This window comes from Streptomyces chattanoogensis (genome assembly GCF_001294335.1).
GTDB classification, from domain to species: domain Bacteria; phylum Actinomycetota; class Actinomycetes; order Streptomycetales; family Streptomycetaceae; genus Streptomyces; species Streptomyces chattanoogensis.
This window is the reverse complement of sequence record NZ_LGKG01000163.1, coordinates 57672-112551: the sequence shown is the minus strand read 5'-3', so window position 1 is coordinate 112551 and position 54880 is coordinate 57672. Positions and strand designations below refer to the sequence as shown.

The window sequence follows — 54880 nt, the reverse complement described above, 5'->3', positions numbered from 1 at the left end:
CCCGTAACCAAGGAACGGCCCTCGTCCTGCGCACCGCCCTCGTCGCGGGGACGGCTTCGTGCGTGGCAGGCACCACGCGGTCAGGCGTGGAGCTTCAAGGGCAGTGCTCGGACGGTTGTCCGGCATCCGAGGGTTCACACTACTCAACGAGAGATCGATCTGCCTGTCGCGGTCGCGGGTGTGGCTGCCGTCCGAGTCGCGGCCGACGAAGAGGGCAGATCCGGCGCCGAGTACGGTCAGCCGTCACCGGCCTCACGCATGGCGCTACCCGAGCGCCGTTTCGGCGCGGGCGGCGAAGTCCAGTACGGCGTGGGCGCCGAGGGACCAGGCTCGGGCGGTGGGGCGGTGCAGGGTCTGAACGACCAGGACCGAACCCTGTGGGAGCGGATCGATCGTCAGCCGTCGTGCCACTTCCCAGGTGTGGTTCCGGTCGGGTCCGGCCGTGGCGGGCGTGAGTGCATGGGCCAGATCGACCAGCTCGACGTCCCGGTTCAGACAATGCGCAGCCTCGGCGTCCCCTTCGAAGGCGGCGGGGTCGGAGCCGCGTACCGGGCCCAGTTCGACGCGTGAGGGGACCCGCGGCGTCAAGGGCACCGCGTAGAGGAGGTGGCCCAGCCCGAGGTGTCGACGGATTCCCGAGCGCCCGCCCAGGACCGCAGCACGGAGTTCGAAGGGTCTGGGAAGGTGGGCGTCGACGTAGACGAAGCAGTGCGTGGGTGCGGGCATTCCGCTGAACCGCTCGCGCGGCGGTAGCAGACTGCCGGCCGGCACGCCGGTGCTGTCGGCCGACAAACCTACGGCCAATGGCGGCTCGGAAAGGCCGAGTTCGTCGCCCAGGGCTGCGGCGATATCGGCGGCAATCTTCTCCGCATGTGCGTTCCGGCCGGTCCAGGTCGCGGCGGGCATCGCGGTCTCCTCGCTCCGTTGGCTCCGTCAGGAAAGTCCGGCGGCTTCCTGGCGGACTTGCGCAGCCTGGTTCTCCTGCCCGGCGGCGGCCAACAGCTCGCTCAGACGTCCCAGCGCTTCCCGCCGTTCCGCATGGAAGCGCCCCGGCCGCAGCCGGGTGAGCTCGCGCCAGAGATCGGCAGCCTCCCTGGCCTGTGCCAGCGCTTCTGCCTGTCGGCCCCGAGCGGCCAGTTCATCGCGGCTGTGGTCCAACTGCTGGGCCTGACGCAGCAGTGCCTGGCTGCGGTCTTCCACCGGAGCTGGAGCGGCGGCCTCCTCTCTGGCGACCCGCCGCCTGCGTACGGCCACGCTGAGGTATCCCACCAGGGCGATCAGCGCGCCGGTGATGGCGGCAGAAACCAGCTTGTGCAAGAGGTCGTTCATAGGGCTCCCCGTTCACTCACCAAGTACGCGCACCTGCGGAGACGCGTCAAAGGACGCGCATGTGCGGTTGGCTGTTCGGCACGTTGCTTGCCCAACTGTCGTGGGAAGCGCTGAAATGCCGATGAAATCCCCATGCCGGCCCCGAAGGCGGACAGCCCTATGCCGGCCCCGAAGGCGGACAGCCCCATGCAGTCAGGGCTCGGCGCTGTGCCCTGGTCAGTGCAGGTCCACCCGGAAGCCATGACGGTGGTCGACAGGGCAGGTGAAGATCCGCAGGTCTCCCCACCGTCCGACGACAACCCCTGTCTGGTCGTCGCTGGCCACGGTGAACAGCAGCGTCATGTCCGTGCCGCACTCACCGCAAGAAAACGCCATGGGGTGCGCCAGGTGCCAGGTTGGCCAGCCGCCCAGCTTCCAGCCGGCGATGCGGGTGATGACATCGCTGCCGCCGCCGGTCTCCTGCACCAGTTCCGCCAGCCGTGGGCCAAGTTCTGGGGGCAGCTCCTCCCGGAAGGGGAAGTCGGTCACGTACTCGGTGGTGAGCGCGCACGCCTGGGGCAGGTAACCGTCCTCGTCGTATCGCGTGGGCGACGGCGGGGCCGTCAACGGGCTTGTCACGTCGGCGGCCAAGCGCCAGCGCATCTCGATCACAGGGCTGATGTCGGCCTGCGGGGCCGGTGGATCCCAGTGTTCGTTCGGGCACCAGAGGATCTGCAGGAGGTCGGCGTCAGCGGGCCACCATGGTCCCGGAACGTCGCGCCGGAAGACCTGGGCGACCGGCACCATGGCCGTAGCCGACACGCCCGCAAAGCCTTGAGTGTCGGGCAGGGAGCAGCAGGGCCACGGTTCGTCACTCGGCCAGAGCAGCGGGCCGCCGATCGAGCTGTCCCCGAGGCCCGGTTCTCCTCGTTCGGGATGGAGGAGGGCCGCCTCGCGCGCGTACGGAGCGAGCTCGGGGAGCGCCGCGAGTATCGCTTCGGTCGACGGTCTGGGGATGCGTGTCATCGTGCCCTCTGGCTTCAGCTGGTCGTGGATCGCTCGCAGCGTATAGGCCGGCCGTGACAGTGCCGCCCGGCCGCGGATCACGAGTGGAGAAGCAGTCGGACCGCAGCTACGGCAGGCCTTGAGCGTCAAAGGGGTCGCCTTCGGGAGGTCGGCCGCCGTTGGGACGCCGTCATGACGTCACTTCGAAACGTCGAACCGAGAACTCGGTGGCGGCCTTGGGCCGTCACAGACGAGCATGGAGCGCATGAGTGACGAACCCGCGCGATGGAGCCAGGCAACCGTCTACCCCGACATGTGGGCCGATCCGGACGACGACCCCCGCAACAGCGAGGGTCCGAGTCCGGACGGCGAGCTGGCGACGCTGCAGGACTTCCTGACGAGCTACCGCAAGACCCTGCGGATGAAGTGCGAGGGCCTGGATGCGGAGCAGCTGGCCCGGCGGTCGGTTCCGCCGTCGACGATGTCGCTGCTCGGCCTGGTTCGGCATCTCGCTGAGGTGGAACGGGACTGGCGCAACTGGATCAGCGAGGGTGACCCGCTGCCGAAGCTGTACGGCGAGCGTGATGCGGACTTCGAGGGGGCTGTTGCCGAGCAGGCCGTGGTCGACGCTGCGTACTCCGATCTGGAGCGCGAGCAGGCCGCGACCGACGCGGCGCTGGCCGAGCACCCGGATCTGGGCAGGCGTGTGGGGAAGGACCGGATCGCCGTTCGGGAGCTGATGGTGCACAGGGTCGAGGAGTATGCCCGTCACTCCGGGCACGCCGACCTGTTGCGCGAGCGTATCGACGGCAGGGTGGGCCAGTGACGAGGGCCGGGGTGTGCACCCACCCTCACCAGTACCCTGCCCGGCGATGCTGAGCCGCCCTCCCCACGCCCTCCCCACGCCCGCCCGCCGCTCCCCGCAGGCCCCTCCGGCTGCCTGGCTATCGATCCGTCATCTGCTCCGCCAACGCCGCCTCGGTGAAGACCCGGTATCCGGTGTCAGGCCGGTAGCCATGTATTTCGCGGGTGTCGAGAGCCTGCATATAGGCCAGCACATCTCGGCTGATCACCTGGCCCGGGACGAGGACGGGGAAGCCCGGAGGGTACGGCGTGACGAAGGTGGCCGATACGACGTCGCGGCCGCCTGCGATGGCTTCGGTGGTCTCCTGGGCTGTCAGATACTCGCACTGGCTGTCGTCATACGCGAGGAAGAACGCCGTGCGCAGGTCGCCCACGGGCGTGTGAACGGCCGGGCGGAATGCGCGTGGAACGCGCTGAAGTCGGGCAGGTCGGCGGAGAGATTGCTGAGGGAAGTCATCTGCCGCCGGTGTGTGGCGCGTTCGCGGGCGTTCATCTCCTCGATGCCGTCGTCCACAGCCTTGACGATCTTCACCAGCACCTCGATGAGGTAGGCGACCGCGCTGCGGGTGGTTCCTGATGTCCAGCGGTGCGCTGACCTAGGTCAGTCCGCACTCGCCGCCACCGACTTCGGGCACCTCCTGGACCGGGTGCCGCTGGTCGCCGCACTGACCCTGACCGCGCTGCGCGGTTCCATCGAGCCGTACGCCGCCTACGTCCACGACTCGCGTCCGCACCCGGGAGCACAGCTGCTCGCGGCACGGATGCGCGAGCTGCTGGAGCCGGCCGACTGGGGCTCGCCGCTGGTGCGGGACCCCTTCGGTCTGCGCTGCCTCCCCAGGTGCACGGCACGGCGCTGGATGCCTGGTCCGCACTGGACCAGGTGCTCTCCGTGGAGATCAACTCTGCCGTGGAGAACCCGCTGCTCAACGCCGCAGCGGAGGACCACCACCACCACGGCGGCTTCCATCTGGCCCGGCTGGGACTGGCCCTCGACCAGTTCCGCCTGGGACTCCTGGGCACCGCGGAACTCTCCACCACCCGGCTCGGCATCCTGGTCGAACCGGCCTTCACCGGACTGCCGCCCTTCTCGCCGAAGGCGAGGACGGCAGCAGCGGCATCATGATCACCGAGTACGCCGCCCAGTCCGCACTGGCCGAACTGCGCGGTGCGGCACAGCCGGTGACGCTCGGCCATGCGGTGATATCGCGCGGGGTGGAGGAACATGCGAGCTTCGCCTCCACCGGCGCCCGGCGGCTGCTGGAGTCGGTGGAGCACTTCCGGCTCGTACTCGCCTGCGAACCGGTGGCGGCGGTCCGCGCGTTGGGGATGCGCGGCCTGGCCCCGGCGGGCGACGGCGAACTGCGCGACTTCCACGCACGCGCGGCGCAGATGCTGGCCCCGTCCCTGGCCGACCGCAACCTCACCGCGGACATCGAGGCGGCGGCCGCGCTGCTGGCCGCCGCCTGACACCGGCTCCTGACGGGGAGGGCGCCGCTCCGGGCCTGCGGAAGGCACCCGTGCCGCCGAACCGGCCCGGCCCGCATCCCTTCCTCTGTCGACTGCCGATGCGAGGGGCGGACTGCCGGCGTCAGAGGTGGAGCTCGGGCGGGAAGCCGGTCCAGCGGAGCTCCAGGGGGAGGTGGCCCGTGTCGTTGTAGAAGAGAACGGAAGCCGGCCGGCCCGGCGCGTATCGGACAACGGTCAGCGCGGCGTTGGCGTGGTTGAGGCCCATCCAGCGCCACTCTGGAGCATCGAGTGCGGCCCGGACGAGCCAGCCGATGAGGAAGTTGTGGGTGACGATCAGTTCGTGGCGAGGCTCGTCACCGTCCACCGGTCCGGCGAACCGTGCCAGGGCTTCCCGGGCCAACTCCGGGCCGGATTCCCGCTCTTCGGCCGGGAATTGGGACAGGCGGTCAAGCATGGCGTCGGCTGATTCCGGAGGCAGTTCTTCTCGCTCCGGCAGGTAGGGGATGTAGTCCCCAGCCAGTTCGGATGGCTGCACGGGCACATTGTCCAGCTGCTCGCAGATCAGCCGGGCGGTCTGTTCCGCCCGTGGGAGCGGGCCGTGGTGGACGGCCGAGAGCGGGCTGCGCCGGAGCCGCTCCCCCAGCAGCAGGGCTTGTCGACGGCCGTTGTCCGTCAGCCGGCTCTCATCCGGTGAAGCCTCACCGTGCCGCGCGAGGTAGAGGTAGCGGGTAGCTGTCCAGTCATGGGCGAGCTCCTCTGTCAGTTGTCTGCCACTGTTCATGATCTTGCGAACGTCTGGACGGACGCGGGCACGCGCCATGTGGTTCCGCCGCTGACAGAGGCGTGGTGCAGGCACCCGCCCCCCGCTTTCTCCGGTCCGGCTGCCTGGAGTGGGTGGTGGAGCTGTGCGTGCTCCGCGACTGGCACAGACGTCCTCCACCTAGCGGCCTGCGGTGATCAGGCGCTGCGGCCACGCTGTCGCCGGACCTTGTCGCCGGGACCTTGTGGCCGCCCGTGAGCCGCACGTGCAGCTGCTTGTGCGCGTCCCGGAGGTCAGGTGCCCTCCGGTTTTCTCTGTGGCCCCGGCCGACAAGGCGTAATCCTGACGCACCATTCGCGAGCAGGTGCGCAAGCGCGGTGTCCGAGCCGTCATGCCTGTCCTGGCGGGGTGGCGAAGCCGCCGTCTGTGGTGAGGCGGCGGCCACGGTGGCAGACAACCCGCTGTGCGATGTGCAGGGACGAGTTATGGGCGCACCTTCACCCCCCGGTCGAGGCCTACCGTCATTGAGATACAGGCAAGTTGGCCGATGACGATGTGGCGCCGTCCGACACCCTGCTGTCCCGCTCCTGGTACGGGCTGTGCATCGTGAGGTACCGGATCTCCAGGTCCCGCTCCAGGTAGTCCATGCGGCGCTGCCAGAAGTCCCGAAGGTGGGGGAGTGCCAGGTGAGCGTTGAGGTCCTCCTCGCTTCGCCATGCCTCGTAGAAGACGAAAACGCCTGGCGAGTCCCGGTCCTCGTGGAAGTGGTACTCCAGGCAGCCGGGCTCTTGCCGTGTCGGCTCGACGAACGAGAGCAGGAGCTGTCGCAGCTCCTCCGCGCGCTCAGGCTTGGGGCGGGCTGTGCCGACGAGAGTGAACGGCTGATCCACGGGTCCTCCCACGTATAGGTACGATCTTTTTCGTACCTCGTGGACGGTAGTGGTCGACAAGGTACGATGCAAGTCGTACCTGGGAGGTGATGGTGATGCCCGACGAGCAGGGGCACCCCGAGCTGGCGGAGATGGAACTCGGCAAGGTCCTGTCGGCACTGGCCGACCCGCTGCGGCGGCTCGTCGTGCGAGAGCTGGCGGCCGGGCCCGAAGGCGAGGCGCGCACCTGCAGTTCCTTTGCGCTGCCTGTCAGCAAGGCGACGGTCACCCATCACTTCCGTGCGCTACGTGAGGCAGGGCTGATCCGCCAGGTCGACCGGGGTAACAGCCGAATGGCCACCCTCCGCCGGGCCGACATCGAGCAGCGTTTTCCCGGCTTGCTGGCACTGCTCGTGGCGGAGGACACCCAGGACGTGTGACCGCGCAGGCGCGACAGTCCGCGTCGGCTGCGGGAGGGCTCTTCGTGCGCAGGCCGCCGCGGGATCGTCCGGTGCCATGGTCGTACAACTCGGCGGCCGCGGCCGCTTATTGCGGGTCCCGGTGGCGTGCTGATCCGGGCACCTCTTCGACCACCTGGCCCACCACGTCCCCCGCGCACTCGACGCCAGGCCGCCCGCGGACGGCAATGACGGTGAAGGTCCGGCCAGCGCGCTGCTCTGTCTCGCACACTGTTCACTGCTGCCCGAACGGCTCGACGCCGACGACACGGCGCACGCGCAGCGGCTCGATCACCACCGTCACCCGCTGCTCCTCCGGCAGCAGCCACTCATAGGGCGTGCCCAGTATTTGTGCGCGAGCCGGTCCATGTCGCGCACCGCCTGCGGCCCTTCGACGAAGCGGACGACGCGGCCGTGGATCTGCACGCGGTCGAAGGGGTCGGCGTGGTGTGTCAGGCACACCCGCGGGTCGTTACGCAGATTTCGTAACTTGACTCTGCCTACCGAGGTGTTGAACCAGGGATGGCCACCGTCCAAGTCGACCCACATAGGACTCACATGTGGCGCCCCGTCTGGGCAGGTGGTCGCCACGAACCAGACGGCTGCCGCCGTAAGCCGCTCTTGCACATCATCGGTGAGCTCCAGCATCTGCGCACTCCTCATCACGCGCTCCCGAGCCGTCCCCGGCCGTCCACACTCATCCTTGCCCGCCTCCCCCAGCGAACTCTCTCCATACCGGCCACATGCCTCGGCGGGACGGGTCCGATGAGCCGGGGATTGCGCCCCGGTCCTCGTCCTCGATACGGGCCTCGCCACGGCCTCCAGCCGAACGGCGAGCAGGATCGCCATTCCACTTCATGCCGCGGTGATCAGCGGAAGGAGGCCGTGGCACGGCTTCTGACGAGCAGCCCCTTCGCACTTCTCCCGGTCATCAGTGCGGGAGGTGACTACGATCTCGCCATGGCCAAGCTCTTCACGCACCGACTGCGAGTGCGCTACAGCGAGTGTGACCAGCAAGGTGTGGTGTTCAACGGTCACTATCTCTTCTACTACGACGTCGCCCTGACCGAGCTGTGGCGAGAAGTCATCGGAGACTATGCATCCACGGTGGAGGGCGGAGACGACCTGGTCGTGGCAGAAGCGCGGATACGCTACCGCCTGGGGGCACGTTTCGATGAGCTGCTCGACATCGAGATGCCCATCACCCATCTCGGAACCACGAGCATGATCGTGCGCCCGGTTTTCAAGGTCGGTGAACGGCTCATCGCAGAAGGCGAAGTCCGACACGTGTTCGTCGATCCCGCGACCCACAGCAAAAAGGAGATGCCTGCACCGGTGCGTGCGGCCCTCCAGCCCTACACCTCAGCAGGGTAAGAGGTTCGGCACAGCGGCACGCGCTTCACAACCCAATGATCCAGAGATGTAGCAGCCGTCCGATCACCCGTCTGAACTACTTGGAGGCGTGGGGAAGGAGGGGATCACGGTCGCCCATGGGTGCCTGGGTTGTCTGCTTGCTGCACTGCACCGCGGCGGCGTACTGCAGCCGCGGTGCAGCCATGCGCGATGGACCGTACGCCCAGCGGCCCCACCACCTGCCTGTGCGCAGCCGTCACCGAGGGCCCAACCGGCCCGCGCTGCCGCGCTTGGACTGCGGGCCGTAAGCGGTCAGGAAGTGGTTGCGGAAGGTGTCCATGCGCCAGACCGGTGCCTTCGGGCCGGGCCTCAGGCCGGGTGTCCAGCGCCAGCCGGAGATGCGCTTCAGCACGGCCGGGTCGTGGGCGACGAGCGTGACCGGGACGTCATGGCTGGCGTGGTCGCCGGAGACCTTTGCGAGGGGTTGGTGGTCGCCGAGGAAGACCAGGACGGTGTTCTTGGTGCCGTACTTCTGCAGGTACGAGATGAGGCTGTGCAGCGAGTACTGGATGGACTTGCCGTACTCGGTGCGCACTTGGTCGGTGCGCTTCCAGACGTCCACGGGGTTTTTGCCCGCCTTCTGGACGGCGTTGTAGACGGAGCCGTCACCGATCTCGTCCCAACCGATGATCTTGGGAAGGGGCGCCCAGGGGTTGTGGCTGGAGGTGAGGATGACGAACGACATCAGCGGCTTTGCGTGTTGCCTGGCTCGCTGTTCGCCCTGCCCTTCGCGGTGGGTCCTGCCGTGTTCCAGACGCTCGAAGGCCGACAGGGCGTACTGGTCGGGCATCGTTGACCAGCTGAATTTCGGGCCCTTGTAGCCAAGGTCCCGGGAGTCGTAGACGTGGTCGAGGCCGTAGAAGGATGCCTCCGGCCAGCCCTTGGTGAGTCCCGGCATGATGCCGACTGTGCGCCAGGCTCCGGTGCGTTTGAAGGCGCCGGTGAGGGTCAGGTGGTCGTCGGCGGTGATGGTGCGGTAGCGCTGCTGGTTGTCGATCCACAGGCCCGACATGAAGGTGGAGTGGCCCAGCCAGCTGCTTCCGCCGTAGGTCGCCGAGGTGAGCCAGCCGCTCCGGGCGGAGTACCCGGCGGCGCGCAGCCGTTTCGTCCCGTCCGCGAGGGCTGCATCGACTCCCGGTGCCATCAACGGGTCCTCGATGGCGCTGCGTCCGTAGCTCTCTATGAACGTGAAGATGACGTCCTTACCGCGCAGTCCGGTCAGCAGCTTGTCGCCCGGGGTGTTGCGGAACGTGTCGACGGCGGCCTCTTTCGCGAACGCCTGCTCGTCCTCCAGGCTCGCCCGCACCTGCTGCGCACGGTTCTGTACGAGGCCTGCCGCGCTCTCTGCGGCGACCGGCACGCCGGCCACTTGCACACCGAGCGCCGTGCAGGCGAACCAGACGGTCCCGAGCGCCAGGGTGGTGCGGGTCGCGGTGGCGCTGTGCCGGGCCATGAGATTGCCGAGCCGGACGACCGCCAGCGTCATGAGCACGAGCAGGGTGAGGACGAGGACCATGGCTCCGATCGCGACACCGGTTGCCTTCGCCCGGCCGATCGAGTCCTGGAGGAACGATTCGCCGTCGTCGAGCAGGGGCCAGTCGAACACCGGGTTGAACCCTCGGCCGAGCGTCTCGTTGCAGCCGATGTCGAGGAGGTTCAGCACGGTCAGCAGGCCGATACCGATCCCGGCGAGGGCGGATGCCACCCGCCTCGCCTTTGGTGGGAGGACGAGCAGCAGGGCGGCACCGAAGATGCCCTCCACGGGGATGCGCGCGAACTGTCCGGGGGTGAGGAGGGTGAGCTGGTTCGGCATGAGGAGGGCAAGGAGGACGAGGATGGTGGAGAGGGCTGTGGTGGCGTGGGCGAAGGTCCGCGCGGTGGACGGGTGACGGTCGCGCCAGGTGCCGCCACCAGCGGTATCGTCGCCGGCGGCGTCGTCACCCGCGGAGGTCTCGTCCGGTATTCGCGCGGGAAGGCCGTCCGGCGGCAGGCCGGCATCCGTGGTCGGCTCTTCGGCCAGGGCTGCCTCGTCCGCATCCGGCTGCTGATGAAAGCGTGTGAAGAGCGACAACGCAAACGTCCTTCCGTGCGGGGCCCGGTGGTGGCACGGCAGACCAGGCCCGCGAGACCGAATCCGCCGTCCCTATCTGTACGGCCGGGCTGCGGATTCGGTTCAATCGCGCAGCCCAGTGAGCGCGAGTCCATGAGCAGATACGGATCGCAGGGGCGCGCAGGCCTGCGACCTGTCCCGGGGGCAGCCCAACCCGCGTCCGCATCCGACAACGCATGGCGCCGCTCTCGCCGCGCGCCTCCTGGGGCAGGACGCGATCGTCTCCGAGCTCATAGATCTGCTCCAACACCCTTGTCGGCGCAGCCTTGTTCACCACCGCGTGCACCAGGAACAGTACGATGACCTCGGCGTACGCCTTCGTCGTCCCCGCCCGCCCCGGGCCAACCTCCACTCTCGTAGGAAGCGGTCGGCGCCCTCGACCACGGCCACGTCGTCGAACACGGAAACGTCGATCAACTCCGCACATCCGGTGGGCTCTTCGCCGAGCTGCACCGCCTTCCGTCTCCCGCCTCCAGAACGACCGTCAGGAGCCCCCTTGCAGCCCGATTCCTGGAACACCGTCTGCGCCCTGGCCGACTACTACGACTCCGTGTCCCCCTTTCCCCAGGAGCAGAACTGGGTGCTGCAGGTACTCAAGATTGCCGAAGAGACCGGCGAAGCCGCCCAGGCCGTCGTCGGCCTCACCGGAACCAACCCCCGTAAGGGGCTCTCCCACACCTGGGACGATGTACACGACGAAGTCGCCGACGTCATCATCACCGGCATGGTTGCGCTCGCCCGAATGCGCCCCGACCCCGGCGAGTTCTTCGCCAACCAGCTCGCCATCAAAGCCGCCCGCGCCCTTGCCGGCACAGGACGACTTCCGGACCGCGCCCCGGCCCGGATCAGGAACTCCGCCAAGGCGGTCATCATCCACGACGGAAACGTGCTGCTGACCCGCAACCTGTGGCGCGGCAAGGAATGCCACTTCCTGCCCGGCGGCGGGCAGCATCCTGGAGAGCCACTTCCTGCGGCAGTACGGCGCGAGGTGCATGAGGAGACCGGGCTGACCGTCTCCCCCGGCCCACTGCTGTGGATGCGTGAATGGGCAAGTCGGCCGGGCGACTCCTCCGACGACGGCGACACCGTTCACCGCGTCGAGATCGCGTTCCGCTGCGCCCTGACCAGCAATCCTGATCTGGTAGGCGGACACCACGCGGACTCCGGCCAGATCGGCTTGGAGTGGGTTCCGCTGGAGAAGATCAGCAGCCTCGCCACGCTCGCCCCGCACTACCGGGAACGCATCGCCGCCCTCGCCACAGGGGCCCCGCCGGCAGCGGCTTACCTTCCCAGCGAGCTGGGGGAGTGAGGGGGAAGGCGCGCAGGATCACCCAGCCCGTGCCGTAGTGCCCCCGTTCCCCCGATCCGTACACACTCTCCGGGCTCTGGCAGGCACGCGGTCCCGTCGTCCAACGATCGTCGCGTACGCCATATCTCTTCACATGGTCAGCGAGAGCCCCCTGGTCACGCGCTTCGCCGCTGGTATCAGTCGGTCGCGGACCTGGTTGAGGTACGAGAGCCGGTCCACTCGCAGGGACACTCCGAGCGCGCCGAGCGTCTGCCCGCGGAACACCGGTACGGCGACGCAGTACGTCCCGAGCGTGTACTCCTCCATGTCCGTGACGATCGGCGGACGGGGGGAGATCTCGAGCCGCTGGATGAGTTCGGAGCAGCCGGTGATCGTGTGCGGCGTGAGATCGGCGAGCGGGTGGCGGGAGAGGTAGTCGTTGCGGGACTCGTCGCCGAGTTCGCGCAGGAGACACTTGCCCAGTGCCGTGGCGTGGCCCGAGTCCTCGAAGCCCACCCAGAGGTCCACCCGCGGTGCCAGGGGGCTGTCGACGATATCCGCCACCCGGATCTCGCCGTCCTCGAAGAAGGTCAGGTAGACGGCGGCCGAAAGATCGTCCCGCAGCGATGCCAGAGCGGGGCGGACGCGGCTGAGCTGCGTCTGTTCACGACCGCCGGAGTGCAGGGTGTCCAGCCGCTCCCCGAGGACATAGCCACCGTCTTCCAGCCGACGGAGGTACCCGTCGTGAGCAAGAGTACGCAGAAGGTAATGCGTGGTGGCCAGCGGAAGCCCCGTCTCCTGTGCCAGCTGCTGCGCCGGCGCGCCGCCCTCATGCGCGCCCACGGCCTCCATCAGCCGGAAAGCCCGCTGCACGGAAGCGATCAGGACGGGGCCCTCTTCCGCCATATGCCCAGCCTGCGCCCGCCGCTCGGCGCAGGCAAGGCGGTGCCGGGGCCTTCGCTCGGGGCTCATCGCATCTGTACGGCGTCCGTACCGCGTCCGTACCGCGTCCGTAGGGCACGCGACCGCGGTCGGGGCCCCGGATACCACCGCGAAAGGCCGTCGGCACCCTCAGGCCGCGGGGCCCGTAGGCACCACATAGCGGCCGTCCTGGTCTGTCCGTGTGATCGCGAGGACCGCCATATCGTCGTCCCGCGGCCCGCCGCCCCAGCGCTCGACCTCCCGCACGAGGAGGGCGATCAGCTCCCTGGGGTCCTCGAACGGGCCAAGCCCCGCCAGTTCGGCCACGGGGTCGAAAAACGCGCCGGCGCGGTCCCGGGCCTCGGTCACTCCGTCGGTCACCAGCAGCAGCGTGCTGCCCACAGGGAACGGCCAGTCGACCGGTGCGGGCCGGGCCACCCCCAGGCCGCCCATCCCCAGCGGAAGCCCCGCGTCGGGGGCCTCCAGCGGACGCAGCTCGCCGCCGTGACACAGGTACGGCGCGGGATGGCCGCAGTCCAGCAGCCGCACCCCGCCGCCCGGGGGCACTTCGCAGATCAGGGCGGTGACGAACCCCTCCAGCCGGATCTCCTCGGAGGTCTGCTCGCTCGCCCGCGCCAGTGCGCGCTCCATCCGGTCGGCCAGCGCCGGCAGCTCCGGTTCCTGTTCCGCTGCCTCGCGGAAGGCGCCGAGCAGCACCGATACCGCGCTCACCGCGTCCAGCCCCTTGCCGCGGACGTCGGCGATCAGCAGCCGGACCCCGAACGGGGTTCGCTGCACTGCGTAGGCGTCACCGCCGATCCGGGCCTCGCTCTGGGCGGCCTGGTAGCGGGCCGCGATGGCCAGCGGGCCGATGCGCTCCGGCGGCGCGGGCAGCACCGCGTGCTGGGCGGCTTCCGCCACCGTACGGACGACATCCAGCCGGCGCCCGTGCCGGGCGATCACCCGGTTGACCCCGACGCCCATCAGCGCGGCGAAGAGCGTGTTGATGAGCTCGAGGTGGCCTACGACGTCGTCGGCGGTGCCGTCCTTCACCGTCAATGCGAAGACGCCGCAGATGATGGAGATGCCGACCGCGAGGGTGTGCCGCAGCGAGAGCAGCGCACCCGCCGTCACGCTGGCCGCTGTCAGCATCGGGTCTCCCCAGTAGTCCTGCGGCGAGAACGCGTTCCAGACGAGCCCGCCCGCGACGAGGACGCCCGGGACGAACTCGACGTACCGGGGCCATTGGCCGCTGTCGCGCAGGCGCGGGGGGCCCGTCGCCGGCCCTGGCCGCAGGCGCTCAGCGATGCCCGGCAACGGCAGGATCCGCCCGGCGGGCGGCCGTCGGCTGGGTGTGCTGACTGCGGTGCATGTGGTGACGGTACGTGGGGGCCATCGGGGACTCCTTGTGCGGACGGACGCGCCCTCAGCCTTCAGCCATGCCGTCCCCGGGGCCACCCGGACGGCCCGAATGTGCGTCACCTCGCTGCCCTAGTTGCCCGTCGTAGATCTTCCGGGCGAGTCCGACGATGGTCGCGGTCGCCTGGCCGCGACCATCGTCGTTGCTGGGTCAGTCCTGCGATGCGGTGTCGGCTTGTCGTTTCTCGGCCGGCTCGGTCATCGGCCTCTTGTGTGGGCTGAACAGGAAACAGAACAAGGCGGCAGCCACCAGGACCACGGCGCACGCCACGAGGGTGGTCTGCATCGCGTCGACGAAGCCGGTGGCGAACGTGTCGGCGGTGATGCGTTCGTACAGGCCGGCCGTGGCTGGGTTCAGGCCGCTGGGCGGCGCGGGCGGACTGTAGTGTTGCGCGGCGGCTGCGCTGTCGCCGATGAACCGGGCGCGCAGACTCTCCGGTAGCTCAGCGGCGTGCTGCTCAGCTTGGCTGCGCAGGGTCGAGGAGAGGCGGGCCGACAGCAGGGCGCCCAGCACGGCGGTGCCAAGGACGCCGCCGATCTGCCGGATGGTGCTGGAGACGCCGGAGGCGGCTCCTGCCCACCGCGGATCGACGCCGTCCATGGTGGCCTGCTGCAGCGGTGCGAAGGTGGCGCCGCTGGCGATCCCGATGATGGCCAGACCCGGCAGCAGGCTCGATGCGCTGCTGGTGGGGCCGGCCATGGCGACCAGTACCAGCAGGCCGACGGCCAGGAGCATCATCCCGGCCATCAGGACGTACTTGGCGCCGAACTTGTCCGACAGCCGCCCGGCGTACACCGAGCCGACCGCGGTGAGCACGGCGTTCGGCAACACCGCCAGACCGGTCTCCAGCGCCGAATACCCACGCGCCATCTGCAGGTACAGGACCAGCACGAACATGATCCCGATCATGCCGAGTTGGAAGACGAACCCGATCCAGTTACCGACCGCGAAGTTGCGCGCGCCGAACAGCGCCGGCGGCATCAGGGGCTCGTCCCGCTGCCGGTGCTGCCAGACGACGAACACCGCCAGCAGCGTGACGCCCGCGATGATGGCCGAGGTGATGCTGATCGGCCCGGTGATGGTGCCCCATTCGTAGCGTTCTCCCTCGATCAGGCCGAACGCGACGCCGCTCAGCCCGGCGGTGGCCAGCGCGACGCCGGCCAGGTCGAGCCGGTGGCGCCGGCCGGAGCGCATGGGCGGCACGAAGGCCAGTGCCAGTACGGCGGTGATGATCCCGATCGGGACGTTGATGAAGAAGATCCAGCGCCAGCTGAGACGGGCGAGCAGGAAACCGCCGACGACCGGGCCCACGATCGGGGCGAACCCGACGATCGCACCGAACAGGCCGAACGCGCGACCGCGCAGTCGTGGCGGGAAAATCGTGAGGATCGACGAGATGACCTGCGGGAACAGCAGCGCTCCGCCCAGTCCCTGCAGGGCCCGGGCGATCAGCAGCCCGGCCGGTGAGTCGGCCAGCCCGCACAGCGCGGAGGCGAGGGTGAAGGTGATGATGCCGATCACGTAGAGCCGGCGGTATCCGAAGACGTCCCCCAGCCGACCGGTGCTGATCAGCAGCACCGAGAAGACGAGCAGGTAGCCGTCGATGACCCACAGCACTTGGTCGTAGGACGCGTCAATGCTGTGGATCAACGTGGGGATGGCGATGTTGACGATGGATCCGTCGAGCAACGACATGAAGAAGCCGATGCACATGATCGCGAGAACCAGCCACGGACGCTGTGTGGCAGGCTGTTGGGCTGATGTGACTTCCGGCACTCCGGAGACCTCCCTGAGGGAACCGGCTGTGCTGGTGGTGACGCGGACCAGGCCGCCGATGCCAGAACAGCACGAACGCCGGTACACGGTCCCTGGCAGGTCCCGGGGGCCCGGAAGACACCGGAAGGTTCGACGCGTCGCCACCATCACAGAACACCCTTTTCCAGGATGTGGTGAGTGACTTCCACCTTCCCCGTGTCATCGGGACCCGGGTGAAGCTGGTTGGCGAGGCGGAAAGCCCAACGGTGAGAAGTCGGGTCGTACGTTAACACGGTGCGCTCGGCCCGCATGCGGATGAGACTGAAATGCTCAACTGTTGCTCAACTAGCCCTTTGGGCTGATCTTCTGACGCTTCGTCAGTAGTTCGGGGAGCGACCCCGTCGTGGCCTGCCCGCCACCGGTGCCGCAAACCGAAACGGTTCGCCGGGCGAACCGGCGAACCGTCACGAATGGTGGTGTTTGGTTGGCGGTTGGTCAGTTGGCCGGGGAGACGTAGCCGCTGATCGACATGTTCCAGTAGGGGCTGTCGCCCACCGCACCGCTGTACGGGCCGTCGTGATGGGCGGAGGAGGTCGCAGGATCGTTGGTGACCTCGTTGCCGCCTATGCTCTCGATGGTCCCGTCGGGATTGACCGCCGTGACGATCGCCACGTGATCGGCGTATCCGTTGCCGTCGTAGTTGAAGACGACTGCGTCACCGACGTGGGGATCCGGATGCAGTCCGGAACCGTACTGTCCGAAGCTGCCGGCCGCCGGGGTCAGCCCGTTGACGTTGTAACCTGCCTGCGCCCAGACCCAGGCCGCGAAGTCGGCGCACCAGTTTTCCGGTGAGCCGCCTGCGCCCGTGCAGCTGGAGTTGTACCCCTGTTCGCCCACGCTGTTCGTGTCACAGGCGTGATGGTCGAGATTCGCGTTCGCGACGTTGACGATGTCGTCGGTCGTGGCCGACGCTGTGCCTGCGGCCAGCATGACGGACGGCACCGCCAGGGCTGCTGCCACCATGCCCCTGACGATGCTGTTACGCGCCTTCCGGAACGTCATGATTCTCCTCGCTGTTTCCTCTACGACTCTTGCGACGGATCCTCGACCGGAGCCGGAACGGCAGCCCTTTGCCTGGTGACCCTGCCGATGGCAGGGCGCGTCTCCGTACTTGCGCGCCGCGAATACGTCAGTCAGGACCGTAGAAAGACCCGGTGGAATCACCGTGAAACGGTGGAGGCGGAGAGGCCGTTGCCGCCGGTCAGGTCGGAAGGTCGCCGGTCAGGTCGGCAGGCCGCCGGTCCTGTCGGAGGCAGCGCGGAGGATCAGGGCCGGTCGTCAGATGTCCCGCTCACGCCCGCTCACGCCCGCTCACGACCCACCGTCAAACACTCAGGACCGGCAGGCTGGGCAGCCAGGATCCTTCGCCTGCGGATACCTGCAGTACGGCAGGCCCTGCACCGGCTGGTCCCGTAGGAAGCGAGTGACCAGGTCCGCGTACTCGGCCTCGCGTTCCAGGTGGGCCATGTGGTCGGCGTCGCGGATCAGGGCGAAGGCGCAGTCGCTGATGGTGGCCGCGACCGCCGAGTTCTCCTCGGGTGAACTGGCGCAGTCGTGTTCGCCGGTGAAGACGAGGGCGGGGACACCGGCGATGCCGCCGGCCGGATAGAGGTCGGTGTCCAGCAGGCGCTCGTGGCAGGCGGCATAGCGCAGGGCCGCGCTCTGCGACGTCCGCAGCAGTTGGCGTTCCAGGAGGCGGGCGACCGCCGCCCCCTGGGCGACCTCGTGCCGGGTGGCGCTGTTGACCAGGACGTCGACGACATTGCGGGCGTAGTCGCGGCGGGCCGGTTCGTCGGCGGGGCGGGAGTGGGATCCCACCAGCTCCAGGCCCTGCCGGACCACGGCGGTCAGCCGGGGGCCGACCCGCGGGGTGGCGCCGGCGAGCAGCAGCCGGGCGACCAGGTCCGGGCGCGACTGGGTCAGGCGGTAGGCGATGGGGGCGCCGTAGGAGGCGCCGAGGATGTTCACGCGGCCCAGGCCGAGCCGCTCGATGGCGTGGCCTGCCGCCTCCGCGAGGATCTCGAAGCCGGCGCCGGCGTCCAGGTCGCCGGCGTTCCCGGTGCCCGGCAGGTCCATCAGCACCAGCGTGGTGTGCGCGGTGAGCCGGCGTTCCAGGCGTGGCCAGGAGTACATGTCCTGGAGGGCGCCGCCGATCAGCACGAGCGGCTCGGTGCTGTAGCGGCGCCGGGTGGTGAGGACCCGGCAAGCGTAGGTCATGTCCCGCAGGGAGAAGGGGACGAGGCGTTCGTCGGCTTCCACGGTGTCCACGGCGGCCGCTCCCCGGCTATGCGGTGGACGGCGTGGTGGGGGCGGCGGCGCCGCTGGTGCGGAGGGCGATCAGGTCGGCGAGCGCGGCGACGGTCGGTGCTGCGGACAGCTCGTCCTCGTCGATCACCACGCCCAGTTGGTCCTCCAGGGCCATGGACAGGACGGTGACGGCCATGGAGTCGACACCGGCCCGGGCCAGCGAGGCCTCCGGGACGATCGGGCCGCCCGGCAGCCCGGCGCGGGTGGTGAGGAGTTCCTTCAACTGGTCGAACATGGTCACTCCTTACGGATACGGGGACCGCTCTTGGAGGGGGAGGAGCGGGTGGCGCGGGCGTTACCGTTCGGCGTGCAGGCCGGGGGGCCACACCAGTGTCGTCGCGGCCCAGGCAAGGCCGCTGCCGAAGGCGACCAGCAGCACACGGTGGCCGGGCCGGAGGGTCCCCTCGGCGGCGGCGTCCGCCAGGAGCAGGGGGATCGAGGCGGCGGCGGTGTTCCCCACCGTCGCGATGTTCGACGGAACGCGTTCCGGCGGAACGCCCAGCGCATCGGATACCGCGGCGCTGATCCGGGCATTGGCCTGATGGACGATCAGCCGGTCGATGTCCTGTGGCTCCCAGCCCGCTGCTGCGGCGGCTCGGTTCGCGGCGGCCGTCATCCGGCGGACGGCGTGCCGGAAGACTTCGTTGCCGCGCATCTGGACATGGCGTTCGCTGTGCGGCGCGGACTGCCGGCTGTCGCGGTTACGGGAGCCGCCGACCGGGATCATGATGGCGTCGGCGTGTTCGCCGTCGCTGCCCCACACCACCTCGCCCAGAGCGCCGGGCTGTCCGGGGCGGCCTGCCTCCAGGACGGCGGCGCCCGCCCCGTCCCCGAAGATCGGTGCCGTCGACCGGTCCTCGAGGTCGATGATGGCGGACATGGTCTCGGCGCCGATGACCAGCACCCGATCGGCCGTACCGGAGTGGATCAGCCCGGCCGCCACTGTGGTGGCGTGCAGAAATCCCGAGCAGCCCGCGGCGATGTCGAACGCGGCGGCGTTGACCAGCCCGAGCCGGGCCGCCACGATCGGAGCGGTGGCCGGGCACGGATGGTCCGGGGTGGTGGTGGCCAGGACGACTGCGTCCGCCTGGGTCACTCCGGCCGACCGCAGGGCGCGGGCTCCGGCCTCGGTCGCCAGGTCGCTGGTGGCCGTCTTCGGATCGGCCCGGCGCCGTACGGAGATGCCGATCCGTTCGCGGATCCAGGTGTCCGAGGTGTCCAGGTGGGCGCTGAGTTCGTCGTTGGTGACCCCGCGGGGCGGCAGCCAGGAACCCAGGCCGGTCAGTACGGCGGCCGGGGCCGCCGTCGGCGCGTTTGCACTCTCCTCGGTCTGGTGCATGGGGCAAATGTAATTAATCAGGCGTGAGGGAGCGAGGGGCGCAAGGTATCGGGCGTGGCGTTGGGGTGATGCCGCGCACGGGGGTACTCCGGCCGAGGGACTGGTGAGGTCGCCCGTTGCAGTGTCGTGTGGTGGGCTGCTGGTGCCGCCCACCGGTCACTCTGTCTGGGAGCCGAGCGGCCTGGTGAATGCCGTTTGACTGCGAACGGCTGACGCACAGTGCGCGCGATGCTGAGCTGCGCGTCAGGGATGCCTGGGGAGAGTCCTCCGGCCCTCCGGCTGGTGGGTGTGTGTCTGTCGAGCCCTCATCTGCCGCGCTCAAGCGATGAGGCCGTCGATGGCCACGGGAAGGTGGCGGGGGCCGCGCAGGACGGGGTTGACGCGGTAGGGCGGCGGGTCCGCCAACAACCGTGGGTTCGCGACCCGGTGGAAGAGCTGGGGGAGGGCGAGCTGCGCCTCCATCCGGGCCAGCGGAGCGCCGAAGCAGTAGTGGATGCCGGTGCAGAACCCGAGGTGCTGGTTGTCCTCGCGGTCGGGACCGAACCGGTCGGGGTGGTCGAACCGCTTCGGGTCGCGGTTGGCCGAGGCCAGCAGAAGCCAGACCTGCGCACCCTTGGGAATGGTGGTGTCGGTGATGCCGATGTCGGCCAGGGCAGTGGTGAACGGTATGAACTGGACCGGCGGCTCGTACCGCAGCACCTCCTCGACGAGCGGGACGACCAGGTCCGGTTCGTTCCGGAACCGCCGGAGGATGTCGGGGTGGCGCAGCAGGGTGAGCGCCGCGTTGCTGATCAGGTTGCCGGTGGTCCAGTGGCCTGCGATCAGGAGCAGTATCGCGGTGGCCACCAGCTCCATCGTCGACAGACGAGCCCGCGGACGCGAGGTAACGGGGGAGTTCCCAGACTTCGATCGGTCGGAGACTTCGGTCGGCTGGGGCAGATCTTCCGATTTTCGCCGGAGGTGGCCGACCGCGGTTCGGCGCAGGAGGGGTTCCTTCGCGTCGGTGGCGGTGTGCGCGCTTATCCGCGTGGCTCGATGAGGTGCTTACGGAGGCACTGGACGTACGGCTTGCGCGGAGGGTTTCGACGATCCGCCGATGATGCAGTATCCGGAGTTGTCATAGGAGAACAGTTTGTCCGGTTCGCAGAGTTGGCGCCCTCGCCGGGCAGTTCGACGTCGGCCGGTGGTGATCCGCGCGACCGCGAATGCGTCCGGCAGGCGGAATTCCGGCAGGTGGGTACGGGCAGGTCGGAATCGAGGTCGGAATCGAGGCCGGAATCGAGGCAGAAATCGGGGTCGAATTCGGGGTCGAGCCCGAGTTCGAGCCCGAGTTCGAGATTTCCGTCCTCGACCAGTTGGACGTCGAGTCGTGATACGCGGCGGTGCTCTGCGTGTTCTCGTGGCAGTGCGGTCTGCGGTGCGCGACCATACGGACGCCGACCCAGGTTCGATCACCGGCGTCGTGCATGAGGAAGGTTCTCGCGGCCGCTGGCCCGCGTTGACTGCCGCGGGTCTGGTCAGGCGTTTCCGGCCGGTGGGCGCCCTGGCGCGCTACGAGCGCGGGTCGCAGTGCTCGGCACCAGCAAAGCAGCCGACGGCAAGAGCAAGCAGCCAACAGAAGGAAACACCGAGACAGGAAGAAGGACGGACGTGTCCGGCAGCGAAAGCGAAAACCCGGTAATCTCCTCCCCGGCCCCCACGCCGACTCGACCCCGGACGAATCGGGACTGGTGGCCGAATCAGATGGACCTTCAGATTCTCCACCAGCACTCGTCCCGGTCCAATCCGATGGACGAGGACTTCAGCTACGCAGAAGAGTTCGCGACCCTCGATGTCGAGGCGCTGAAGCAGGACGTCTTCGAGGTGATGACGACCTCGCAGGAATGGTGGCCTGCCGACTACGGCCACTACGGGCCGCTCTTCATCCGGATGAGTTGGCATGCCGCGGGGACGTACCGCATCGCCGACGGCCGGGGCGGTGGCGGGGCCGGCGCTCAGCGCTTCGCCCCTCTCAACAGCTGGCCGGACAATGCGAGCCTCGACAAGGCGCGCCGTTTGCTCTGGCCGGTCAAGCAGAAGTACGGGCGGAAAATCTCCTGGGCCGATCTTCTGGTCTTCGCCGGTAACTGTGCGATGGAATCGATGGGGTTCAAGACGTTCGGTTTCGGCTTCGGACGAGAGGACATCTGGGAACCCGAGGAAATCTTCTGGGGGCCCGAGGACACCTGGCTCGGAGATGAGCGCTACAGCGGCGACAGGGAACTCGCCACTCCTTTCGGTGCCGTGCAGATGGGGCTGATCTACGTCAATCCCGAGGGGCCCAACGGCAACCCGGATCCGATGGCTGCGGCCATCGACATCCGCGAGACCTTCGGGCGGATGGCGATGAATGACGAGGAGACGGTTGCGCTCATCGTCGGCGGCCACACGTTCGGCAAGTGCCATGGTGCGGTGGACCCCTCGTACATCGGACCGGAACCCGAGGCGGGTCCCCTCGAGCAGCAGGGCCTCGGCTGGCGGAACACCTACGGCAGCGGCAAGGGCGCCGACACGCTCACCAGTGGGCTCGAGGGCGCATGGACCTCGGAGCCGACGAGGTGGGACAGCGGATACCTGGACAACCTGTTCCGGTACGACTGGGAGCTGACGACGAGCCCGGCCGGTGCGAAGCAGTGGACTCCCACGGACCCTTCGGCCAAGGGCACTGTGCCCGATGCCCATGATCCGTCGAAGTCGCACGCTCCCATGATGCTGACGACGGACCTCGCGCTGAAGCTGGATCCGGTCTACGGGCCGATCGCGAAGAGCTTCCACGAGAACCCGGACAAGCTCGCGGTGGCGTTCGCCAAGGCCTGGTACAAGCTGCTGCACCGCGACATGGGACCCGCCTCGCGCTACCTCGGCCCGTGGATTCCCGAGCCGCAGCTGTGGCAGGACCCCGTCCCTGAGGTCGACCACGCACTGGTCGCGGACGAGGACATCGCCGACCTCAAGGGCAGGATCCTCGCCTCGGGGCTGTCCGTCTCCCAGCTGGTTACCACCGCCTGGGCGTCGGCGGCGAGTTTCCGCGGCACCGACAAGCGTGGCGGGGCCAACGGGGCACGGATCCGACTCGCGCCGCAAAAGGACTGGGAGGTCAACGACCTGCCCGAGGTGGCCGAGGTGCTGCAGAGCCTCGAGCAGATCCGGCAGGACTTCAACGGCTCGGGGACCGGCGGGAAGAAGGTGTCCCTCGCCGATCTGATCGTCCTGGGCGGATGCGCGGCCGTCGAGCAGGCAGCGAAGAACGCCGGGCACGACATCACCGTCCCGTTCGCGCCGGGGCGCACGGACGCTTCGCAGGAGCAGACCGACGCGGTGTCGTTCGCCGTGCTCGAACCCAGGGCAGATGGGTTCCGCAACTACCTCCGGGCGGGAGAGAAGCTGTCGCCGGAGACGCTCCTGCTGGACCGCGCCAGCCTGTTGACGCTGACCGCTCCCGAAATGACGGTTCTGATCGGCGGTTTGCGCGCCCTGAACACCGGCTTCGCGGGTTCCCAGCATGGCGTCTTCACGCACCGGCCGGAGACCTTGACCAACGACTTCTTCGTCAACCTGCTCGACATGGGAACGGAGTGGAAGGCGTCGGCCTCGGCTGAGAACGTATTCGAGGGCCGGGATCGCGCCACGGGCGAGGCCAAGTGGACGGCCACCGCCGTCGACCTCATCTTCGGTGCGCACTCCCAGCTCCGAGCCGTCTCGGAGGTCTACGCGTCTGCGGACGCGGGAGAGAAGTTCGTGCGTGACTTCGTGGCAGCGTGGGACAAGGTGATGAACCTCGATCGGTTCGACCTGGCCTGAGCCCGATGTCCCGGTCGGCCGATGAGCGGCCGGCCGGGACATCCGAGGCGGGCGGGATGACGGGCACGGTCAGGCGTATTTGCCCAGCTCGCTGGCGTGGAGTGCGGCCTTCTCGTTGAGGCCGATGACGTAGCCGTCCGGGTCGCGGAAGTAGAACATCCGCTGCCCGTTGTGGTCGGTGGTGAGGGGCTTGACGATCTCGGCGTGCCGGGAGATGTGTGCGAAGGCGCCCTCAAGGTCGTCGATGGCCAGGTAGAACATGCCGGCGAAACCGATCGGGGTGTCGGCCAGGACGGGCAGCCAGTTCTTCAGGTCCGCGTTGTTGTAGATCATCGCGACGAATTCGCCCTGGTGGAGAAGCATGTGGATGTCGTCGCCGGGACGAGCGGTGCTGGAGTCGGCGTCGAAGCCGAGCTTCTTGTAGAAGGCAAGGCTGGCGGCGGTGTCGCGGACGCTGATGCACGGCGCGAAAGCCATGGTGGTTCTCCTTGGTGGCTTGAAGTGGGGGATGGGACAGACGCTCTGGGGAGGGCGCTGAGGCGTGCTGGTGAGCGGGCTTCTCAGCACTCCGCTTCAGTAGGCGTTCCCAGGTCTGCGGAGATGCGCGCGGCACTCCGTTCCCTTAATTAGTACATACGTGCAGCAATCCTGTCGAGCGATGCCGGCAAATAGGGCAAACGCGTCTCTTTGATCAAGCGTCCCACCTGCTCGAATGACCGGAAGTAGCAGGTGCATCACGAGGTAGAACACGAGGGGGAGGCGCTGCTCGGGCGGTCCACCGTCCACGAGGCGCTTTCGGGGAAGGATTGATACCTTCGTACATAAGTCAACTTCGACGCAGTGCGTGGGACACCTGGGAGGGGCGGTCATGGCCGGGCAGGGCGCCGCGAAGCGGCGGTACGACCCCAGGCGGCGGAAAGCGGAGATCACCACCGCCACGGAGAAGGTCATCGCCGAGCGCGGTATCGAGGGGCTGACGCACCGGGCGGTCGCCGAGCGGGCCGGTGTCCCGCTCGGCGCGACGACCTACCACTTCGCGACCAAGGACGACCTGATCCAGGCGGCCCTCCAGCGGGCCGTCGACCGCTACGCCGCCTATCTCGCCGACTGGGTCGCCCAGCGCCCCGAGCTCACCCCGGAGCAGCTCACCGTGCTGCTCACCGACGCCCTCATGGGCTGTTTCGGCCCGCAGCGCGACAGTCAGGTCATGGAGTTCGAGCTGTACCTGGCCGCCCTGCGCCGGCCCGCGCTGCGCCCGATCGCCGACCGGTTCATCGAGCTGAGCATCGACGCGCTCCTGCCGTACGTCGACCCGCTCACCGCCCGCACCGCGGCCGTGGCCACCAACGGCCTGACCCTGCGGGGCCTTGCCGGAAGCACACCGCCCACCCGTGCGGAGGTCGAGTCCATCCTGCGCCGCATCCTCACCCCCAACCCGGACCTGCCGGCCGCTGCCCCCGCCCCCGACCAGGACACCTCACAGGCACAGGCATGACCGCGCGGGCCGAGTTGCCTTGAGCCCCCACCATTCCTCCTGGTCAGCGGCGCTCATTGGACTTTCTGCTGAGGGAATTCGGCGCCCATGGTGGGGAAAGCGCATTGCGTATAGGGGTGTTGACGGATTCGATGGGCGAGGTCGAGGCGGCGAAGGCCAGGCACTGGAGGCGGCCTCTGCGCCGGGGAAGGAAGCCGGGGCCGCCGTCGTCGAGATCACCGCCGCACCGCCCCCGTCACGGCGGCACACGACCCGCACGGCTTCCGGTTCAGGAACCGGTACAGAAGGAAGCGAAGGGCATCCATGCTCGACGGCTGCACGCCCTGGCCCGAGGATTTCGTCGACCGCTACTGGGCGGCCGGGCACTGGCGTGGCAATACGCTGGACAACCTGCTGCGCGGCTGGGCCCTGCAGTACGGACCGCGGACCGCGCTCGTGCACGACGCCAGCCGCCTCACCTACGCGAACCTGAACCGGCGCGTGGACCGCATGGCCGCCGGATTCCGGCTGCGCGGCCTCCGCCCCCGGCAGCGGGTCATCGTCCAACTGCCGAACGTTCCCGAGTTCGTCATCACCGTGTTCGCGCTGATGCGGGTCGGCGCGGTCCCCGTGCTCTGCCCGGTCTCGCACCGGGCGTCCGAGGTGTCCCACGTCGCGCGGGTCACCGAAGCCGCCGGCTACGTCGGTCCCTCGACGTACGAGGGCTTCGACCACACGGCGATGGCCGCGGACATCGCGGCTCAAGGGCCTTTCCTGCGGCGGGTGTTCACCTTCGAGGCGCCGGGCACCTCGTCCCCGTACGGCGGCCTGACGACCGACACTTCGGGCTGCCACTACTTCCCGCTGGGCTCCGTCGACGCCCCGCCCGGGCCGGCGCCTGCGCAGAGCGCCGACCAGGTGGCGTTCTTCCTGCTCTCCGGCGGTACCAGCGCGGCGCCCACGCTCATCCCGCGCACCCACAACGACTACGCCTACCAGGCGCGGGCCGCCGCCGAACTGGTGTCGCTCACCGAGAACGACGTGTATCTCGCCGCGCTGCCCGCCGAGTCCCCCTTCACCTTCGGCTGCCCCGGCATCATCGGCACCCTCTCCGTCGGCGGCACCGTCGTCCTGGCCGAGAGCCCGGAACCCGCCGAATGCCTTCCGGTCATCGGACGAGAACGGGTGACCATCACGTCGGTGGTGCCCGCCGTCGCCCAGCTCTGGCTCGATGCTCTCGACGCACTTCCCATGGTCCAGGCCGACGTGAGCAGTCTGCGTCTCGTGCAGATCGGCGGCGCGCCCTTGCACCGGGCGACCGCCGAACGGATAGGCCCCGAGTGGGGCTGTCGCCTGCAGCAGGTCTTCGGCATGGCTGAGGGGCTGCTCACACTCACCCGGCCCGCCGATCCGGACGAGACCGTGCTCACCACGCAGGGCCGCCCGCTCTCGCCCGACGATGAGATCCGCATGGTCGACGCCGACGGCAAGGACGTGCCCGACGGGGAGCCCGGCGAACTCCTCGCCCGCGGTCCGTACACCCTGCGAGGCTACTACCGGGCGCCCGACCACAACGCACGCTCCTTCACCACCGACGGCTACTTCCGCACCGGAAACCTCGCGCGGCGCACCCGGGACGGCAACCTGGTGGTGAGCAGGCTGGACGCCGGTGGTGGTTAAACGTCGGTCAAGTCAGAGCAGACGCTCTCTCAGACCCGGTCCGCCGCAATCAGCAGGTAGTGGAAGCTGCCCTCCTTGTAGGCGGTGAGGAACGGGTCCTCGACGCCGGTGGCCAGTGAGGACTTGGCCCGCAGCTCCCAGTAGGGGATCGTCGCGGCCGTCAGGTCGACGACGTTCATCGGGACGAGGCCGTTGGCCGCCATGGCCTTGAAGTAGGCGCTGCGCGGGTGGATGTTGCATGTGTAGTGCTCGTCGATGCGGCTGACGGCCTTGGAGCGGCCACCCGTCACATCGTTGGAGCAGCCGGTGATGACGACGTAGCGGCCGCCGAAGGCGAGCTGGCGGGCGTGCTCGGCGAAGAGGTCGGACAGGTCCACGTACATGGTGGACTCGTTGTTCCAGATGCCTTGGAAGGCGGCGGTCGGCAGGCCCGTGTCCAGCATGTTGCGGAAGTGGTAGCGCACCTTGTCGTCGACGCCCCGCTTGCGGGCCTGGCCGTTGGCGAACCCGACCTGGGTCTCGGAGATGGAGACCCCGTCCACCTGGCAGCCGAAGCGGGCGTTGGCCATGATGCTGGTGCCGCCGCGGCCGCAGCCGGCGTCCAGCAGGCGGTGGCCGGGGGCTATCGGGCCGAGGTGGTCGAGCAGGACGTCGGCCTGGGCCGACTCCAGGCGGTGCAGTTCGGCGATGATGCGCTCGTCGCGGGTGTCCTCGGGGCCTTCCAGGACGGAGGGGTCGTAGTCGCCGAGGCCGTAGTGGTGGTGGTAGAGGCCGTCGACGTCGCCCAGGCGCAGGTTGACCGGGTCCTTCTCCTTGTTCCAGTAGTCCGCCACGGACTTCTGGTACGCCGTGCGCAGGACGGGAGCGGGAGGGGGAGCGGAGGCGGCGGGTGTGGTGGTCATGGGTGGGGCTCCTTGCAGTGTGCGGATGTCAGGAAGTCGGTGAGGTGTAGCGGGGGCTGCCGCTGTGCCATGCGCGGTTGCCGCCCAGCCAGGCCCACACCCCCGCGAGGAAGCGGCGCAGCTGGGGCGAGCCGGTCAGGACCAGGGTCGCGGCTTCCGTCTCGAAGGTGCGCACCAGCTCGTCGTGGATCGCTGCACTCCGCTCGACCGCCTCGCGCGGCGAGCACCGCTCCTCCTCGGCGATCACGGTCGGCAGGTTGAACTCCACGCTCCCCGAGTGGTGTTCCTTCGCCATCGAGTACAGGTCGTTGACGAGGGTGGCGGCAGTGGAGGCCATGGTCACGGCGCGGCGCACCCGTGGATCGGAGTATTCGGCGGCGGGCAGCGCATAGCCGCCCACCACGTCGGTCATCGCGATGCACGGGAGGAAGCTGTTGATCTGACGGTGCGCCAGATACTCCCAGGCGGCGGGCATCCGGCCCTGAGTGCGCCAGGAGCCTTCCTGGCAGTAGCCCACGAACAGGACGGCCACCTCGTGGTGCAGCCGGGCCAGTTGGGACGGGTCCGCGTACCGGCCCAGGTGTGCGAAGCCGGTGCGCAGGGCGGTGCGTACCGGGTCGTCTTGCATGGCCTGCTCGACGGCAGGGACGTAGCCGAGCGGGGGGTGGGTGGGGTCGATGGCCGTGTACGCGAGTCCGAGCTGCGCGCCGAGCAGTGCCGGCGCGGAACCCATCGTCTCGTCGTCGCAGTAGTAGTCGTCCGTGGCCCACTCCGCCAGCGCGCACTTGCCTGCCGCCAGCAGCCGGTCGGGGTCGTCGGTGTCGGGGTGGGCCAGCATCATCAGGCGCCCGAAGTCCGCCGCCTGGACGCGGTCGAGCCGTCCGGCGTAGAGACCGATCTCCTCGGCCCACGCCACCAGGCGTGCGTTGACCTCGTCGGCGAGCGCCGGGGCGTCGCGGAGCGCGGGCGGACAGTACAGGTCCGGGACGGCGACGCCCCCAGTGCCGACGGGGGCACTCCCAGCGTCGACGGTGGCGTCCCCGACGGCTTGGCGCTCAGCAATGTCCTTGCGCCCAGCACCGTCCTTGCGCCCGGACGCGATACGGGCGGCCGAGGTGCCCAGCCCCGTCGGTCCGGTCGGGAGCGGGGCGCGCCTCTCCGGGAGGGCGCCACCGGTTCCGGGCAGCCGCTTCGGCGCCACCCGGCGGGCGCTCTGGTGTGGGCGGTCACTCCGGTGCGAGCGGTCACTCCGGTGTGGGGGAGAGGCGAGCAGTGTGGCCACCAGCCGCGCCACGTCGTGACGGGCCGCGGGCGCGGTCATGCGGGACAGCAGCGACACGGATGACTCCTCGGGCCTCAGGCCGGCGTGCCGAAAACGTCGACGTTCTCCAGGACGCCGAGCGCATCGGGCACCAGAACGGCCGCCGAGTAGTAGGTGCTGACCAGGTAGGAGATGATCGCCTGCTCGTTGATGCCCATGAACCGGACGTTCAGACCGGGCTCGTACTCGTCGGGGATCCCCGTCTGGCGCAGTCCGACCACCCCCTGCCCGTCCTCGCCCAGCCGCATCGCGAGGATCGAAGAGGTGCCCGCCTCCGAGACGGGGATCTTGCCGCAGGGGAGGAGGGGAACGCCCCGCCAGGCAGGCACCGGATGGCCGTCGACCTCGGCGGTGTCGAAGGCAAGGCCCCGCTTGTTGCACTCACGGCCGAAGGCCGAGATGGCCCGGGGGTGGGCGAAGAACACCTTGGTCCCGCGCCGCATGCTGAGCAGCTCGTCCAGGTCGTCCGGGGTGGGCGGGCCGGAGTGGGTGGAGATCCGCTGGCTGTAGTCGGCGTTGTGCAGCAGCCCGAACTCGGGGTTGTTGACGAGCTCGGACTCCTGACGCTCGCGCAGCGCCTCGATGGTCAGCCGCAGCTGCTGCTCGATCTGGTCCATCGGCTCGTTGTAGAGGTCCGCGACCCGGCTGTGCACCCGCAGGATCGTCTGCGCGACGCTCAGCTCGTACTCGCGGGGCCGGAGCTCGTAGTCGACGAACGTGCCCGGCAGCACGGGCTCGCCGGTGTGCCCGGACGCGAGGGCGATGGCCGCCTCGCCCTTCTTGTTCTGCGGCTGGGCCTTGTCGGCCTGGCGCCGGCGGACGTGCGCCCGCAGCCCCTCGTTCCGGCCCGCCACCTCCTCGTACGCGGCCCGGGGGAGCGCCAGCACCGTGCACGCCGTCATCGTGCGCGCCGTGAACTCCCACGTGCCCGGTTCCTCGGCCAGCGCCTGCCCGCCGAAGAACCCGCCATCGGCCAGCACGCCGCGCCGGGACTCATCGCCGTACGCGCCAGGGGCGAGCTTCTCCACCTTGCCGCGGGCGATCAGGTGGACCTCGTCGAGTGTCCGACCCCGCTCGGCGATCACCTGGCCGGCTGCATACTCCCGTCGTTCGCACCGGTCTGCCAGCGCCCGCAGCACCCCGGCGTCGTCGTACCCGCGCAGCAGCGGCAGTTCGCCCAGCTCGGCGGGGATGACCTTGACCGCCGCCCCTTCCTGGACGAACGTCACGCGGCCGTCGCCGACCTCGTACGCCAGCCGCCGGTTGACCCGGTACGTGCCGCCTTTGACCTCCACCCAAGGCAGCGTCCGCAGCAGCCACCGCGAGCTGAGGCCCTGCATCTGCGGCACGGTCTTGGTGGTGGTCGCCAGGTTCCGGGCAGCGGCGATACCCAGGCTGAGCTGCTCGCGGCCTGCTGTCTGCTCGGGCTGCTCCGGCTGCTGCCGGTGCACTGTGGTCGACATCCGCTCCGGTCCTTCCGTCTGGCGCATACGTCATGCACGTCAAGAAGGAGCCCCTGGAGTGGCCCGATCGGGCGACGAGGAGCTCCCGCCGCGCAAGTGAAGCAGTGCTTAATGATGTTGGTCGAGGTGACTGGAAATGCACCGATGTAATTGCGTCACCGAGTGGAGCGGTCATGATGCCTGAAATGGGGCGAAGTTTAGGCTTTTGGGCTGGCCGAGATGGTGCCGTGCACGCGCGTCGGCGCTGCGCGCGCCATGATCGAGGTGGCCGATAACGTGTGGTTGGGCAGGTGGAAGACCCGGGGGCTAACCCCACCACTGACTTCATGCCTGCCGGATGGGTGGGAGAGCTCCGCTCAACAATCCTTACGCCATGAAGACTTACGCACGCCGACCTCTTCTCCTCGCTCTCTCCATCACAGCCGTTGCGACGGCCCTGACCGCGGCAGGCACTCCGAAGGCGCAAGCCGAAGCCGCTGCCGCCCTACCCGCCCTGACGTGGCGGCCCTGCGCCCAACCCGCCGGTTCCGCCGGTTCCGCCGGTCCCGCCGGACAGGAGTGTGCCGCGCTGCCCGTACCGCTCGACTACCGTGATCCGGACGGCCCGCAGCTCACCCTCGCCGTGTCGCGCCTCCGCAGCGAGCGGCCCGGAGCGCGGCGCGGGACGCTGCTGTTGATCCCCGGAGGGCCGGGCAGCTCCGGGGTGCAATGGCTGCGGCAGAAGGCGGATGCGCTGCGGAAGGAGACGGCGGGCGCCTACGACATCGTCAGCTTTGATCCGCGGGGGGTGGGGGACAGCACGACGGCGAGCTGTGAGCTCAGCGCGGACGACCGGCACCTGGTACACCTGCGGTCCTGGCCGGGACCGGACGGCGAGATCGCCGAGAACGTGGCGCGGTCCCGGCGTATCGCCGATGCCTGTGCCCGGCACGGTGGTGCCGTGCTGCGAAGTTTCTCCACCGGCAACGAGGTACGCGATATCGACCGCTTCCGCCAGGCGCTGGGCGAGGAGAAACTGTCGGCCTGGGGCGTCTCGTACGGGACATATGTGGGCGCCGTATACGCCCAGAAGTACCCGCAGCACACTGACCGTTGGGTACTGGACAGCAGCGGTGACCCCGACCCGTCCCGCGTCGAACGGGGCTGGCTGGCGAACATGTCAGCGGGAGCGGACGACCGGTTCCCCGACTTCGCGGCCTGGGCATCGGACCCGGCCAGGGAGGCGGAAGGGCTGCGGCTGGCTGAACGGGCCGACGGCATACGGCCGTTGTTCCTCGCGCTGGCGGCGCAACTCGACCGTCAGCCGAAGGAGTCGACCACCGTGGGGGTACCGCTGACCGGTAACCGGCTGCGGCAGGCGCTTCAGAACGCCCTCTACAACGATGCTTCCTTCGTCCCGCTGGCCCGGCTCATCCAGGCAGCCCGGAACCCGGCCGTGACGCCGGTCCTGCCGCCTCAACTGGCCCAGCCCCTGCGGGACGAGGACGCGGCGGTCACCGTCGGAGTCATCTGCAACGATGTGCGCTGGCGGGGCTCGATCGCCTCGTACCGGCGCGCCGTGACTGCCGACCGCGCCCGGCATCCGCTCACGGCCGGAATGCCGGTGAACGTCACGCCCTGTGCGTTCTGGAAGGACGCCCCGGCGGAGAAGCCCACCCGGATCACCACCGATGGCCCGTCCAACATCCTGATGATCCAGAACCTCCGGGACCCCTCCACGCCGTACTTCGGCGCCCTGAAAATGCGCAAGGCTCTCGGCGACCGGGCCCGCCTCGTCACCGTCGACCGCGGCGGACACGGGGTCTACCTAGGCAATGGCAATGCCTGTGGCGACCGTACAGTCACCGCATTCCTCCTGGCGGGCAAGCGCCCGGAGCGGGACGCGTACTGCGCGGAATGACCAGCGCTCGCCTCGATCACGTCCGCGCCATTGCCGGTCCGGGCGACCGGCGCGGGATGTCGTCGGCCTCTGCCTCGCCCTCCCGCACCAGCACCCGGTAGCGCGCGGCCGCCTCCGCCAGCTCGTCGTCGGTCAGCATCCGCACCCCGTGCACGACGAACGGCTCCGCATAGTGCATCCCGGTCAGATGCGCGGTGGCGTCGAAGGGAAGCAACAGGTCTCGCACGGGGAAGCGGTTGAGGCCGCCAGGGCGGTAGAGCTCCTCGCCGCCGCCGGCCGTGGTGGCCACCCGGAGCACCTTGCCGCGCAGCGCGGTGCCCTGTGAGCCGTAGGCGAAGCCGTACGCGAGGACCTCGTCCAGCCATGCCTTGAGCAGCGGCGGAGCGGAGTACCAGTAGAAGGGGAACTGCAGCACGATGCGGTCGTGGGCAAGGAGGAGGCGCTGCTCGCGGGCGGTGTCGATGCGGAAGTCCGGGTAGGCGGCGTACAGATCGTGGACGGTGACGCCGGGTTCGTCGCGGACGACGTCCGCGAGCGCCGCGTTGATGCGGGAGGCGGCGAGGTCGGGGTGGGCGAGGACGATCAGGGTGCTCAAGAGGGTGCTCCTTCGAGGGCGTCGAGGTACTGGCGGGCCACTTCGTCGGCCGGGGTGCCGTCGGCGGGGTCGAGGCCCATGGCGGCGAGGGTCTCGGCGACCCAGCCCGGGCGGACCGCGGTCAGCCGGGGACCGCGGGGGAGTTCGAGGGCGGCGGCCTCGACAAAGGCGTCGAGTCCGGCGTTGACGAGGGCGCCGAACGCCCCGCCCGGAGTGGGACGTTCGAAGACTCCGCTGGTCAAGACGATGGTCCCGCCGTCCGGCAGATGACGCAGCGCCCGCCGGGCCAGATGCACCTGACCCAGCAGCTTGCCCTCCAGCCCCACGGTGAAGTCGTCGTCCGAGGGGGAGTCCAGCGGGGTCAGCCGGCCGCTCGCCGCGCAGCAGACGACGGCGTCCGCATCCGGCACGGCGACGAACAGCGCGTCCAGCGACGCCCTGTCCTCCAGGTCCGCCTTCACCGGGCCGCGGCGTGCGACCCGTACGACCTCATGGCCGCGCTCCGCCAGTTGCCTGGCGACGGCGCTACCGATGGTGCCCGTCGCTCCGATCACGATCACCTTCATGGGAAGGATCCTCACGGACCGGCGGACCGCTACCCAGCCCCCTGCGGAGGGTAGGAACGCCGTGCCTACCCCTGCGAGATGCAGTCAGAATGGCGGCATGGAGCGGATATCCGAACTGGGGACATTCCTGCGGACCCGGCGCGCCCGGCTGTCGCCCGGCGAGGTGGGGCTGCCGGACTACGGCGGCAGACGGCGGGTGCCTGGCCTGCGCCGTGAGGAGCTGGCGCAACTGGCGGGCATCAGCCCGGGGTACTACACCCGCCTGGAGCAGGGGAGTGGCGCCAATGCCTCGGACGCGGTCCTGGATGCGCTTGCGCGCGTACTGCGGCTGGACGAGGCCGAGCGGAGCCATCTGTACGGGCTGGCCCGTCCGGCCCGCACAGCGGTGCCCGCCACGGAGCGGGTGCGGCCGTCCGTACGGACCATGATCGGGGCGCTGGGCGAGGTGCCGGCGCTGGTGCTGGGCCGGTCCCTGGACGTCCTGGCCTGGAACCGCAGCGGGCACGCCCTCCTCGCCGGCCATCTGCCGTTCGCCGCCCCGTACGACGGCACCGATGGCCGCCGGCCCAATGTCGTACGGATGGTGTTCCTCGACCCGCGCTACCGGGCGCTGTACACGGACCTGGACGCCAAGCTCCGGGACTCCGTGGGCGGCCTGCGGGGGATCGCGGGGCAGTGGCCGGACGAGCCGCGGCTGCGCGAGCTGATCACCGAACTGCGCCGCGAAAGCGCCGAGTTCACCGCGCTGTGGGCCGCGCACCCGGTCCGTACATGCGCCACACACACCCTCACCTACCGCCATCCGGCCGTCGGCCCGATCACCCTCACCGACGAGAACATGCTTCTGCCGGACGACGCCGGGCAACGGGTGGTGGTCTTCCATGCCGCCCCCGGCTCACCCTCGGCCGACGCGCTGCGGCGACTGGCGGACGGCGTCAGGGTCCCGTAGCGCCGTACTCGAGTCCGGGCGAGCGGGGCTCGGCGCGCTCGCCCTGCCTGGCGTCGTACCGCGGGAACCGGCGATACCACAGGAACACCTGCGGCTTCACGATGTCCAGGTGTGAGGGCGAGACAGTCGTCGTCTGAGGAGCGCATGCGGTGTGCGGGGCGACGGCAGCGTACGGGGACGGGGCCGCGTCCTGGCCACGTCACGGGGATCTGCGTCGTTCCGTCGCGCGGCCGGTGGTGGGAGGAAGACATCCGGAGCAGGCGGGCCTGCGGATACGGCGGCCTCGTAGCGCTCCTGTGTCAGGCGGACGAAGGCCAGGTCCCGCCGATCTCCTCCCTGCATGGTCCGCAGCCAACCTGCCCCCTTGCGCTGCCAGTGCTCGCGTGCCATCTCGTGAAGGAAATGCGAGTCGAGCTTGACTGTCAGCTTGGCGGTGGAAAGGTGCCCGATGCGAAACCGGTGCAGCAGCTCGCCGAGTGCCAGCGAGGAGACTATGTGCTGTCGATGGCGGAGAAAGGGGACCGGCTCGGCAGGCGGCGACCAAGCCCGCAGCATGGCGCTGAGTCGGTTCCAGTCGTAGCCGGTCGGCGCGATGGCGGACAGGGCGAAGGGCTGGTTGGCCCTTCTTGGCCATGCCGCGGAGCCGCCTCCTCACGCCAACGCTCCGGCCGCCACTCGCAGGTCTGAAACGAGTCCGGCGTACGGTGTCTCACGGTCTTCGGCACGCAGAATCGCTGCCGGGTGGAGGGTTGCGACGACGAATCCCGCTCCGTCGTAGGCTGCGCCTCGCGTTCCGTCTCCCTGGGCCCTGCCCTCGGCCAGTGGGATGAGGGCGCCCCGGTCCTTCGTCACGCGGAACGACGGTCCCAGCAGCGCCTTGCCCGCCGTCGCCCCGAGAGCCACCACCACTTCCGGATCGACCAGGCGCAGTTCGGCCGCCAGCCAGGGGCGGCAGGCCGTCATCTCCCGCAGGCTGGGGGGCTTGTGGATGCGGCGCTTGCCTCGTGCCGCAACGGTGAACTTGAAGTGCTTGACCGCGTTGGTGAAATAGGCCTGATCCTCATCGAGACCGGCCTCCCGCAACGCCTTCCTGAGCAGGCCGCCGGCCGGCCCGACGAACGGCTTTCCCTGGCGGTCCTCCTGGTCGCCCGGCTGCTCACCGACGAGCATGAGGCGTGCCGACGGATTGCCCGCTCCGAAAACGGTCCCGGTCGCGTCCTGGTACAGCGGGCAGCCCTGGCAGTCTGTTGCGGCACGCCGGTGAGCCGCGAGTCCTCCGCGCCGGGGCAGGTACGGGGTGGCGTCGTACTGCTGCGCGTCGGAGTCGCCACCGCGTCCGGCCATGGGTGTTACCGTCCGCGGCCGGTGAGGTAGTCCCGGGCTCGGTCCACCAGGCCCAGTCCTGGAGCCAGCAGCTTGTTGGCCGGCGGGGCGCTCGGTGCCGAGGGGTGCGGGCGGGTGGGGGCGGTCTTCTTCGCCTCGCGGACCTTGTTCCCCAGGCTTTCCAGGACGAAGGGATGAACCCCGTTCCGGAGCTGGATGAACAGGTTTTTCTCCTCGTCGTCGGCATGGGCGGTCACCTCGGTCCTCAGCTTCACCATCAGTCGGTCGAAGTCGAGGTCGTCGGGCTCGCGGCCTTCCAGATCCTTGAGCAACTGTTCGATACGACTGTGGTCGGCGATCTCCCGGTCGGCCAAGGCGTCGCCCCCCTCCAGATGTTCGCGTACCGCCGGGTAGAGATGCTGTTCCTCGGCGACCGAGTGCCGCACCAACTCGATCGTGATCTCGTCCACGAGCCGTTTGCGGTGCGCACTGCCGGGTGGCGTGCTTTCGAACTGCACGAAGAGGTCGTGGACTTCCTTGTGATCGGTCGTCAGCTCTGCGATGACGTCCCCGCCGTGGCCCATGCCGTGCCGCCTTCTTGTGGTGGTGGGGCGACCGGCGGGCCCGGCGCCCACACCACGTGTTCCCGGACGCCAGGAGCTTTTAGCGCGTCGGCAGGTGGATGGCCACCACCGGCGGAACGGCCGGGCCAGCCGGAGGCATCCAGCACTGGTGCTGCTCCGGCGTGTCGCACCGGACCGCACGGTGGTCCTCGGCCGGCTGCTGCGGAGCAGCTGGTGGCTATCCGAGCCGGCGGACCCGCCGGTCCGGCCGGGTCATGTCCGCTCCGCACTTCGAGGCTGCTGTTGGCCTGATTCCGGCTCACACGGCCAGTTCTCTCGACCGGGCCGACTCGAGCTGAGGTAGTGAGCCGACTGAGGTGGTGAGCCGACATCCGACAGCCGACCAGCTACGACCCTCAGGCAGCCTTGATTTTCGGGAAGACGAATTTGTCGAGGACGAGCTCCACGGCCATGGCTGCGGGGATGGCGAGCAGAGCGCCGATAATGCCCAGCAGGGCCGCGCCGACCAGCACTGCGACCACGGTCACGATGGGGGGAACCCGTACTGCGTACTTCATGACGCGGGGCACGATGAAGTAGTCCTCCGCAAGGCGGAAGGCGATATAGAAGGCGGCCGTGCCGATGGCAATGGGAAGGGAGACCGCCAGCGCGACGAGGCTGACGATGATTCCTCCGATGGTGGAGCCCACCATCGGCACCAAGTCCAGCAAAGCGACGAGAACGCCGAGCGCCGCCGAATAGGGGACGCCGGTAGCGGCGCACCAGATGAATGTGGCCAGGCCTGCGATGCCGGAGGTGACGATATTCCCCAGCATGTACCAGCCGGTCCGCGTGAGGATTTCCTCCGTGAGGGCTTCCATCTGCTTCCGGCGGCTGCCCGGGACGAACTGAAAGCAGAATGTCTTGATCTGCGGCAGACCGGCCATGCAGTACAGGGCCACCACCACGACCACCAGGCTCGCGGTGACGGCACTCACGACCAGTTGTCCCGCTCCGAGAAGACCTCCCAGCACACGAGGGGAGACACCGGAACCGAATTGCTTGCGCAGCTGGCCGATCAGGTGGAAGCGGGCCTCAAACCTTCCCAGAGCGGTGTGGTTGTCGTGGAGCTGTCGAAGCCATCGGGTCATGGCGTGGGCGAATGCGGTGACCTCATCGGTGACCGGTGGGATCACCAGCGCCAGAAATCCCGCCAGCAGGACGACGAATGCCAGCAGCACCACTGTGACCGCCCATCCCCGGGGCAGCCGGTGCCGCACCAGCCACCGCACCAGCGGATCCAGGCTGACGGCGACGAAGAAGGACAAGAGCAGAAGGACCATCAGCTCGCTGAGCCGCAGAGCCTCTCTTGCCAGCCAATAGGCGAGCGCGCCACCGAGAGTGGCGCTGAACCCCGCGGCGAACCAGGACCGCAGGCTGCCACGGCGTCGCCCCGTGCGTCTCCATTTCCTACCGGCGGGCTGCCCGCCCTGAGAACTCTCGGATGTCATTTCGCTGTCCTGGCTATCGGGAGTAATTCCTCCGGGCGCGCCGCTTGGTTCACGCCCGTGCTGATTCCACCATTGGACAACTACGGACGCTGTTCAGGAGCTCACCGACGCCGTAGGCACGCGGGTGCATTGCCGCCGACACCACCGGCTGGACACAGACTTTCAGGTATTCCCCCGCTGAATACTGCATAGGCATGGCTCCAGTCGACCAGGTCGGGACGAGACAGAGCAAGTCCGTGTCCGTGACGTAATACGGCGGCCGGAAAGCCCCCTCGGCAATCGACAATCGTCGGTGATCGGCCGGAGCGCCGAAAGAGCGAGGCTGAGACGGAGCGAGTGGCCCTGTTCCAGCGCACGGGCCATCAGGTCACGGCCGCACTCGGCCATTTGGCGGCGCGGCCAGCCGTCGAGTCCGGCGTGGATCAGCACGTAGGGGCTGGACGTACCGAGCAGGTCGGCGCGGGTCTTGAGCGGGGCTGGGTCGATCAGGTCACCCTGTGGAGGGAAGACGGAACCCTGTTCCGGTCCGCCGCGGGCTGGTTGCCAGGGCGCCTTTCGCGTCCGGGTGGGCGGTAAGGCCCTCTCGAAGTCATCCGCCTCGAAGCCATCCGCCTCGAAGCCATCCGCCTCGAAGTCATCCGCGGAGGGCTGGTGAGCCAGATGCCGGTCGGCGTCCCCACCTGGGGTCCACCCGCACGGGATGGATGCCCGCGAGAGTCACACTGAAGACGACGGACTTGTGCGCATCCCGGCCGACCAGCAAATTCTCAGGGGGCGCGAAACGGGGAGCGTCGCAGCCTGCACCGAGAGGGAGCTTCCGCATTTTCGTGGTCGAGAGCGGCTGGGCGTACGAGCACCGGGCCCTGCGAGGCACCACCCCGGCCGTCAGCCGCTTCGCGTGCTCTTGGGGTCGGCTCCACCACCCGTCCAGGGCAGATCGGCCCGTCCAGGGCAGATCGGCGTCGGATGCCGGGCGAACGCGCCGACCGGCCACCGGGAGACGTAGAGCGAGCGATTGGCGACAGTGCGCTATGTCCAAGGCGTTGCGGCAGCCTCATGAGGGGAGCCGCAAACTTCGAGGTCAGGGACTCGCGCAACGTCTACCGCGCGATGGAAGCCGTCAGCTGTCGAGCGCTGTGGCGCTGCGGCCATCGCCCCACACGCCGGTGCGAAGCCGCCTCCTGGCCGTTCTCGCAGCTCCGCGGTCCGATCGCCCGCACAGCGGGGTTCTAGACTGAGAGCAGATCCTTTTTGAGGAGGTTTGCCCGATGTCAACAGGGACCCTTCTGGCGATCATCATTCCCGTCGTAGTGGTGGTTGCTCTGCTATCCGTCGCGATCACCCTTTTCGTCGGCAGACGCCGTCATCTACGGGAACGCTTCGGGCCGGAGTACGAACGCACCGTCGAGAGTGCCGACAGCCGACTGGCCGGCGAGCGTGAGCTGCGAGCACGGGAGAAGCGCCATGATGCGCTGGACATCAAGCCCCTGCCCAGCAGCAGCCGCGAGCGGTACAGCCGTGACTGGGCCGGTGTGCAGGACGAGTTCGTCGACCGCCCGGAAGAGGCTGTGCATGACGCGGACCGTCTGGTGACGTCGCTGATGCACGAGCGGGGCTATCCGACCGAAGGCTTTGAGCAGCAGCTCAAGGACCTCTCCGTCGAGCACGGCCGCACATTGGAGCACTACCGCGATGCCCACGAGGTCGATGCCCTCGGAACGCAGCACAAGGCCACCACCGAGCAGCTGCGTGGCGCCATGGTGCACTACCGAGCCCTGTTCGACGAACTGCTTTCCAACGGAGGCCAGGCACGACAGGCCCGTGCCTGAACACACCCGAACACACACCACCCATCCACGGAATCCGAAGGATGGAGATATGCCACACGACCGAGCACCGGACTCCGCCCCCGAGCCGAGAGGCCTGTCCACCGAAGACCTGGCCCAGCCCGCCGATCGCCCGCCGGATAAGGCGCCACCACCAACCACCGAAGCGCCCACTCTCCCCGGCGAATCCACCTCCGTAAAGGCAGAATCCTCACCATCCGGCGCTGAGGGCGCGGATGCGGATATGGATACGGATACCGCTGCCGCCGAGGAGGAGACTCCGCAGCTCCTTCCGGGGGAGGACACCGACGAGTTCCGCAGCCGCTGGCAGGAGATTCAAAACAGGTTCGTGGATGACCCGCAGGGTGCTGTGCACGATGCCGACTCGCTGGTGGCCGAGGTGATGCAGACGCTTGCCACGACGTTCGCCGACCACAAGAAGGGACTGGAAGAACAGTGGAATCGCGGCGAGCAAGTGGATACCGAGGGCCTGCGTCTGGCACTGCGCCACTACCGGTCCTTCTTCAACCGCCTGCTCGCCGAGTGAGCGCGGCGGTGGCAGCGGGCCGGCCGCGCAACCCTGGCGAGTCGTTCCGTCTGATCGTGCGGGCGATTCCGCTCCCGTCTCACCTGGAGCGAAAGTCGTCGGGGGGCATCGGAGCGACGCGTCCAACTGACGGATCAGCTCTCCGACCCGCGCACCGCCAGGCGGTGCGACTGGGTAGCGCCGCAGGACATCCACCACAGCGGGATGCGCAAGGATCCGCGACTGCGCGATGTGGGCGGCTCCGACGGCGGGATCGTCTCCGGCGGCGAGTTCCCACGCTCGTGCGGCGTGAGCGGCCGATCCGAGGATGTGCTTGACCTGAGTGGCTTTTGCCAGGGGATGGAGGAACGCCGCACCGCACGCGTGGGCGGCCGCGCGCGCGGCGTCGCTCGCCGCAGCCTGCCCTGCATCGCGGGTCTCCTGGGCCGCCCGGTGTGCCGCCCAGGCACTGTCACGTAGCGCCTTGGTTCGCTCGGCTCCCTCCGCGAACGCCTGCGCAGCGTCGATCGCGGCTCGTGGTCGCCGATCGTCAGGGTGTTCACGTTCGAAGATCGCCAATGCAGGCCGCGCGCATGCCACCGCGTAGCCGGTGACCTCGCGGAGTTCGGACCGGCTGAGTTCGATCGTCGTGGAGTCAGCTGACACAGCGTCATCCTTCTGCATAGGGGGCGAAGTCGCTTCGACTTCAACCGTATCGTTGAACCTTCGGTGGAAACTTTTGCTGTGTTTCCGCTTGTCGACGAGGACGAACCTTCCAACGTGCGGTTACGGCTCCTTGGCCTCGAGCTGGCGCACGAGCACGACCTGTCCACGCAGGCGGTGCGCAACGACCAGGGGCCCGGGAAGACCGTCAGGGCTGGCAGTGCGGGCACCAGACGGTGCGGCGTCCGGCGGTACGGCCGGAGCTCAGGGATTCGCCGCAGCGAGGGCACAGTGGCTCGCTGTCGTCCCTGCGTCCCGTGATCCAGGAGCGTCGCGGCGGGACGCGCCCGGCACGTACGGAGGTGTGGAGCACGCGGCCCATCGCCGCGTGGAGGCGCCGGTACGCCGTCCCAGTCAAGTCCCGCGCCGGAGTCCGGGGGGCGATGCGGGCCCGCCAGAGGATCTCGTCGCACAGCAGATTCCCGAGACCCGCGATGACGGACTGGTCCATCAGCGCACTCTTGATGGCACCCCGCCGCCTGGACAGCAGATCCGCCAACTCCGCTCGGTCCACGGCGAGGGCGTCGGGCCCCAGCCGGTCCAGGATCCGATCCACGGCTGCATCGTCGGCCAACTGCACTCCCTTCAACTTGCGTTGATCGCGATAGCGCAGGCTACGGGCATTGTCGAGGGTCAGCACAAGGCGGTCATGCGCCGCGAACGGCTCATCGGGAGAACAGCACCACAATGATCCCGTCATGCCAAAATGAAACACGAGTGTGGGGCCGCCATCCGTGGGCGCGAACAACCATTTGCCGTGCCGCCATGCCTTCCCGAGCCGCCTTTCCTTGCATTCCTTCCGCAGTCGTTTCTCGGTGACACCTCGCAGAATCCCCGCGTCACGCACCTCGATGTCCGTGATAGTGCGCCGTCCACAGGTCATCAGCACCTGGCGAAATCCTTCGACATCCGGTAGTTCGGGCATCATTCCTCCGTGGCTCTCCGTTGTGCCCGCAGCCCTTGTTCGCCAAGGTAGTTACAAGCCAGCCAGCGAAGGTGACACCACGACGGGCCGGGTCAGACCGAGAAACGGAAGGGAAACTCATCTGTGGCGGCTATTCGTCCCCCCCGAGACCGAAGGATTTCGCTTCTCGATGTCGACCGCCCGCAGTTGATGCTGAGGGGAAAGGCTTGCCACGCAGGCCGCAGGGTTGGAGAGGCGTCCACGTCATCGCTCGTACACCTGGCCCGCTCGGCTACCTTATGTGCGGCGACTCAGCCATTCGCCCAACCTCACGCCTCCGGCCACTCTTCTGAATTCAGGTCGTGGCAAGGCCGGGTCGCCCTACGGTGGCTCCCTGTGTTGTCGCTCGGCCGCAGCAGGCCCGCGCTGATGGGCTCGCAGTTGTCTACGCATCACCCAGGGCACCAGGGTGATGCCCCACGCCTCGCCGCTCGGCCCATCGCCTGCGCTCTTTCTCCATCTCGAGGACGCATGCCTCGCATGCTTGGATCACGTAGCGATCGCCAATCGGGGGTGTCGATCTCACCGAGGCGGGTCGTGGGTACGTCGCGCCTCGCGCATCTGCATCAGCCGCCGGCCGTCCAGTCGTAGACGGCGAGGATGTCGTCAGCGCGAGGCATAGCTCCCTCCCGGTCGACACTGGGGCCCGGTCGTGCAGGAGCGACAGTTTGTCGCGGGCCGATGGCCGCGATACCCACCCGGTTGAAGTCCGTCCTCGATCGATACGAGTCCACCCGTGCGGGTGAATATTTATTCGATTCTCTATGCGGCCCTCTATGCGGCCGCGGCAACCCTTCGACGCCACGTGGGGCGCACGCAGGGCTACGGACCGTGGCATCTTCGGGCCTCCGGGCCGAGCGACCTGGTGTAGTACGCCGAGGTGGCTGCCTGCCGCGTAGATACCCGTGGAGATGTGACTGGGCACTTCCGTTGGCGAGTTGAGTGTTGCGGTTGGCGAGCGGGCTGATCTCGTCCCCCTGCACGCAAGCTCTCGGCGCCCGAATCGACCGAGACACCGCAACCCAACCCACCCGAGTCATGGCGCACGAGCAGACCGGGCTCACGTGTCGGGTGTCGTCAAGGCTCTATGTCAGGACTGGGCGAGGACGCAGAACTCGTGGCCCTCCGGGTCGGCCAGGCACGTCCACGGGACGTCGCCCTGACCGAGGTCGAGGTCGGTGGCGCCGAGGGTCCGCAGCCGGGCCACCTCTGTCGCTTTGTCGTCACCGGGGTACGGCAGCAGGTCGACGTGAACGCGGTCCGGCACGGTCTTCGCATCGGGCTTGCGAAGGAACTCCAGGTACGGGCCGACACCCTTGGCAGAGCGCAACACCGCATGATCGTCGGTCACTTCGTGCAGGGTCCAGTCCGTCGCCTCGCCCCAGAACCGGGCCATGGCCCGCGGATCCAGGCAGTCGACCACCACCGCGGCGACCGGCCCGGTGTCCTGATAGATCTCCCGGGGGTCGAGGACGCAGAACTCGTTGCCCTCCGGATCGGCGAGGACCGTCCACGGTACGTCGCCCTGGCCCACGTCGACCGGCTTGGCACCGAGCGCCTGGAGGCGCGCGACCAGCTCCGCCTGGTGGGCCGCGGAGGTGGTGGCGAGATCGAGGTGCACACGGTTCTTCGCCGCCGACTTGGGTTCCGGGACGGTGACGATGTCGATGCAGACGGCGGCCGCGTCCGGCCAGACGAAACCGTCGCCGGGCTCGACGTTGGTCACGCCAGGTGCCTCGCTGGAGATGCCCCAGCCGAGCGCCTCCGCCCAGAACCGGCCTACCGCCGTGTCGTCGAGCGCCTTGATGTTCACATTCACAGGTCGAAGTGCCATGCCGACGACCCTACGCACTCCGCTACGGCATCCACCGGTGTCGTCGCCAAACAGAGATCAACTCGCTCACCAGCCACAATGTTCAGCTCGCCAACGAGAGCGCTCAGCCCCGCGAGGCCATCGTCATCGCTCAGCAGCGCGAGGCGTAACAGCGGGCCGTCCATCCCCCACCCCGGACCGGGTCGTGCAGCTCAGCATCGGCAAAGACGCGAACCCATCGCTCTCACCGTCGGGGGCTGCGGGGCCGGACACACAGCTCGGCATCCTATGACCGGCGGGCCGCGGGGCCCCGTCGCACGGTGGGAGGATGCGGGACCACGCACCGATCGTCGTACATCCGGCGTCCGCCACCGGCGGGCGGCGTGTGGCTGGTCAGCCTAGGGGCTGGCGGTGCCGGGGCGCACCGGCTGCTCTGACGAGGGCTACAGCGATGCGTCGCCCTCCCCGGGCGAGGGTGTTGCCTTGGCGGCGAATACCGCACCAGACCGTTTAGTGATCGTTTATTGCGGCTCGGCAGGATGTGAAGTGTCGCGAAGGATCCTGCACAGGGGACGGTATGGCCAAGCTCTATCTGGAGAAGCTCAAGTGCGTCACGACTGAGGGCTGGAGCGGTTTCGACGAGCCGAGGCTTGTTGTCCAGAATCGTGGCACTGTGTGGAATGGGACGGTGCTGGGAGACCGGATGTACACCGTCAAGTACGACTGCGACTTCACGGGAACGATTGCCGTCTCTCTCGGGGAGGTCGGCGAATCAGGCGGGGATGGCAGGCTCGGGGAGCAGTGGATCACGGATACGCCTGGCGAGCGCAGTCTGCGCTTCAGGGCGGAAGGCGCTGAGTACAACCTGCTGTATGCGGTGGAGTAGGTAGCTCAGGCTGATTGTGTCCGTTGGTTCAGCTGGGGTCAGGCCGCCGGTTCAAGCTGGCCCGGCACGTGATCGCAAAGCTGGGCCTGCGGGATATACCGGCCTCCCCGGGCTCGACCCGTTCCTCACCGGACCGCATGTCACGGTGAACCTGACTACCCCTGACGACGCTCGCACGGACGTGACCGGCCACAGCCTCCAGCACACCGCTGACTCCGGCGTCGTCAGCACCACCGCCGACCTGAACCAGGGGGACGTACGGCCTCGGCCTCCGGAAGATCCCGCTGGCGTGCGGTGGCTCCTACTTCATGCACGAGGGCGACGGTCTTGGCGTCTACACCCGCCCGGCGGTCGCCGTCGATGGCCGGCGAGCCGTGACTGTCTCGATCATCGCGACGGCCGCCCCGGCCGATCTTCCGACGCTCAACCAGGCGACCGGCGCGCTCATCGACCACGCGCTGTGTGGCGTCCCTTCCCGCCGCGGCTGACCGCGTCGCCAGGTGTCTGTGGTGGTGGCGTGCTGCATCCGGCAAGACCCAGGTGGGGCGGTAAGGAACTGGTGATCGGACCTGGTGATCGGAGCCGGTGCCTACGGCCGGCCCTCGCGGCCCTGGCAGGGGGCCGCGCTGCATGCCCCGAGGTCCTGTTGCGCCCCTTCTGCAGCTGAGACTGGAGCTAACTGAGCCGCCAGGATGGGGCGTTGGTGAATCTCGGACTGCCTGCGGAGCGGCCGGGGGACCGCTGAATGTCATTGCTCACCCCTCGGCGGCTTTCCTGCCCATCCGGCGATGCCTGCGCCACAATGCCTCCATGACCGATGATCAGTCCCAGATTCCCGCCCGTCCGCTGCTGCGTCGTCCCCAGGACGGTGAGCTCATAGACGTCGCCGGTGTTGCGCACTTCTTCCGGCTCACCGGCAAGCACACGGGCGGACACTTTGCCTTCGAGGAGTTCAGTCTGGCCCCCGGAGTCATCGGCGCCAGGCCGCACGTTCACGATGGGCACGACGAGTACTTCTACGTCCTCGAGGGCGAGTTGACCCTCCACACGGGGGACGGTGAGGTAACGGTTGGCGCCGGGCATCTGCTCGCTGCGACGCGCGGTACCCCGCACGGCTTCCGCAACGCCGGCTCGGTGCCGGCGCGCGCCCTGTGCCTTTACACTCCTGCCGGCTACGAAGACTACTTCCGCGATGTCCACGCCGCGGTGAGCGCAGGGGCCGAAGTCACCGATGAGCTGCTGGCCGAATTCCGCAGCCGCTACCGGACCAGTTCCTACCAGTCGGGGATGCCGGAGTGAGGCGGGGATCACTCGCGGTGTCACCACCGTTCCCAGGACGCCCCGCGCCGCTTCTGCTTGGCTGGTGGCTTCGACTACCACAGGGGGACCGTGCACATGGCGCTTTCGCACTGGGGATTCATCTACACGGCGGCTGGCAGTGCCGTTGGCGGCGAGGTCAGTGTCGTGAACACCGGTAAGTGCCGCACGGTCCTTGTGGGGGTGGAGAAGCCTGAGGAAGCGATCGAGGCCGCTCGCCGTCTGGTGGGCGAAGGCGTGCAGCTGATTGAGCTGTGCGGGGGGTTCGGGCCGGTGTGGGCCGGTCGCATCATCGAGGCGATCGACGGTGCGGTCCCCGTGGGTACGGTTGGCTACGGGCCTGAAGCGGTCGATCAGGTGCATGCGATCTTCTCCTGAGCGCATGCCCGCCCGATCATCTCGCTGCTGAGCACGCCCATTCGGCGGGCCGCCCTTGCGGAAGCACAGCAGCGTTCGGCCCCTGCGTTCGGCTCCTTGGCGCACGCGCGCAAGAGCCGCCAGTCGCCGCGGGGCCGGAGGGGCGCTCAGGCACGGCGCCGTCACAGCTTGCGGAGCGCAGGCAGCAGTGCGGTCTCGGCCCAGTGCAGGAACGGCTCCTGATGGTCGCCGCCGATCTGCAGCAGTGCGACCTCGGTGAAACCCGCGTCCACGTAGGGCCGTACGGCCTCGACGAACCGACCGATATCGTCACCGCACGGCACCGCCTCGGCGACGTCGTCCGGACGTACATACCGGGTGGCACCCTCGAACGCGGCCGGCCCCGGCAGCTCGGCGTTGACCCTCCAGCCGCCCACCAGCCAACGGAACTGGTCGTGGGCCCGGGCGATCGCCGCGTCCGTGTCGGGGCCGTAACAGACCGGCAGCTGGCCGACCCGGGGCTTGCCCCGGCCGCCGTACCGGTCGAAGGCGTCCATCAGATCCGCCCTGGGTTCGGTGGCGATCACCAGGTCGGCCAGGCGTCCGGCGATTTCGGAGGAGTGGTCGCCCGACACGGCTACCCCGATGGGCGGCAGCACCTCCGGTACGTCCCACAGCCTGGCGTTCACGACGTCGAAATGGGTGCCGTGGTGGGTGACCGCGCCGCCGCCGAACAGTGCCCGGATGATCTCGATCGCCTCGGCCAGTTTTTCCAGGCGTACCGGCGTCGGCGGCCAGCCTTGCCCCACGACGTGCTCGTTGAGGTTCTCACCGGAGCCCAGGCCCAGCCGGAACCTGCCCTCCGACAGCAGCTGCACGGTGGCCGCCTTCTGGGCGATGACGGCGGGGTGGTAGCGCGTGGTCGGGCAGGTCACACAGCTCATCAGCGGGATACGGGTGGTTGCCTGCGCGGCGGCCCCCAGCAGGCTCCAGGCGTAGGGCGAGTGGCCCTGGGCAGCCAGCCACGGAGAGTAGTGGTCGGAGGTCACCGAGAAATCGAAGCCGGCTCGCTCGGCCCCCACCACGTGCTCGACGAGATCCCGTGGCCCGGCTTGCTCAGTCAACATCGTGTATCCGATGTGCACCATCAGTCCACCGTGGGGCGGTATCGAGGTGCCTGCAACCTGGGCCCCGGTCGGCGCCTGGTGGCTCGGGGGAGGGGTTTGTCCGCTTCCGTGCTGGTAGCCACCGGACACTGCTGCGGATGTCGACGGAACCCACGTGGCCTGTGACGGCGTGTCAGCAATGTCGGTCAGCCATACCGGCAGCAGCAAGCGAAGCTGAAGGGGCTGTGCGTCACGCTGGGAGTCGGGCCCACGGGGCGCCCGGTGCAAGGCCCGCCCGACCGCTAAGCGCAGTCCGCGTCGGACTGCTCGCCTTGCAGGAGCTGGACGAGCGTGGCGCGGTGCAGATCGGCGACGGGGCCGAGGAGGTCCGGGTGGCGCAGCAGTGAAGCCGCCCGGCGATCGCCCTCGTCAGGGCGGGTCAGCCGGCGGAAGTCGATCGGGACGCCGCTGGCGTGCTCACATCCCGCGAGGGCGGTCACCGCCCTGTCGGCGAGCGTGGGTGTGGTGAGAAGGCAGGCCGCCCAGCTGGCCACCACCTCGTCGACCCAGCTCCGCCAGGGTTCCCCGGCTGCGTCGGGCCCGGACGCGTCGGCCCCGGTGAGCCAGTCCAGGCGGGCCGAGCCGCCAGGGCCGACGAGGGCGACCAGCGCCGCGTCCGCCGCCGTGGGATAGCGCAGCCATGCGGCGACCGTGGCTGCCTGCTGTGCCTGGGCCTGCGCAAGGGCAGTGTCGAGGGCGCCGCCGGTCACGGGGTAGGAGCGCAGCAGCCAGTGCGCGGTGGAGGCTATGACCGGCGATATATCGGCGGACAACGCACGGTGTCCTTTCTCCGGCGGCGCAGGGCGGATGTCACGGGAGCTGGGGGCCCGGCCCGCGATGCCGGGCGTGCGGAAGCCTAGGTGCGGGATCTATCAGGCGAAATGGCGCAGGTCACGTGAAGCGTGGTGGCGTGCGCCCCGGTGTCGCCCCGTCCTCGATACGTCCTGCCCCGCCCCGGGTCACCCTGCGTGACCGGGCAGGCGGCAGTGCGGCGACGGCGCGACGCCAACCGAGGTTTTCTCAATGGAGAACACCCCAGCGCCCGTTGAGTGACGAGGGTGGTGCGGACAAGGTCGACGATCCGGCTCGGGCTGAGTGTGATGTGTGGGAGTTTGCGTCAGCGTTGGGTGAGTCGGCGGCAACGGAGCCCCACAGTGGGCGCCGTCCGGTGATGATCTTCGTGATACCTTCGGCGGCGCCGTGCACCATTGCGCATTCGAGGAGGTGAGACCGATCAACACTGTGACACGTCGGGGCTCCCTCCTTTGCATGGCCTAGCTAGGGAGCGCCCGGACAAGGCATTCCCGAAAGGCTTGAAACGCTGATGCGCTTCACCTCCCGGACGTCATCGGATGGCGTCACCGAACAGTTCTTCACCCTCGACGAGATCCCCGGCGTGCTGTGGACGCCCGAAGGCGCCTGTGGCACTCGTCCCCTGATCCTGCTGGGCCACGGCGGCAGACAGCACAAGACGGCCCCCGGTACCGTGTCCCGCGCGCGCCGCTACGCCGCCGAGGGGTTCGCGGTCGTCGCGATCGACGCGCCCAACCACGGCGACCGACCCGAGGACGAGGAGTTCGGCCGGATCGCGGGCGAGATGCGGGCCGGCATGGCTGCCGGTGAGAATCCGGGCGCGCTGGTCGCCGGTATGCACAGCCATCTGGCGGGTCAGGCCGTCGCGGACTGGCAGGCGGTCCTGACCGAGGTCCAGCGCCTCGACCAGGTCGGCGTCGGCCCGGTGGGATATTGCGGCATGTCGATGGGCTGCGGGCTCGGCATCCCGCTCATCGCCGCAGAACCCCGGATACGCGCCGCGGTGCTGGGCTTGCTCGGTGTGTACGGGCTGGCCGAGGGTGCCGCGCGGATCACCGTGCCGGTGCAGTTCCTGGTCCAGTGGGACGACCAGATGGTCCCGCGGGACCAGAGCCTGGCGTTGTTCGACGCCCTGGCCTCGGATGAGAAGACGCTGCACGCCAACCCCGGCAAGCACGGAGACGTGCCGTCGTTCGAAGTGGACAGCTCGCTGCGGTTCTTCGCCAGGCATCTGAGCTGACACGACTCGCGGTCCTCGGCGCGCCGGCCGGAGTTCGTCCCCGGCCGGCGCGTGTGGCCCAGACTGTTCCACGTGGCCGAGCGGGTGCGGGTGCGGGTGCGGGAGATCGATGACTACGAGGGCGCCTGGAGAGGGGCTCAGGCGGTGTTGCTGTCCGCGCAGGCACGCCCGTGGCGAAGATCGCCGAGGGGACGGTCACCAGCCCGGACCGGGTCCCCGACGTGATATCTGGCGGCGATGCCAACCAGAGGAGGCGACGGGCTGGGAACTGGGTCCCGTGCAGTGAGGACGTCGGGCCCGGCAGATCCTGCACATGCCGTTGGATGTCGAATGATGCCGCTTTTTCTCGGGCTCGCAGTGACGCGGTGGTCAGCGGCCGAGGGCGTTGCGGAGCTGCTGCTTACTCATGTGGGAACGCCCTTCGATGTTCTTCTTCTTGGCCTCCTCGTAGAGCTGGTCCTTGGTGGGGCCCTGTGCTCCGCTGTGGGAGCGTTCGCCGCCGCGTTGCGAGGCGGACTTCGGGTCCTGCGTGGAGACCTTGCTCGCGGTCTTCGACTCGCCGGCGCGGGCGCGTTCCTTGTTCACGGTGCGGGCGGCGATCTCCTTTGCCCGCTTGGTGGACTCGCCCCGTTCCTCGGCGCTCTCCTTGATGTGCTCGTACTGGCGCTCACGCTTCTTGCTCGACCCTGCAGGCATGCCGACTCCTTGTGGTGCGCTATCGGTCGTCGGGCCGGCCTTGGATGACCGCCCGACCCTCTCCATTCCACCTCCCATGACACACGTGCGCGAGGCAGGGGAGCTGCGAGGGCGAGTCAGGGACCACGCCGGGCAGACCGTCTGCCTGGGCGCTCATTGGCCTTTGCCTGGGAGCCGGGATCCGCCGACCCGTCGCGGTAAGTGGGGCCAGATGACTGTGTGGGACGAGATGACTGTGTGGCTTCCTTGGGTGTGGGGTGGGGATACCGCCCCGCCCGGTCATACGAAGCTGTAGGCGGGCAGAGGTCCGCGCAACCGCAGGTCAAAGTCGCTGCCCAGCTCATCGGCGAGTTGTTTCTCCGCGGTACGGAAGCCGTCTTCGTTGTCCCGCTGTATCAGGAAGGACACGCTCAGGAAGTCGTTCCCGGTCGGTTCCGCCACGCGTTCGTCCCGGGCAAAGCCGCGCAGCGCCTCAAGGGCCGAGAGGGCGAGCTGGTCCTGGCGTGCCTGTACTTCCTTGGCGACGAGTTCACCGAGGGCGAGCGGCAAGTCAGGGCTGTGGGCGCCGCTCTTGATCTGCTCGTTGAACCCTCGCGCCTCGTCGGAGTCCAGCAGGATCTGGCGCAGCAGCGCGTCCTCGTCCTGGGCGGCCTTCAGGTGGTACTCGACGCAGTCCTCCAGTGCCTGCAGCCTTTCGGTGAACTCCTCCGAGCGCTCCGCCAGCACACTCCGTACTTCGTCGTCATCCTGAGCCGTGAAGCCGAACTGAAGCGGGAGAACCGTGCCGTCCGCCATCAGTCGTTCCTGAACGGCCTGATGAGCGCCGAGATCACGGCGTTTGGGCCGGAGCTCTTCGGGGGCGTCGCTGACGACTGCGGTCAGCTTCTCGCTGGTCACCGCGCGGAGGGCGGTCGGTGGATCACCCACCCCGTCGAGGTCGTCCAGGCGCTGTGGATGCTTGCTGGCAACGATGGAGTAGACATACACGGCCATGGCTCAGTCCTTCCGGCGCCGGACCGGCCGGCGGGCCGGCCGTTCTCGCTTCTCCACAGGTTCTTCCGTCCTCTCCTCGGACTCTTCGTCGTCCTCTTGTCCTCCCTTGAGAGCGTCGGCCACCGCCTCCGCGGCTCCGCTGAGGGCGCCCTTGGCCTTGCCGTGGGAGCCGCCCTCGGTCACCTCGCCGACCAGGTCGGTCAGCTCCTGGGGCTTCTTGCGTCCGGCCTCCAGATCGAGGCGGTTACAGGCTTCGGCGAAGCGCAGATAGGTGTCGACGCTGGCGACAACGATGCGGGCGTCGATCTTCAGGATCTCGATGCCCACCAACGACACCCGCGCGAAGACATCGATGACCAGACCACGGTCCAGGATCAGATCGAGGATGTCGTAGAGGCTTCCGGTGCTGCCTCCTCCGACGCCTCTGGAAAGGGTTCCTCCGCCTTGCGGCACCACAGTCACGGTGCCTCCTCTCGTCGGCTCGCCCCTGTCGTCGCAAGGCGGCCGCTTGTTCACTTGGTGAACGACGCCTGTGGTGGCTTCCCGGGGTCCTGGGTGCGCCGGTCGATCTGCCTCGCCCACCTGCCGGGCGTCCTGCGTCGAGGTCACCGCGGAGCCGGATGCGGAGGCGGGGGCGCGTCCCCATAAATTCCTGGAGCTGTTCGGCCGCCTGCCGCAAGGCACGCGGCACCGCAGCACGGCGGGCCGCGCGCTGCGCTTTGGCCTCATGGTGCGGTTGCTTGACCGCCCAGCGCTGGTTTTCCTGGCAGCTGTCCTGGCTGACTTCGTGCGGGACGGACTCCGGTCTTGCCCTGTGCCATTCTCTGCGCCTGCGGGCGTGTTCCCTCTCCGACAAGGCGCTCTTACATGATACGGGTGTGGTCGCCCCCGGCGGCGGACCCGCTCCACGGCTGTGGGCCGGCGCGCGACAGGTCCATTGGCGGAAAACGCTACTGTCGTCGAGTAGAGGGGCGCCGTCCAGTGGCAGTGGTGGAGCGAAACCGGACCCCGTGACGAACAGACCAGAGGCCGGGCCGCGGGCCCGGTCATCATCCGCGGCATCATCGCCGTGCTCTGCGCAGTGTTCCTTATCGCCTATGCCGTGATCGTGGCGCGGTGACCTCTCGGCGAACCGGCTTCAGGGCTTGAGTGCGGCCTTGGCCGTCGCCCCACCGTTTGACGTTGGCCTGTCCCGGCGGACCTCCGGCGCGGTTCTCCCGGTGCGTGCGGTGAGCCACGCACCGGGAGAAGGGGCATCATGCCGACCGGCCGAAGAACTCCAGCTCGGCGACGGCCACTTGCTTGCTGTCCGCGGCGCCGTACGCGGTGTGCAGTACCAGCCGTACGGCCATCGCATCCCGTACGGCCACATCGATTCGCTGTACCCCGCCGTCATTGAGCCGGGGGTGCGAGAGGTGCTGCTTGCCCGCGGAGTCGGTCACGATCAGATCGACATCGCGCGGACGGGCCGGGTCGGCGGCCTGTGGGGTGCGTGCGGTGGCTCCGGGCGTGATGAGGATGTTGAGCAGGTCGGTGGGTTGGCCGAATCGGGCCTCCAGGTACTGGCCGTCCGAGTTGCCCGAATAGCCCGTGCCCCACCAGGTGTTGGAGTAGCTGTCGAACGCGAGCTTCTCGTGGTGCTTGGCGTCGGAGTGCGAGGCCTTCCAGCTGGTGGCGGGTACGGGGACGCGCTTCGCGAAGTGGTCCTGTATGGCTCGCGCGGCCGGCGGCCCGCCGAAGATTCCCCCGACCACGGCGGCCGCGATCACCGCCGCCACCACTGCCCGGGTGATCCACCGGGTGCGGTCGCGGTGCAGCCGCGGCCGCTGCCCGGCGTACGGGCCTTCGGCGGACTCGGGAGCGGTGTCGGTGAGGGGGTTGGCGCAGCTCCGGCAGAAGTGCCGGCGCGGTGCGTTGAGCGACCCGCAGCTCCGGCACGGTGCGCCGTCGTCCGGCTGTGGGGCCGCCTGTGGGGTACGGACCCGGGGCCGGGCCGCCTCGGGACGGCCCGGCAGCACACCGCCGGGCGCCTCGGGAGGCGGGGTGGGGGAGGAGCCCGGTACCGGGACCAGGAGGGCACGGATGCCGGTGTCGGAGACGCCCCTTTGCCCGGCCGGGGGGACGGCGTCCGGGGCTTCCTGGCGGTGCGGGCCGGCCGGGCCGTCCGGGGCGGCGCCCTGCTGCGGGACGGCGGCCGATCGCGTGCCGTCGCCGGTGGCGGGGGCTGGGGGAGCAGTAGGTGGGGGAGAGGCCGGGGGCGTGGTGGGTGTGGTGGGCGTGGTGGCGGCGTCGGACTGTGCAGGGCGGTGCGGGGCGCCGGGACCGGGGGTGGCTTCCGGGCGGTTCGCGGCGGGGACCGCGGGAGCCGGATGCGCCGGGCCGGCCGTACGGTCCGGACCCGCCGTGGGCGCCGGCGGCGCCGGCCGGTCCCAGCGCAGGAAGGCTCCGCAGGAGTCGCAGAAGGACTGGTCCGTCTGGGGGGCCGGAGCGCCGCAGTCGGGGCAGGTGGTGTGGTGGGTGGGCATGCGTCAGGTTCCTTCAGGGGTGAGCAGGTGGGTCACCTCGGCCGTGAAAGGGAGGTGTGCGGGGCGGGCCGCCGCAACGACGGCGTGCAGACGGTGCGGGTCGGTGGCGGAGGGGTCGCGGACCCGCAGGGTCACCCGCAGGCCGGGGCGCGGCGATCCCGGGAAGGGCCCGAGGGGGCGCGCGGACCAGGTCGCACCGCCGCTCTCGGTGATCTCCGGACGTACCCCGAACGCCAGGTGGACGGCTTCCGACAGGCCGCGCCGGGTGCCGCGTACGCGGTGCAGCGAGACGGCCGTGGCCACGGCGCGGCGGCGGGTGGCCAGCGGTTCCGTCCCGTCGAGTTCGGTGCCGACCCAGGTGGTCAGCCAGTCGACGAAGTCCTCGGGCGCGAGGGCGGGCGTGAAGTAGCTCTCCAGGCAGTCCAGGACGTGGAAGAGAGGGGCGAGGACGACGTCGAGGCCCTCGACGAAACGCTGGGCGAAGTCGTCGTCGGCGTAGACGGCGGGGAGCTGCCCGCCCAGTGGGTGCGGGGAGGCCATCCCCGCCGGTGTGCCCCTCATCGTGCCTCGATCACACGGACGCGGTGGTCGAAGGGGAACAGGAGCGCGGACGGGGCGAGTTCGATGCGGTCGGTGGCGTCGCCGCGGCGGCCGGTGAGCGGGTCGGCGGGATGCAGCAGCACCTCGTCGACGAGCTCCACACCGGGCACGCGCTGCAGGGCCGCGAAGATCTCGCCGGAGCGCAGCGGGCGGCCGAAGGGCCATCCGTCGCCATGGGCTCCGCCGGTCAGCGGGTCGAGGTAGGCGTAGAGCGCGTCCAGGGCCTCGGCCCGTACGCGGTCTGCCCGCGCGGCCCGGAAGGAGTGCAGCGTCGCGACGACCGTGACGCCTTGGTAGAAGGGCGGGCCGACCGCGAGACGGGTGCCCAGGGGACGGCGCTCGTCGAGGAACTGGGTGACGCGGCCCAGGAGTTCGTCACCCGGCACCAGCTGTTCGAAGCGGAGCCGGCCACCGCGGTCGGGGACGGCCTGGGGGACGACCAGGACCCGGACGGCGTTCTCACCGACCTTGGTGGGGTCGGCGCCCGCGGCGCCCGTCGAGCGCTCGGCGGGATCGACCGCGAGGCAGGCGATCCGGGCGGCCTCGGGGGCCGCGCGCCGCGCCAGTTCCTCGTAGTCGCGGGCGGTCACGGCCCGTTCCTGCGCGCGCAGCGCGATCGGCGCACGGACCTTCGCCTCGTGCACCGTCTCGCCGTCGACCCCGCCACGCGCCGCCTCCCGGTTCTCCACGCGCGCCACGTACGGGATCGAGCTGCGCAGCACCTGGATCGCCCCGCGCGCCACATTGCCCGACCGCCCCCCGCCGGTGCGGTACTGCGCGGCCCGGATCACCGATCCCTTGACCGGTACGGCACCGAACTGCCGTACCGAACCGTCCGGTTGGCGTACCGAAGGGCCGAAGGCGATCTCGCCGGTCGCCTCCTCCAGCGTGAGGTGCCGGTCCTGCGGTCCGGAGGCCGCGAAGTCGGCGACGACCTGCCACTTCTGCCAGCCGTCCCCGTCCGAGACCTCCAGCTGCAGCGGCGGGCGGTCGGCGACGACGGG

General features: G+C 69.2%; 52 protein-coding genes and 6 pseudogenes (1 of these 58 running past the window's edge). 19 read left to right on the top strand and 39 right to left on the bottom strand.

Annotated features, from left to right (window positions below):
• Positions 1 to 264 precede the first annotated feature (264 nt).
• From ADL29_RS30215 to ADL29_RS45605, 3 genes are all read right to left on the bottom strand, one after another.
• A complete protein-coding gene (locus tag ADL29_RS30215; protein WP_053926723.1) occupies positions 265 to 906 on the bottom strand; it encodes a hypothetical protein in 642 nt (213 codons plus the stop codon).
• 27 nt (positions 907 to 933) lie between these two features.
• On the bottom strand, positions 934 to 1329 hold the full coding sequence (locus ADL29_RS30210; RefSeq protein WP_046924218.1) for a hypothetical protein: 396 nt from the start codon (positions 1327 to 1329) through the stop codon (positions 934 to 936).
• 216 nt (positions 1330 to 1545) lie between these two features.
• Positions 1546 to 2463, bottom strand: a complete 918-nt coding sequence (locus ADL29_RS45605; RefSeq protein WP_245689695.1) for a YwqG family protein — start codon at positions 2461 to 2463, stop codon at positions 1546 to 1548.
• A 115-nt stretch (positions 2464 to 2578) separates the two neighbouring features.
• Between ADL29_RS45605 and ADL29_RS30200 the strand changes: the two genes are divergently transcribed.
• A complete protein-coding gene (locus tag ADL29_RS30200; RefSeq protein WP_078971401.1) occupies positions 2579 to 3139 on the top strand; it encodes a DinB family protein in 561 nt (186 codons plus the stop codon).
• 118 nt (positions 3140 to 3257) lie between these two features.
• On the opposite strand, the gene ADL29_RS30195 is transcribed toward ADL29_RS30200, so the two are convergent.
• Together ADL29_RS30195 and ADL29_RS44680 are read right to left on the bottom strand one after the other, a co-directional pair.
• On the bottom strand, positions 3258 to 3551 hold the full coding sequence (locus ADL29_RS30195) for an Orn/Lys/Arg family decarboxylase (protein ID WP_053926720.1): 294 nt from the start codon (positions 3549 to 3551) through the stop codon (positions 3258 to 3260).
• The gene (locus tag ADL29_RS44680; RefSeq protein WP_211274417.1) at positions 3491 to 3715 is read right to left on the bottom strand and encodes a hypothetical protein; all 225 of its coding nucleotides are present in this window, start codon (positions 3713 to 3715) and stop codon (positions 3491 to 3493) included. The genes ADL29_RS30195 and ADL29_RS44680 overlap by 61 nt, the downstream gene beginning before the upstream one ends.
• Positions 3716 to 3743: 28 nt before the next feature.
• On the opposite strand from ADL29_RS44680, the pseudogene ADL29_RS46740 reads away from it, so the two are divergent.
• Positions 3744 to 4644 (top strand): annotated as a pseudogene (locus tag ADL29_RS46740) (aromatic amino acid lyase).
• Positions 4645 to 4765: 121 nt separating this feature from the next.
• Here the strand turns inward: ADL29_RS46740 and ADL29_RS30180 are convergent.
• The gene (locus ADL29_RS30180; protein ID WP_053926823.1) at positions 4766 to 5425 is read right to left on the bottom strand and encodes a histidine phosphatase family protein; all 660 of its coding nucleotides are present in this window, start codon (positions 5423 to 5425) and stop codon (positions 4766 to 4768) included.
• A gap of 500 nt (positions 5426 to 5925) precedes the next feature.
• Positions 5926 to 6294: a putative quinol monooxygenase gene (locus ADL29_RS30175; protein ID WP_053926717.1), complete on the bottom strand. Its 369-nt coding sequence runs from the start codon at positions 6292 to 6294 to the stop codon at positions 5926 to 5928.
• A gap of 95 nt (positions 6295 to 6389) precedes the next feature.
• On the opposite strand from ADL29_RS30175, the gene ADL29_RS30170 reads away from it, so the two are divergent.
• The gene (locus ADL29_RS30170; protein ID WP_053926822.1) at positions 6390 to 6713 is read left to right on the top strand and encodes an ArsR/SmtB family transcription factor; all 324 of its coding nucleotides are present in this window, start codon (positions 6390 to 6392) and stop codon (positions 6711 to 6713) included.
• A 253-nt stretch (positions 6714 to 6966) separates the two neighbouring features.
• Here ADL29_RS30170 and ADL29_RS30165 read toward each other — a convergent pair.
• A pseudogene (locus ADL29_RS30165) lies at positions 6967 to 7379 on the bottom strand (TIGR03618 family F420-dependent PPOX class oxidoreductase).
• 312 nt (positions 7380 to 7691) lie between these two features.
• Between ADL29_RS30165 and ADL29_RS43025 the strand changes: the two are divergent.
• The gene (locus ADL29_RS43025) at positions 7692 to 8105 is read left to right on the top strand and encodes an acyl-CoA thioesterase (RefSeq protein WP_046924213.1); all 414 of its coding nucleotides are present in this window, start codon (positions 7692 to 7694) and stop codon (positions 8103 to 8105) included.
• Between the two features lie 235 nt (positions 8106 to 8340).
• On the opposite strand, the gene ADL29_RS30155 is transcribed toward ADL29_RS43025, so the two are convergent.
• Entirely contained in the window at positions 8341 to 10215 is a 1875-nt protein-coding gene (locus tag ADL29_RS30155) for an alkaline phosphatase family protein (RefSeq protein WP_078971399.1), read from the bottom strand.
• 535 nt (positions 10216 to 10750) lie between these two features.
• Between ADL29_RS30155 and ADL29_RS40260 the strand changes: the two genes are divergently transcribed.
• Positions 10751 to 11563 carry an NUDIX domain-containing protein gene (locus ADL29_RS40260; protein WP_063788568.1) on the top strand — a complete coding sequence of 271 codons (813 nt, stop codon included), beginning with the start codon at positions 10751 to 10753 and terminating at the stop codon, positions 11561 to 11563.
• A 129-nt stretch (positions 11564 to 11692) separates the two neighbouring features.
• Here the strand turns inward: ADL29_RS40260 and ADL29_RS30145 are convergent, their stop codons facing one another.
• The 8 genes and pseudogenes from ADL29_RS30145 to ADL29_RS30110 form a co-directional block, all read right to left on the bottom strand.
• A complete protein-coding gene (locus ADL29_RS30145; protein ID WP_053926715.1) occupies positions 11693 to 12448 on the bottom strand; it encodes an IclR family transcriptional regulator in 756 nt (251 codons plus the stop codon).
• Positions 12449 to 12613: 165 nt separating this feature from the next.
• On the bottom strand, positions 12614 to 13780 hold the full coding sequence (locus ADL29_RS30140) for a PP2C family protein-serine/threonine phosphatase (protein WP_245689694.1): 1167 nt from the start codon (positions 13778 to 13780) through the stop codon (positions 12614 to 12616).
• 253 nt (positions 13781 to 14033) lie between these two features.
• Positions 14034 to 15596, bottom strand: coding sequence for a DHA2 family efflux MFS transporter permease subunit (locus tag ADL29_RS30135; protein WP_053926714.1), 1563 nt, complete (start codon positions 15594 to 15596; stop codon positions 14034 to 14036).
• A 537-nt stretch (positions 15597 to 16133) separates the two neighbouring features.
• Complete coding sequence (locus ADL29_RS30130) at positions 16134 to 16700, bottom strand: CHAP domain-containing protein (protein ID WP_053926713.1); 567 nt, start codon at positions 16698 to 16700, stop codon at positions 16134 to 16136.
• A 330-nt stretch (positions 16701 to 17030) separates the two neighbouring features.
• Positions 17031 to 17966 (bottom strand): alpha/beta fold hydrolase, encoded by a 936-nt coding sequence (locus ADL29_RS30125; RefSeq protein WP_053926712.1) that lies wholly within the window; start codon positions 17964 to 17966, stop codon positions 17031 to 17033.
• Positions 17967 to 17982: 16 nt separating this feature from the next.
• Positions 17983 to 18240, bottom strand: a complete 258-nt coding sequence (locus tag ADL29_RS30120) for an acyl carrier protein (protein WP_046924209.1) — start codon at positions 18238 to 18240, stop codon at positions 17983 to 17985.
• Positions 18241 to 18300: 60 nt separating this feature from the next.
• Complete coding sequence (locus ADL29_RS30115; protein WP_053926711.1) at positions 18301 to 19344, bottom strand: beta-ketoacyl-ACP synthase III; 1044 nt, start codon at positions 19342 to 19344, stop codon at positions 18301 to 18303.
• Positions 19345 to 19662: 318 nt separating this feature from the next.
• Positions 19663 to 20208 (bottom strand): annotated as a pseudogene (locus ADL29_RS30110) (cytochrome P450); the annotation flags it as partial.
• Positions 20209 to 20549: 341 nt separating this feature from the next.
• Between ADL29_RS30110 and ADL29_RS43755 the strand changes: the two are divergent.
• A complete protein-coding gene (locus tag ADL29_RS43755) occupies positions 20550 to 20717 on the top strand; it encodes a hypothetical protein (protein WP_157878610.1) in 168 nt (55 codons plus the stop codon).
• 277 nt (positions 20718 to 20994) lie between these two features.
• The gene (gene katG, locus ADL29_RS30105) at positions 20995 to 23184 is read left to right on the top strand and encodes a catalase/peroxidase HPI (RefSeq protein ID WP_053926710.1); all 2190 of its coding nucleotides are present in this window, start codon (positions 20995 to 20997) and stop codon (positions 23182 to 23184) included.
• Positions 23185 to 23253: 69 nt separating this feature from the next.
• Here the strand turns inward: katG and ADL29_RS30100 are convergent, their stop codons facing one another.
• A complete protein-coding gene (locus tag ADL29_RS30100; RefSeq protein WP_053926709.1) occupies positions 23254 to 23661 on the bottom strand; it encodes a VOC family protein in 408 nt (135 codons plus the stop codon).
• A 391-nt stretch (positions 23662 to 24052) separates the two neighbouring features.
• Between ADL29_RS30100 and ADL29_RS30095 the strand changes: the two genes are divergently transcribed.
• Together ADL29_RS30095 and ADL29_RS30090 are read left to right on the top strand one after the other, a co-directional pair.
• On the top strand, positions 24053 to 24679 hold the full coding sequence (locus tag ADL29_RS30095) for a TetR/AcrR family transcriptional regulator (protein ID WP_053926708.1): 627 nt from the start codon (positions 24053 to 24055) through the stop codon (positions 24677 to 24679).
• Between the two features lie 303 nt (positions 24680 to 24982).
• Complete coding sequence (locus tag ADL29_RS30090; RefSeq protein WP_053926707.1) at positions 24983 to 26338, top strand: (2,3-dihydroxybenzoyl)adenylate synthase; 1356 nt, start codon at positions 24983 to 24985, stop codon at positions 26336 to 26338.
• 29 nt (positions 26339 to 26367) lie between these two features.
• Here the strand turns inward: ADL29_RS30090 and ADL29_RS30085 are convergent, their stop codons facing one another.
• The 3 genes from ADL29_RS30085 to ADL29_RS30075 are packed head-to-tail and all read right to left on the bottom strand — an operon-like array spanning position 26368 to position 30024.
• Positions 26368 to 27240: a geranyl diphosphate 2-C-methyltransferase gene (locus ADL29_RS30085; protein WP_053926706.1), complete on the bottom strand. Its 873-nt coding sequence runs from the start codon at positions 27238 to 27240 to the stop codon at positions 26368 to 26370.
• A 28-nt stretch (positions 27241 to 27268) separates the two neighbouring features.
• Entirely contained in the window at positions 27269 to 28579 is a 1311-nt protein-coding gene (locus ADL29_RS30080) for a family 2 encapsulin nanocompartment cargo protein terpene cyclase (RefSeq protein ID WP_053926705.1), read from the bottom strand.
• Positions 28580 to 28596: 17 nt separating this feature from the next.
• Complete coding sequence (locus tag ADL29_RS30075; protein ID WP_053926704.1) at positions 28597 to 30024, bottom strand: family 2B encapsulin nanocompartment shell protein; 1428 nt, start codon at positions 30022 to 30024, stop codon at positions 28597 to 28599.
• A gap of 373 nt (positions 30025 to 30397) precedes the next feature.
• Between ADL29_RS30075 and ADL29_RS30070 the strand changes: the two genes are divergently transcribed.
• Positions 30398 to 31924: an alpha/beta hydrolase gene (locus ADL29_RS30070; RefSeq protein WP_053926703.1), complete on the top strand. Its 1527-nt coding sequence runs from the start codon at positions 30398 to 30400 to the stop codon at positions 31922 to 31924.
• Positions 31925 to 31940: 16 nt separating this feature from the next.
• On the opposite strand, the gene ADL29_RS30065 is transcribed toward ADL29_RS30070, so the two are convergent.
• Together ADL29_RS30065 and ADL29_RS30060 are read right to left on the bottom strand one after the other, a co-directional pair.
• Positions 31941 to 32519: an NAD(P)H-dependent oxidoreductase gene (locus tag ADL29_RS30065; protein ID WP_078971396.1), complete on the bottom strand. Its 579-nt coding sequence runs from the start codon at positions 32517 to 32519 to the stop codon at positions 31941 to 31943.
• Positions 32516 to 33085, bottom strand: a complete 570-nt coding sequence (locus ADL29_RS30060; RefSeq protein ID WP_053926702.1) for a short chain dehydrogenase — start codon at positions 33083 to 33085, stop codon at positions 32516 to 32518. Before ADL29_RS30060 ends, ADL29_RS30065 begins: the two co-directional genes overlap by 4 nt.
• 97 nt (positions 33086 to 33182) lie before the next feature.
• Between ADL29_RS30060 and ADL29_RS30055 the strand changes: the two genes are divergently transcribed.
• Positions 33183 to 34034: a helix-turn-helix transcriptional regulator gene (locus tag ADL29_RS30055; RefSeq protein WP_053926701.1), complete on the top strand. Its 852-nt coding sequence runs from the start codon at positions 33183 to 33185 to the stop codon at positions 34032 to 34034.
• 96 nt (positions 34035 to 34130) lie between these two features.
• Here the strand turns inward: ADL29_RS30055 and ADL29_RS46735 are convergent, their stop codons facing one another.
• From ADL29_RS46735 to ADL29_RS45600, 5 genes and pseudogenes are all read right to left on the bottom strand, one after another.
• Positions 34131 to 34589: a DUF6082 family protein gene (locus tag ADL29_RS46735; protein WP_425424293.1), complete on the bottom strand. Its 459-nt coding sequence runs from the start codon at positions 34587 to 34589 to the stop codon at positions 34131 to 34133.
• A gap of 96 nt (positions 34590 to 34685) precedes the next feature.
• Entirely contained in the window at positions 34686 to 35378 is a 693-nt protein-coding gene (locus ADL29_RS30050) for a UdgX family uracil-DNA binding protein (RefSeq protein ID WP_053926700.1), read from the bottom strand.
• Between the two features lie 5 nt (positions 35379 to 35383).
• Positions 35384 to 35941, bottom strand: coding sequence for a hemerythrin domain-containing protein (locus tag ADL29_RS30045; RefSeq protein ID WP_053926699.1), 558 nt, complete (start codon positions 35939 to 35941; stop codon positions 35384 to 35386).
• 395 nt (positions 35942 to 36336) lie between these two features.
• Positions 36337 to 37431 (bottom strand): AI-2E family transporter, encoded by a 1095-nt coding sequence (locus ADL29_RS30040; protein ID WP_078971395.1) that lies wholly within the window; start codon positions 37429 to 37431, stop codon positions 36337 to 36339.
• Between the two features lie 402 nt (positions 37432 to 37833).
• Positions 37834 to 38200: pseudogene (locus tag ADL29_RS45600) on the bottom strand (PLP-dependent aminotransferase family protein); the annotation flags it as partial.
• A gap of 499 nt (positions 38201 to 38699) precedes the next feature.
• On the opposite strand from ADL29_RS45600, the gene ADL29_RS30030 reads away from it, so the two are divergent.
• Together ADL29_RS30030 and ADL29_RS30025 are read left to right on the top strand one after the other, a co-directional pair.
• Positions 38700 to 39260 (top strand): hypothetical protein, encoded by a 561-nt coding sequence (locus tag ADL29_RS30030; RefSeq protein ID WP_053926697.1) that lies wholly within the window; start codon positions 38700 to 38702, stop codon positions 39258 to 39260.
• A 49-nt stretch (positions 39261 to 39309) separates the two neighbouring features.
• Positions 39310 to 39804, top strand: coding sequence for a hypothetical protein (locus ADL29_RS30025; RefSeq protein ID WP_053926696.1), 495 nt, complete (start codon positions 39310 to 39312; stop codon positions 39802 to 39804).
• 264 nt (positions 39805 to 40068) lie between these two features.
• On the opposite strand, the pseudogene ADL29_RS46375 reads toward ADL29_RS30025, so the two are convergent.
• The 3 genes and pseudogenes from ADL29_RS46375 to ADL29_RS30015 all read right to left on the bottom strand — a co-directional run.
• Positions 40069 to 40467: pseudogene (locus ADL29_RS46375) on the bottom strand (putative immunity protein); the annotation flags it as partial.
• 187 nt (positions 40468 to 40654) lie between these two features.
• A complete protein-coding gene (locus ADL29_RS30020) occupies positions 40655 to 41431 on the bottom strand; it encodes an Fpg/Nei family DNA glycosylase (RefSeq protein ID WP_053926818.1) in 777 nt (258 codons plus the stop codon).
• Between the two features lie 1129 nt (positions 41432 to 42560).
• Complete coding sequence (locus ADL29_RS30015; protein ID WP_053926695.1) at positions 42561 to 43304, bottom strand: VOC family protein; 744 nt, start codon at positions 43302 to 43304, stop codon at positions 42561 to 42563.
• 556 nt (positions 43305 to 43860) lie between these two features.
• Here ADL29_RS30015 and ADL29_RS30010 point away from each other — a divergent pair.
• From ADL29_RS30010 to ADL29_RS29995, 4 genes are all read left to right on the top strand, one after another.
• On the top strand, positions 43861 to 44169 hold the full coding sequence (locus tag ADL29_RS30010) for a hypothetical protein (RefSeq protein WP_053926694.1): 309 nt from the start codon (positions 43861 to 43863) through the stop codon (positions 44167 to 44169).
• A gap of 308 nt (positions 44170 to 44477) precedes the next feature.
• A complete protein-coding gene (locus ADL29_RS44675; RefSeq protein WP_053926693.1) occupies positions 44478 to 44657 on the top strand; it encodes a hypothetical protein in 180 nt (59 codons plus the stop codon).
• Between the two features lie 322 nt (positions 44658 to 44979).
• Positions 44980 to 45468 (top strand): cupin domain-containing protein, encoded by a 489-nt coding sequence (locus ADL29_RS30000; protein WP_053926692.1) that lies wholly within the window; start codon positions 44980 to 44982, stop codon positions 45466 to 45468.
• Positions 45469 to 45564: 96 nt separating this feature from the next.
• A complete protein-coding gene (locus ADL29_RS29995; RefSeq protein ID WP_053926817.1) occupies positions 45565 to 45864 on the top strand; it encodes a DUF6506 family protein in 300 nt (99 codons plus the stop codon).
• A gap of 161 nt (positions 45865 to 46025) precedes the next feature.
• Here the strand turns inward: ADL29_RS29995 and ADL29_RS29990 are convergent, their stop codons facing one another.
• Together ADL29_RS29990 and ADL29_RS29985 are read right to left on the bottom strand one after the other, a co-directional pair.
• A complete protein-coding gene (locus ADL29_RS29990) occupies positions 46026 to 46991 on the bottom strand; it encodes a TIGR03557 family F420-dependent LLM class oxidoreductase (protein WP_053926691.1) in 966 nt (321 codons plus the stop codon).
• A gap of 260 nt (positions 46992 to 47251) precedes the next feature.
• On the bottom strand, positions 47252 to 47782 hold the full coding sequence (locus tag ADL29_RS29985; RefSeq protein WP_053926690.1) for a hypothetical protein: 531 nt from the start codon (positions 47780 to 47782) through the stop codon (positions 47252 to 47254).
• 551 nt (positions 47783 to 48333) lie between these two features.
• Here ADL29_RS29985 and ADL29_RS29980 point away from each other — a divergent pair.
• Positions 48334 to 49062, top strand: coding sequence for a dienelactone hydrolase family protein (locus ADL29_RS29980; protein WP_053926689.1), 729 nt, complete (start codon positions 48334 to 48336; stop codon positions 49060 to 49062).
• Between the two features lie 369 nt (positions 49063 to 49431).
• Here ADL29_RS29980 and ADL29_RS29975 read toward each other — a convergent pair whose 3' ends face one another.
• The 3 genes from ADL29_RS29975 to ADL29_RS29965 form a co-directional block, all read right to left on the bottom strand.
• Positions 49432 to 49758 carry a hypothetical protein gene (locus ADL29_RS29975; RefSeq protein WP_053926688.1) on the bottom strand — a complete coding sequence of 109 codons (327 nt, stop codon included), beginning with the start codon at positions 49756 to 49758 and terminating at the stop codon, positions 49432 to 49434.
• 279 nt (positions 49759 to 50037) lie between these two features.
• A complete protein-coding gene (locus ADL29_RS29970; protein WP_053926687.1) occupies positions 50038 to 50751 on the bottom strand; it encodes a GvpL/GvpF family gas vesicle protein in 714 nt (237 codons plus the stop codon).
• A 3-nt stretch (positions 50752 to 50754) separates the two neighbouring features.
• A complete protein-coding gene (locus ADL29_RS29965; protein WP_078971393.1) occupies positions 50755 to 51213 on the bottom strand; it encodes a gas vesicle structural protein GvpA in 459 nt (152 codons plus the stop codon).
• A 544-nt stretch (positions 51214 to 51757) separates the two neighbouring features.
• Between ADL29_RS29965 and ADL29_RS46135 the strand changes: the two are divergent.
• Positions 51758 to 51871, top strand: a pseudogene (locus ADL29_RS46135) (DUF6480 family protein); the annotation flags it as partial.
• A gap of 136 nt (positions 51872 to 52007) precedes the next feature.
• Here ADL29_RS46135 and ADL29_RS29960 read toward each other — a convergent pair.
• The 3 genes in view from ADL29_RS29960 to ADL29_RS29950 are tightly spaced (at most 3 nt apart) and all read right to left on the bottom strand, a layout consistent with a single transcriptional unit that may run on beyond the window.
• Positions 52008 to 53276 carry an NADase-type glycan-binding domain-containing protein gene (locus ADL29_RS29960; RefSeq protein ID WP_053926686.1) on the bottom strand — a complete coding sequence of 423 codons (1269 nt, stop codon included), beginning with the start codon at positions 53274 to 53276 and terminating at the stop codon, positions 52008 to 52010.
• Positions 53277 to 53279: 3 nt separating this feature from the next.
• Complete coding sequence (locus ADL29_RS29955) at positions 53280 to 53837, bottom strand: phage tail protein (protein ID WP_053926685.1); 558 nt, start codon at positions 53835 to 53837, stop codon at positions 53280 to 53282.
• On the bottom strand, positions 53834 to 54880 hold the 3' portion of the coding sequence (locus ADL29_RS29950) for a putative baseplate assembly protein (RefSeq protein WP_053926684.1). Its footprint extends 945 nt past the window's final position; 1047 of the gene's 1992 nt are visible here — the last part of the coding sequence; its start codon lies off the right edge, out of view; the stop codon is at positions 53834 to 53836. Before ADL29_RS29950 ends, ADL29_RS29955 begins: the two co-directional genes overlap by 4 nt.

Bases quoted from the DNA above. Each gene is read 5' to 3' on its own strand.
- ADL29_RS30215 (WP_053926723.1), bottom strand. From the start codon at position 906: ATGCCCGCCGCGACCTGGACCGGCCGGAACGCACATGCGGAGAAGATT.
- ADL29_RS30210 (WP_046924218.1), bottom strand. From the start codon at position 1,329: ATGAACGACCTCTTGCACAAGCTGGTTTCTGCCGCCATCACCGGCGCG.
- ADL29_RS30200 (WP_078971401.1), top strand. From the start codon at position 2,579: ATGAGTGACGAACCCGCGCGATGGAGCCAGGCAACCGTCTACCCCGAC.
- ADL29_RS30180 (WP_053926823.1), bottom strand. From the start codon at position 5,425: ATGAACAGTGGCAGACAACTGACAGAGGAGCTCGCCCATGACTGGACA.
- ADL29_RS30170 (WP_053926822.1), top strand. From the start codon at position 6,390: ATGCCCGACGAGCAGGGGCACCCCGAGCTGGCGGAGATGGAACTCGGC.
- ADL29_RS43025 (WP_046924213.1), top strand. From the start codon at position 7,692: ATGGCCAAGCTCTTCACGCACCGACTGCGAGTGCGCTACAGCGAGTGT.
- ADL29_RS30145 (WP_053926715.1), bottom strand. From the start codon at position 12,448: ATGGCGGAAGAGGGCCCCGTCCTGATCGCTTCCGTGCAGCGGGCTTTC.
- ADL29_RS30135 (WP_053926714.1), bottom strand. From the start codon at position 15,596: ATGTGCATCGGCTTCTTCATGTCGTTGCTCGACGGATCCATCGTCAAC.
- ADL29_RS30130 (WP_053926713.1), bottom strand. From the start codon at position 16,700: ATGACGTTCCGGAAGGCGCGTAACAGCATCGTCAGGGGCATGGTGGCA.
- ADL29_RS30120 (WP_046924209.1), bottom strand. From the start codon at position 18,240: ATGTTCGACCAGTTGAAGGAACTCCTCACCACCCGCGCCGGGCTGCCG.
- ADL29_RS30115 (WP_053926711.1), bottom strand. From the start codon at position 19,344: ATGCACCAGACCGAGGAGAGTGCAAACGCGCCGACGGCGGCCCCGGCC.
- ADL29_RS43755 (WP_157878610.1), top strand. From the start codon at position 20,550: ATGCGTCCGGCAGGCGGAATTCCGGCAGGTGGGTACGGGCAGGTCGGA.
- ADL29_RS30100 (WP_053926709.1), bottom strand. From the start codon at position 23,661: ATGGCTTTCGCGCCGTGCATCAGCGTCCGCGACACCGCCGCCAGCCTT.
- ADL29_RS30095 (WP_053926708.1), top strand. From the start codon at position 24,053: ATGGCCGGGCAGGGCGCCGCGAAGCGGCGGTACGACCCCAGGCGGCGG.
- ADL29_RS30090 (WP_053926707.1), top strand. From the start codon at position 24,983: ATGCTCGACGGCTGCACGCCCTGGCCCGAGGATTTCGTCGACCGCTAC.
- ADL29_RS30085 (WP_053926706.1), bottom strand. From the start codon at position 27,240: ATGACCACCACACCCGCCGCCTCCGCTCCCCCTCCCGCTCCCGTCCTG.
- ADL29_RS30075 (WP_053926704.1), bottom strand. From the start codon at position 30,024: ATGTCGACCACAGTGCACCGGCAGCAGCCGGAGCAGCCCGAGCAGACA.
- ADL29_RS30070 (WP_053926703.1), top strand. From the start codon at position 30,398: ATGAAGACTTACGCACGCCGACCTCTTCTCCTCGCTCTCTCCATCACA.
- ADL29_RS30060 (WP_053926702.1), bottom strand. From the start codon at position 33,085: ATGAAGGTGATCGTGATCGGAGCGACGGGCACCATCGGTAGCGCCGTC.
- ADL29_RS30055 (WP_053926701.1), top strand. From the start codon at position 33,183: ATGGAGCGGATATCCGAACTGGGGACATTCCTGCGGACCCGGCGCGCC.
- ADL29_RS46735 (WP_425424293.1), bottom strand. From the start codon at position 34,589: ATGCTGCGGGCTTGGTCGCCGCCTGCCGAGCCGGTCCCCTTTCTCCGC.
- ADL29_RS30050 (WP_053926700.1), bottom strand. From the start codon at position 35,378: ATGGCCGGACGCGGTGGCGACTCCGACGCGCAGCAGTACGACGCCACC.
- ADL29_RS30045 (WP_053926699.1), bottom strand. From the start codon at position 35,941: ATGGGCCACGGCGGGGACGTCATCGCAGAGCTGACGACCGATCACAAG.
- ADL29_RS30040 (WP_078971395.1), bottom strand. From the start codon at position 37,431: ATGACATCCGAGAGTTCTCAGGGCGGGCAGCCCGCCGGTAGGAAATGG.
- ADL29_RS30030 (WP_053926697.1), top strand. From the start codon at position 38,700: ATGTCAACAGGGACCCTTCTGGCGATCATCATTCCCGTCGTAGTGGTG.
- ADL29_RS30025 (WP_053926696.1), top strand. From the start codon at position 39,310: ATGCCACACGACCGAGCACCGGACTCCGCCCCCGAGCCGAGAGGCCTG.
- ADL29_RS30020 (WP_053926818.1), bottom strand. From the start codon at position 41,431: ATGCCCGAACTACCGGATGTCGAAGGATTTCGCCAGGTGCTGATGACC.
- ADL29_RS30015 (WP_053926695.1), bottom strand. From the start codon at position 43,304: ATGGCACTTCGACCTGTGAATGTGAACATCAAGGCGCTCGACGACACG.
- ADL29_RS30010 (WP_053926694.1), top strand. From the start codon at position 43,861: ATGGCCAAGCTCTATCTGGAGAAGCTCAAGTGCGTCACGACTGAGGGC.
- ADL29_RS44675 (WP_053926693.1), top strand. From the start codon at position 44,478: ATGCACGAGGGCGACGGTCTTGGCGTCTACACCCGCCCGGCGGTCGCC.
- ADL29_RS30000 (WP_053926692.1), top strand. From the start codon at position 44,980: ATGACCGATGATCAGTCCCAGATTCCCGCCCGTCCGCTGCTGCGTCGT.
- ADL29_RS29995 (WP_053926817.1), top strand. From the start codon at position 45,565: ATGGCGCTTTCGCACTGGGGATTCATCTACACGGCGGCTGGCAGTGCC.
- ADL29_RS29990 (WP_053926691.1), bottom strand. From the start codon at position 46,991: ATGGTGCACATCGGATACACGATGTTGACTGAGCAAGCCGGGCCACGG.
- ADL29_RS29980 (WP_053926689.1), top strand. From the start codon at position 48,334: ATGCGCTTCACCTCCCGGACGTCATCGGATGGCGTCACCGAACAGTTC.
- ADL29_RS29975 (WP_053926688.1), bottom strand. From the start codon at position 49,758: ATGCCTGCAGGGTCGAGCAAGAAGCGTGAGCGCCAGTACGAGCACATC.
- ADL29_RS29970 (WP_053926687.1), bottom strand. From the start codon at position 50,751: ATGGCCGTGTATGTCTACTCCATCGTTGCCAGCAAGCATCCACAGCGC.
- ADL29_RS29960 (WP_053926686.1), bottom strand. From the start codon at position 53,276: ATGCCCACCCACCACACCACCTGCCCCGACTGCGGCGCTCCGGCCCCC.
- ADL29_RS29955 (WP_053926685.1), bottom strand. From the start codon at position 53,837: ATGAGGGGCACACCGGCGGGGATGGCCTCCCCGCACCCACTGGGCGGG.